This window comes from Actibacterium lipolyticum (assembly GCF_900184935.1).
Taxonomy (GTDB): domain Bacteria; phylum Pseudomonadota; class Alphaproteobacteria; order Rhodobacterales; family Rhodobacteraceae; genus Actibacterium_A; species Actibacterium_A lipolyticum.
In genome coordinates this window covers 1,417,501-1,474,421 of the sequence record NZ_FXYE01000002.1, presented here as the reverse complement: position 1 = coordinate 1,474,421, position 56,921 = coordinate 1,417,501, and the positions used below count along the sequence as shown (strand labels likewise).

54 protein-coding genes (2 of these 54 only partly in view) are annotated in these 56,921 nt (G+C 57.7%); 32 read left to right on the top strand and 22 right to left on the bottom strand.

Features of this window, described 5'->3' with window-relative positions; translation table 11 throughout:
- From COL8621_RS15810 to COL8621_RS15785, 6 genes are all read right to left on the bottom strand, one after another.
- Nucleotides 1-134, bottom strand: partial view of a hybrid sensor histidine kinase/response regulator gene (locus tag COL8621_RS15810; RefSeq protein ID WP_093968639.1) — the start only. Its footprint begins 2,446 nt before the window's first position; 134 of the gene's 2,580 nt are visible here — the first part of the coding sequence; it begins with the start codon at nt 132-134; the stop codon falls past the left edge of the window.
- Nucleotides 135-228: 94 nt separating this feature from the next.
- Entirely contained in the window at nt 229-1,404 is a 1,176-nt protein-coding gene (locus COL8621_RS15805) for an acetyl-CoA C-acyltransferase family protein (protein ID WP_093968240.1), read from the bottom strand.
- Between the two features lie 87 nt (nt 1,405-1,491).
- The gene (locus COL8621_RS15800; protein ID WP_093968239.1) at nt 1,492-1,914 is read right to left on the bottom strand and encodes a MarR family winged helix-turn-helix transcriptional regulator; all 423 of its coding nucleotides are present in this window, start codon (nt 1,912-1,914) and stop codon (nt 1,492-1,494) included.
- Nucleotides 1,915-1,965: 51 nt separating this feature from the next.
- Entirely contained in the window at nt 1,966-2,691 is a 726-nt protein-coding gene (locus COL8621_RS15795) for a metallophosphoesterase family protein (protein ID WP_093968638.1), read from the bottom strand.
- A gap of 76 nt (nt 2,692-2,767) precedes the next feature.
- Nucleotides 2,768-4,363 carry a phosphoglycerate dehydrogenase gene (gene serA, locus COL8621_RS15790; protein ID WP_093968238.1) on the bottom strand — a complete coding sequence of 532 codons (1,596 nt, stop codon included), beginning with the start codon at nt 4,361-4,363 and terminating at the stop codon, nt 2,768-2,770.
- A gap of 80 nt (nt 4,364-4,443) precedes the next feature.
- Nucleotides 4,444-5,598, bottom strand: coding sequence for a phosphoserine transaminase (locus COL8621_RS15785; RefSeq protein WP_093968237.1), 1,155 nt, complete (start codon nt 5,596-5,598; stop codon nt 4,444-4,446).
- Nucleotides 5,599-5,755: 157 nt separating this feature from the next.
- Here COL8621_RS15785 and serB point away from each other — a divergent pair, with 157 nt between their 5' ends.
- Nucleotides 5,756-6,631, top strand: coding sequence for a phosphoserine phosphatase SerB (serB, locus tag COL8621_RS15780; RefSeq protein ID WP_093968236.1), 876 nt, complete (start codon nt 5,756-5,758; stop codon nt 6,629-6,631).
- Here serB and COL8621_RS15775 read toward each other — a convergent pair.
- On the bottom strand, nt 6,628-7,626 hold the full coding sequence (locus COL8621_RS15775; protein ID WP_093968235.1) for an asparaginase: 999 nt from the start codon (nt 7,624-7,626) through the stop codon (nt 6,628-6,630). The two genes, serB and COL8621_RS15775, sit on opposite strands and share 4 nt — an antisense overlap.
- 176 nt (nt 7,627-7,802) lie before the next feature.
- Here COL8621_RS15775 and COL8621_RS15770 point away from each other — a divergent pair, with 176 nt between their 5' ends.
- On the top strand, nt 7,803-8,339 hold the full coding sequence (locus COL8621_RS15770; RefSeq protein ID WP_093968234.1) for an invasion associated locus B family protein: 537 nt from the start codon (nt 7,803-7,805) through the stop codon (nt 8,337-8,339).
- 74 nt (nt 8,340-8,413) lie between these two features.
- Nucleotides 8,414-9,583 (top strand): dual-specificity RNA methyltransferase RlmN, encoded by a 1,170-nt coding sequence (gene rlmN / locus COL8621_RS15765; protein ID WP_093968233.1) that lies wholly within the window; start codon nt 8,414-8,416, stop codon nt 9,581-9,583.
- A gap of 7 nt (nt 9,584-9,590) precedes the next feature.
- On the opposite strand, the gene COL8621_RS15760 is transcribed toward rlmN, so the two are convergent.
- A complete protein-coding gene (locus COL8621_RS15760; protein ID WP_093968232.1) occupies nt 9,591-10,409 on the bottom strand; it encodes an LOG family protein in 819 nt (272 codons plus the stop codon).
- Between the two features lie 89 nt (nt 10,410-10,498).
- On the opposite strand from COL8621_RS15760, the gene dapD reads away from it, so the two are divergent.
- Nucleotides 10,499-11,326, top strand: a complete 828-nt coding sequence (gene dapD / locus COL8621_RS15755) for a 2,3,4,5-tetrahydropyridine-2,6-dicarboxylate N-succinyltransferase (protein ID WP_093968231.1) — start codon at nt 10,499-10,501, stop codon at nt 11,324-11,326.
- Nucleotides 11,319-11,663, top strand: coding sequence for a DUF8846 family protein (locus COL8621_RS15750; RefSeq protein WP_093968230.1), 345 nt, complete (start codon nt 11,319-11,321; stop codon nt 11,661-11,663). The genes dapD and COL8621_RS15750 overlap by 8 nt, the downstream gene beginning before the upstream one ends.
- Nucleotides 11,664-11,676: 13 nt before the next feature.
- Here the strand turns inward: COL8621_RS15750 and COL8621_RS15745 are convergent, their stop codons facing one another.
- Nucleotides 11,677-12,732, bottom strand: coding sequence for a transporter substrate-binding domain-containing protein (locus COL8621_RS15745; protein ID WP_093968229.1), 1,056 nt, complete (start codon nt 12,730-12,732; stop codon nt 11,677-11,679).
- Nucleotides 12,733-13,149: 417 nt separating this feature from the next.
- Here COL8621_RS15745 and dapE point away from each other — a divergent pair, with 417 nt between their 5' ends.
- The 4 genes from dapE to COL8621_RS15725 all read left to right on the top strand — a co-directional run bounded on the left by dapE (nt 13,150) and on the right by COL8621_RS15725 (nt 18,419).
- Nucleotides 13,150-14,289, top strand: a complete 1,140-nt coding sequence (dapE, locus tag COL8621_RS15740) for a succinyl-diaminopimelate desuccinylase (protein ID WP_093968228.1) — start codon at nt 13,150-13,152, stop codon at nt 14,287-14,289.
- Nucleotides 14,286-14,708 carry a GNAT family N-acetyltransferase gene (locus tag COL8621_RS15735; protein ID WP_093968227.1) on the top strand — a complete coding sequence of 141 codons (423 nt, stop codon included), beginning with the start codon at nt 14,286-14,288 and terminating at the stop codon, nt 14,706-14,708. Before dapE ends, COL8621_RS15735 begins: the two co-directional genes overlap by 4 nt.
- 49 nt (nt 14,709-14,757) lie before the next feature.
- Nucleotides 14,758-17,013 carry a ribonuclease R gene (gene rnr / locus COL8621_RS15730; RefSeq protein ID WP_093968226.1) on the top strand — a complete coding sequence of 752 codons (2,256 nt, stop codon included), beginning with the start codon at nt 14,758-14,760 and terminating at the stop codon, nt 17,011-17,013.
- Nucleotides 17,014-17,102: 89 nt separating this feature from the next.
- The gene (locus COL8621_RS15725; RefSeq protein WP_093968225.1) at nt 17,103-18,419 is read left to right on the top strand and encodes a lytic murein transglycosylase; all 1,317 of its coding nucleotides are present in this window, start codon (nt 17,103-17,105) and stop codon (nt 18,417-18,419) included.
- A gap of 50 nt (nt 18,420-18,469) precedes the next feature.
- Here the strand turns inward: COL8621_RS15725 and COL8621_RS15720 are convergent, their stop codons facing one another.
- Genes COL8621_RS15720 through gpmI form a run of 5 tightly spaced genes read right to left on the bottom strand, consistent with a single transcriptional unit; the run spans nt 18,470 to nt 23,478 of the window.
- Entirely contained in the window at nt 18,470-18,958 is a 489-nt protein-coding gene (locus COL8621_RS15720; RefSeq protein WP_093968224.1) for a hypothetical protein, read from the bottom strand.
- Nucleotides 18,955-19,440 (bottom strand): RNA pyrophosphohydrolase, encoded by a 486-nt coding sequence (locus COL8621_RS15715; RefSeq protein ID WP_093968223.1) that lies wholly within the window; start codon nt 19,438-19,440, stop codon nt 18,955-18,957. Before COL8621_RS15715 ends, COL8621_RS15720 begins: the two co-directional genes overlap by 4 nt.
- 37 nt (nt 19,441-19,477) lie before the next feature.
- Nucleotides 19,478-20,815 (bottom strand): S41 family peptidase, encoded by a 1,338-nt coding sequence (locus COL8621_RS15710; protein ID WP_093968222.1) that lies wholly within the window; start codon nt 20,813-20,815, stop codon nt 19,478-19,480.
- A 6-nt stretch (nt 20,816-20,821) separates the two neighbouring features.
- The gene (locus COL8621_RS15705) at nt 20,822-21,961 is read right to left on the bottom strand and encodes a murein hydrolase activator EnvC family protein (protein ID WP_093968221.1); all 1,140 of its coding nucleotides are present in this window, start codon (nt 21,959-21,961) and stop codon (nt 20,822-20,824) included.
- Complete coding sequence (gene gpmI, locus COL8621_RS15700) at nt 21,958-23,478, bottom strand: 2,3-bisphosphoglycerate-independent phosphoglycerate mutase (RefSeq protein WP_093968220.1); 1,521 nt, start codon at nt 23,476-23,478, stop codon at nt 21,958-21,960. The genes COL8621_RS15705 and gpmI overlap by 4 nt, the downstream gene beginning before the upstream one ends.
- A 241-nt stretch (nt 23,479-23,719) precedes the next feature.
- On the opposite strand from gpmI, the gene COL8621_RS15695 reads away from it, so the two are divergent.
- From COL8621_RS15695 to COL8621_RS15685, 3 genes are all read left to right on the top strand, one after another.
- Nucleotides 23,720-24,670, top strand: a complete 951-nt coding sequence (locus COL8621_RS15695) for a LysR family transcriptional regulator (RefSeq protein ID WP_093968219.1) — start codon at nt 23,720-23,722, stop codon at nt 24,668-24,670.
- A 145-nt stretch (nt 24,671-24,815) separates the two neighbouring features.
- Nucleotides 24,816-25,643, top strand: coding sequence for a DUF481 domain-containing protein (locus COL8621_RS15690; RefSeq protein WP_093968218.1), 828 nt, complete (start codon nt 24,816-24,818; stop codon nt 25,641-25,643).
- A 91-nt stretch (nt 25,644-25,734) separates the two neighbouring features.
- Nucleotides 25,735-26,160, top strand: coding sequence for a hypothetical protein (locus COL8621_RS15685; protein ID WP_093968217.1), 426 nt, complete (start codon nt 25,735-25,737; stop codon nt 26,158-26,160).
- Here COL8621_RS15685 and rlmH read toward each other — a convergent pair.
- Genes rlmH through COL8621_RS15670 form a run of 3 tightly spaced genes read right to left on the bottom strand, consistent with a single transcriptional unit; the run spans nt 26,157 to nt 28,492 of the window.
- A complete protein-coding gene (gene rlmH, locus COL8621_RS15680; protein WP_093968216.1) occupies nt 26,157-26,627 on the bottom strand; it encodes a 23S rRNA (pseudouridine(1915)-N(3))-methyltransferase RlmH in 471 nt (156 codons plus the stop codon). The genes COL8621_RS15685 and rlmH overlap by 4 nt on opposite strands.
- Entirely contained in the window at nt 26,628-27,140 is a 513-nt protein-coding gene (gene rsfS, locus COL8621_RS15675) for a ribosome silencing factor (protein WP_370804664.1), read from the bottom strand.
- Nucleotides 27,141-27,163: 23 nt separating this feature from the next.
- Nucleotides 27,164-28,492: a mechanosensitive ion channel family protein gene (locus tag COL8621_RS15670; RefSeq protein WP_093968214.1), complete on the bottom strand. Its 1,329-nt coding sequence runs from the start codon at nt 28,490-28,492 to the stop codon at nt 27,164-27,166.
- Between the two features lie 240 nt (nt 28,493-28,732).
- Here COL8621_RS15670 and leuC point away from each other — a divergent pair, with 240 nt between their 5' ends.
- The 4 genes from leuC (at nt 28,733) to COL8621_RS15645 (ending at nt 32,913) form a co-directional block, all read left to right on the top strand.
- Entirely contained in the window at nt 28,733-30,139 is a 1,407-nt protein-coding gene (leuC, locus tag COL8621_RS15660) for a 3-isopropylmalate dehydratase large subunit (protein ID WP_093968212.1), read from the top strand.
- Nucleotides 30,139-30,744 (top strand): 3-isopropylmalate dehydratase small subunit, encoded by a 606-nt coding sequence (gene leuD / locus COL8621_RS15655; protein ID WP_093968211.1) that lies wholly within the window; start codon nt 30,139-30,141, stop codon nt 30,742-30,744. Before leuC ends, leuD begins: the two co-directional genes overlap by 1 nt.
- Before the next feature lie 253 nt (nt 30,745-30,997).
- Nucleotides 30,998-31,837 (top strand): hypothetical protein, encoded by an 840-nt coding sequence (locus COL8621_RS15650; protein ID WP_235823907.1) that lies wholly within the window; start codon nt 30,998-31,000, stop codon nt 31,835-31,837.
- 92 nt (nt 31,838-31,929) lie between these two features.
- The gene (locus COL8621_RS15645) at nt 31,930-32,913 is read left to right on the top strand and encodes an endonuclease/exonuclease/phosphatase family protein (protein WP_306345727.1); all 984 of its coding nucleotides are present in this window, start codon (nt 31,930-31,932) and stop codon (nt 32,911-32,913) included.
- On the opposite strand, the gene COL8621_RS15640 is transcribed toward COL8621_RS15645, so the two are convergent.
- Nucleotides 32,869-33,753, bottom strand: coding sequence for a Rossmann-fold NAD(P)-binding domain-containing protein (locus COL8621_RS15640; protein ID WP_093968209.1), 885 nt, complete (start codon nt 33,751-33,753; stop codon nt 32,869-32,871). The genes COL8621_RS15645 and COL8621_RS15640 overlap by 45 nt on opposite strands.
- 93 nt (nt 33,754-33,846) lie before the next feature.
- Here COL8621_RS15640 and COL8621_RS15635 point away from each other — a divergent pair, with 93 nt between their 5' ends.
- The 7 genes from COL8621_RS15635 (at nt 33,847) to COL8621_RS15605 (ending at nt 42,836) form a co-directional block, all read left to right on the top strand.
- The gene (locus COL8621_RS15635; protein WP_093968208.1) at nt 33,847-34,743 is read left to right on the top strand and encodes a LysR family transcriptional regulator; all 897 of its coding nucleotides are present in this window, start codon (nt 33,847-33,849) and stop codon (nt 34,741-34,743) included.
- Between the two features lie 59 nt (nt 34,744-34,802).
- Nucleotides 34,803-35,909: a 3-isopropylmalate dehydrogenase gene (gene leuB / locus COL8621_RS15630; RefSeq protein WP_093968207.1), complete on the top strand. Its 1,107-nt coding sequence runs from the start codon at nt 34,803-34,805 to the stop codon at nt 35,907-35,909.
- 151 nt (nt 35,910-36,060) lie between these two features.
- Entirely contained in the window at nt 36,061-37,017 is a 957-nt protein-coding gene (locus COL8621_RS15625) for a DMT family transporter (RefSeq protein WP_093968637.1), read from the top strand.
- Nucleotides 37,018-37,116: 99 nt separating this feature from the next.
- Complete coding sequence (gene xrtT / locus COL8621_RS15620) at nt 37,117-38,538, top strand: exosortase T (RefSeq protein ID WP_093968206.1); 1,422 nt, start codon at nt 37,117-37,119, stop codon at nt 38,536-38,538.
- A gap of 15 nt (nt 38,539-38,553) precedes the next feature.
- On the top strand, nt 38,554-40,623 hold the full coding sequence (locus tag COL8621_RS15615) for a VIT and vWA domain-containing protein (RefSeq protein ID WP_093968205.1): 2,070 nt from the start codon (nt 38,554-38,556) through the stop codon (nt 40,621-40,623).
- A gap of 3 nt (nt 40,624-40,626) precedes the next feature.
- Complete coding sequence (locus COL8621_RS15610; protein ID WP_093968204.1) at nt 40,627-41,307, top strand: response regulator transcription factor; 681 nt, start codon at nt 40,627-40,629, stop codon at nt 41,305-41,307.
- Nucleotides 41,304-42,836, top strand: a complete 1,533-nt coding sequence (locus COL8621_RS15605; protein ID WP_176438514.1) for an ATP-binding protein — start codon at nt 41,304-41,306, stop codon at nt 42,834-42,836. The genes COL8621_RS15610 and COL8621_RS15605 overlap by 4 nt, the downstream gene beginning before the upstream one ends.
- 29 nt (nt 42,837-42,865) lie before the next feature.
- On the opposite strand, the gene COL8621_RS15600 is transcribed toward COL8621_RS15605, so the two are convergent.
- Nucleotides 42,866-44,071, bottom strand: coding sequence for an ROK family transcriptional regulator (locus COL8621_RS15600; RefSeq protein ID WP_235823905.1), 1,206 nt, complete (start codon nt 44,069-44,071; stop codon nt 42,866-42,868).
- 232 nt (nt 44,072-44,303) lie between these two features.
- On the opposite strand from COL8621_RS15600, the gene COL8621_RS15595 reads away from it, so the two are divergent.
- From COL8621_RS15595 to COL8621_RS15580, 4 genes are all read left to right on the top strand, one after another.
- Complete coding sequence (locus tag COL8621_RS15595) at nt 44,304-45,344, top strand: sugar ABC transporter substrate-binding protein (protein WP_176438513.1); 1,041 nt, start codon at nt 44,304-44,306, stop codon at nt 45,342-45,344.
- 138 nt (nt 45,345-45,482) lie between these two features.
- Nucleotides 45,483-46,565 (top strand): ABC transporter permease, encoded by a 1,083-nt coding sequence (locus tag COL8621_RS15590; protein ID WP_093968201.1) that lies wholly within the window; start codon nt 45,483-45,485, stop codon nt 46,563-46,565.
- Nucleotides 46,541-47,350: an ATP-binding cassette domain-containing protein gene (locus COL8621_RS15585; RefSeq protein WP_093968200.1), complete on the top strand. Its 810-nt coding sequence runs from the start codon at nt 46,541-46,543 to the stop codon at nt 47,348-47,350. The genes COL8621_RS15590 and COL8621_RS15585 overlap by 25 nt, the downstream gene beginning before the upstream one ends.
- Nucleotides 47,347-47,958, top strand: a complete 612-nt coding sequence (locus COL8621_RS15580) for a nucleoside triphosphate hydrolase (RefSeq protein WP_093968199.1) — start codon at nt 47,347-47,349, stop codon at nt 47,956-47,958. Before COL8621_RS15585 ends, COL8621_RS15580 begins: the two co-directional genes overlap by 4 nt.
- Here COL8621_RS15580 and choV read toward each other — a convergent pair.
- The 3 genes from choV to choX all read right to left on the bottom strand — a co-directional run bounded on the left by choV (nt 47,951) and on the right by choX (nt 50,790).
- Nucleotides 47,951-48,967 (bottom strand): choline ABC transporter ATP-binding protein, encoded by a 1,017-nt coding sequence (choV, locus tag COL8621_RS15575; protein WP_093968198.1) that lies wholly within the window; start codon nt 48,965-48,967, stop codon nt 47,951-47,953. The two genes, COL8621_RS15580 and choV, sit on opposite strands and share 8 nt — an antisense overlap.
- The gene (gene choW / locus COL8621_RS15570; RefSeq protein WP_093968197.1) at nt 48,964-49,797 is read right to left on the bottom strand and encodes a choline ABC transporter permease subunit; all 834 of its coding nucleotides are present in this window, start codon (nt 49,795-49,797) and stop codon (nt 48,964-48,966) included. Before choW ends, choV begins: the two co-directional genes overlap by 4 nt.
- A gap of 75 nt (nt 49,798-49,872) precedes the next feature.
- On the bottom strand, nt 49,873-50,790 hold the full coding sequence (gene choX / locus COL8621_RS15565; protein ID WP_093968196.1) for a choline ABC transporter substrate-binding protein: 918 nt from the start codon (nt 50,788-50,790) through the stop codon (nt 49,873-49,875).
- A 78-nt stretch (nt 50,791-50,868) separates the two neighbouring features.
- Here choX and betI point away from each other — a divergent pair, with 78 nt between their 5' ends.
- The 5 genes from betI to COL8621_RS15540 form a co-directional block, all read left to right on the top strand.
- On the top strand, nt 50,869-51,456 hold the full coding sequence (betI, locus tag COL8621_RS15560) for a choline-binding transcriptional repressor BetI (RefSeq protein ID WP_093968195.1): 588 nt from the start codon (nt 50,869-50,871) through the stop codon (nt 51,454-51,456).
- Nucleotides 51,453-52,967 (top strand): choline-sulfatase, encoded by a 1,515-nt coding sequence (gene betC / locus COL8621_RS15555; RefSeq protein ID WP_093968194.1) that lies wholly within the window; start codon nt 51,453-51,455, stop codon nt 52,965-52,967. Before betI ends, betC begins: the two co-directional genes overlap by 4 nt.
- A 22-nt stretch (nt 52,968-52,989) precedes the next feature.
- A complete protein-coding gene (gene betB, locus COL8621_RS15550; RefSeq protein ID WP_093968635.1) occupies nt 52,990-54,447 on the top strand; it encodes a betaine-aldehyde dehydrogenase in 1,458 nt (485 codons plus the stop codon).
- Nucleotides 54,448-54,465: 18 nt separating this feature from the next.
- Complete coding sequence (gene betA, locus COL8621_RS15545) at nt 54,466-56,124, top strand: choline dehydrogenase (RefSeq protein WP_093968193.1); 1,659 nt, start codon at nt 54,466-54,468, stop codon at nt 56,122-56,124.
- Nucleotides 56,125-56,270: 146 nt separating this feature from the next.
- Nucleotides 56,271-56,921, top strand: the 5' portion of a protein-coding gene (locus tag COL8621_RS15540; protein ID WP_093968192.1) for an alpha-D-glucose phosphate-specific phosphoglucomutase. It continues 981 nt past the right edge of the window; only the first 651 of its 1,632 coding nucleotides appear in the window; it begins with the start codon at nt 56,271-56,273; the stop codon falls past the right edge of the window.

Sequence of the window (56,921 nt, the reverse complement as noted above, 5' to 3'; positions counted from 1 at the left end):
TCATCACTTAGATGCCGCGCGTGGACCGACAGTTTGCGATTTGCATCGAAAAGTTCCCGGCTTTTTTGCTCCAGCAGGCGTTCAGCGGCCAACCTTGCGCGTCGCTCTTCTGCCAGTTTTTTCTCAAGAATCATGCGGACCTCTGCCACCGGGGTGTAGAGGTCAGTCAAAAGCAACAGGGTGAAAACAGGGTTAACGCCGCCGTGAAACCGGCGGCGTTTTGGGCGTTTAGACCCGTTCGATCGCCAATGCGATACCTTGGCCGCCACCAATGCACATGGTGATCAACGCGCGCTTTCCGCCGATACGTTCAAGCTCGTGCAGGGCTTTGACGGTGATCAGGGCTCCGGTCGCGCCAACCGGATGACCCAGCGCGATTGCGCCGCCGTTGGGGTTCACCTTTGCCGGATCAAGGCCAAGCTCTTTGCTGACGGCAAGGGCTTGTGCCGCGAAGGCTTCGTTGGATTCGATCACATCAAAGTCGCTTGCCGACAGGCCGGTACGGGCAAGCAGGTTGCGCACGGCTGGCACGGGGCCAATGCCCATCACCTCTGGGCCAACCCCGGCGTGGGCATAGCCAATCACGCGGGCGCGCGCTGTTAGGCCGGCGGCTTCGGCGGCGTCTTCGCGGGCCAGCACAAGGGCGGCGGCCCCGTCGTTGATGCCCGAAGCGTTGCCTGCGGTCACGGTGCCGTCTTTCTGGAACGCAGGACGCAGCCCGGCCAACGCTTCGGCCGAGGTTGTCTTGGGATGTTCGTCCGTATCAAAGGCGACCATGTCGCGCTTTACGCGCACCTCGACCGGGACGATTTGTTCTTTGAACAGCCCTGCTTCGATGGCGTTGGCGGCGCGGTTCTGGCTCTCCAGTGCAAAAGCGTCTTGATCGGCGCGGCTGATGCCATGTGCGGCGGCTACGTTTTCAGCAGTGACACCCATGTGGCCGCTGCCAAACGGGCACTGAAGCGTGCCAAGCATCATGTCCTGCGCGCCAACATCGCCCATCTTTTGCCCCCAGCGAGCAGCGGGCAGGATGTAAGGAGAGCGGCTCATGTTTTCGGCGCCACCGGCAAGGCCAAAGTCGGCATCGCCCAGCATTAGAGACTGTACGACCGAAACGATCGCCTGCGCCCCTGAACCACACAGGCGGTTCACGTTCATCGCTGGCGTGGTTTCGGGAACCCCGGCGCCCATCGCGGCCATGCGGCCAAGATACATATCGCGCGGTTCGGTGTTGATGACGTTGCCGAAAACGACGTGGCCAATTTGGCCGCCTTCGACGCCGGCGCGTTCCAGCGCGGCTTTGGCAACTGTGGAACCCAGTTCAACGGTTGGTGTGCCCGCCAAGGCCCCGCCGAATGTGCCAATAGCTGTACGTGCGCCGCTAAGTATTACGATCCCGGTCATGCTGGACCTCCCGCTTCCAGATGTGTCAGTTGCCCCGTCATACCGCGTCGCCAGAAAAGCCGTAAACGTAACGTGGCGTCCCGGCGGTTAATCCGCCGTCAGACGCGACAGGGCAGCCCGAAGATCATCGGCTTGCGGGCCAAGATTGGCCAAAAGCTCTTCTTGGAACTGATTTGCCAAGGGCAAAAGCTTGTCCATAAGCACTTTGCCCTTTGGGGTCAGGCTGATCTGAACCAAGCGCCTGTCGGTTTTATCTTCGACCTTCAACACATACCCGGCTGTTTCCAGCCGCGTCGCCGCGCGCGAGATTTTGGATTTATCCATTTCCACCTGCGCATGGATTTCACGCACAGACACGGCATCGGTTTGGGAAAGGTGTGCCAACACGCGCCATTCCGGCAAGGTCAGGCCAAATTCCGCGCGGTATCGTTCGGCGAAGTCCCGGCTGACACGGGCCGAAGCAACGGCCAGTTGGTAGGGAAGAAAGGCTGAAAGGTCGAATTCGTTCATCTGGCGATCATTGCAGGAAGGTGGCAATCGTCAAGCTTGCGAGAGACTGCTTTAGCGAGGCGTCAGCGGTGTGCGGCCATCGTGGCCTAGTACGAAGACCTTGCCGTCTTCGAAGACCGCTGCGGTCAGCCTGTCACCGCGCCCTGCGCCGGTATCCAACCCGATGCGGTTGCCGTGGTGTTCGGGCGTGTCCGTCATCGTGTGGCCGTGGACCACAACCGCGCCGTGGTCGGCGTCACTGCTTAAGAAGGGTTCGCGGATCCAGACAAGATCCTCTTCTTCTTGGTCGTCAAGGCCGACGCCGGGGCGAATGCCTGCGTGGACGAACAGATAGCCATCCTGTTGCAACATATTCACCGCACCATGCAAAAAGTCGCGGTGGGATTGCGGCACAGCCTCGGCTGCGTCTTGGTGGACTTGCCAGATGCGGCGATCCTCGTTCACCTCAACACCGTAGGACCGCAGGGTTTCGGCCCCGCCAACGCGTTCGTGAAACCAATCCAACCCGATGGGCAGGCGAGTTTCGACAATCGGGGTGGGGCTAAGGAAACGGGTGAACATGCGGTCGTGATTGCCGCGCAGAACGGTCCACGGTTTGCCGTCGCGCAGGCCCGAGGACAGCAGTTCGATCACACCCCGGCAATCAGGCCCGCGATCAACCAGATCACCCAGAAAAACGATCCGCGCATCTGGCCCGCCATCGCGTTCGATCTTTTCCAAGGCGTATTCCAGCATGCCGATCTGGCCGTGAATATCGCCGATTGCGTAAAGCGTCATGTTCAAATCCCGGAAATGAAAAGGGCCCGCCGCATTTGTTGCGGCAGGCCCAAGATGTTTCAACCCGAAAGGGGCCTTAGGCCACTTCGAATTCCAGCGGCTTAACCGATTGGAACAGGCCGGTTGCTTCCAGCTTTTGCAGCACTTCCGGTGCCACAACGCCATCCACATACAGCAACGCAATCGCATCGCCGCCTGCGGACGCACGGCCCAAGGTGAAGTTCGCGATGTTCACGCCGTTTTCGCCCAGTGTCTGGCCCAGCGTACCGATGATGCCCGGCACGTCTTTGTTGGTTGTGTACAGCATGTGCTGGCCGATCTCTGCATCGATGGTGATGCCTTTGATCTGGATGAACCGTGGCTTGCCGTCGCTGAACACTGTGCCCGCGATGGAACGTTCGCGGCTTGGGGTTTTCACGGTCAGCTTGATATAGCCATCAAATACGCCCTGCTTGTGCTGAGTTGTGCGGCTGATCTTGATGCCACGCTCTTCGGCGATCACAGGTGCGGACACCATGTTCACGTCAGGGTTCGACGCTTGCATGATACCAGCAACACCAGCGCAGTTCAGCGCCTCTAGGTTCAGTTCAGCGGCGGAACCATCGTACAGGATGTTGATGGCTTCGATCGGCTCGTCCGTCATCTGGCCAACGAAGGCACCCAGATGCTCGGCCAGTTTGATCCATGGGCCCATGACCTTGGCTTCTTCTGCCGTAACGGATGGCATGTTAAGCGAGTTGGTCACAGCACCTGTCAGCAGGTAATCAGACATCTGCTCTGCAACCTGCAGGGCCACGTTTTCCTGTGCTTCGGTGGTCGATGCGCCAAGGTGCGGTGTGCAAACAACGTTTGGCAGACCGAACAGTGGGTTTTCCGTTGCAGGCTCTTTCGCGAACACGTCGAACGCCGCGCCAGCAACGTGGCCTTCTTTGATCAGATCGGCCAGCGCCTCTTCATCTACCAGACCGCCACGGGCACAGTTGATGATGCGAACGCCTTTCTTGGTTTTCGAAAGGTTTTCACGGCTTAGGATGTTTTTCGTCTGGTCGGTGAACGGCACGTGCAGCGTGATGAAATCAGCGCGGGTCAGCAGTTCGTCCAGCTCTACCTTGGTGACGCCCATTTTGTCGGCGCGCTCTTCGGACAGGAAGGGGTCATAGGCGATGACCTTCATCTTCAGGCCTAGTGCGCGGTCGCAAACGATGCCACCGATGTTACCAGCACCGATAACGCCCAGCGTTTTGTTGGTCAGTTCAACGCCCATGAACTTGGACTTTTCCCATTTCCCGGCGTGGGTCGAAGCAGAGGCTTCTGGGATCTGACGTGCAACTGCGAACATCATCGCGATGGCGTGTTCGGCCGTGGTGATCATGTTGCCGAACGGCGTGTTCATGACGATCACGCCCTTTTTGGACGCTTCGGGGATGTCGACGTTATCAACACCGATACCGGCGCGGGCAACGACTTTCAGGTTGGTCGCGGCTTCCAGAACCTTTTCGGTCACCTTGGTGGCCGAACGGATGGCAAGGCCATCATATTCGCCGATCTTGGCGATCAGCGCGTCTTTGTCTTTGCCGAGGTTCGGTTCGAAATCTACGTCGATGCCGCGGTCACGGAAAATCTGAACAGCGGTTTCAGACAGTTTGTCGGATACGAGTACTTTGGGGGCCATGTCAGGCGCTCCTTTAGTGAAATTCTGGGGGAGAGGGCGCGCGGGGTCGCGCACCCGGAATTGATCAGGAAACAGCCCGCTTAGGCAGCTGCTTGCAGTGCCTCGATTTCGGCGTTGAACGCCCAATCAAGCCAAGGCATCAGCGCCTCAACATCCGACGTTTCAACCGTGCCACCGCACCAGATGCGCAGGCCAGCCGGGGCATCGCGGTATGCGCCGATATCCAGCGCCACGCCTTCGGCTTCCAGACGTTTTGCAACGGCTTTGGCAAAGGTCGCGCCATCGGTGATGCGGTCATCGGTGAACTTCAGGCAAACGCTGGTCGTGGAGGCAGTTGCCGGATCAACGGCAAGGTTTGCGATCCAGTCATGCGTCTCGACGAACTTGGCGATGGCAGCGGCGTTTGCATCCGCACGTGCGATCAGGCCCTTCAGCCCACCAACAGATTTCGCCCAGTCCAGCGCAACCAGATAATCTTCGACCGCCAGCATGGAAGGCGTGTTGATCGTCGCACCGGTAAAGATACCGTCGATCAGCTTGCCACCTTTGGTCAGGCGGAAGATTTTCGGCAGAGGCCATGCAGGGGTGTAGTTTTCCAGACGCTCTACGGCGCGGGGGCTGAGGATCAGCATGCCGTGGGCCGCTTCGCCGCCCAGAACCTTCTGCCAAGAGAAGGTGGTTACATCCAGCTTGTCCCAAGGCAGGTCCATCGCGAACGCGGCCGAGGTCGCATCGCAGATCGTCAGGCCAGCACGGTCAGCCGGGATCGCATCGCCATTGGCCATACGCACGCCCGAGGTGGTGCCGTTCCATGTGAACACGACATCGTTGTCATAGTTCACTTTGGCCATATCAACGATTTCACCGTATTCGGCGGTGTGAACGTTTGCTTCGATCTTCAGCTGCTTGACCACATCGGTGACCCAGCCAGCGCCGAAAGATTCCCATGCGACCATTTCGGCAGGGCGTTCGCCCAGCAGGGACCACAGGGCCATCTCGACAGCGCCAGTGTCAGATGCGGGCACGATGCCGATTTTATAATCGGCCGGAATGCCAAGCACTTCGCGCGTTGTTTCGATGGCAGCCAAAAGCTTGGCCTTGCCAACAGCAGCGCGGTGCGAGCGGCCCAAAGGCGCATCAGCAAGCTTGTCGAGGGAGAATTCAGGGTTCTTGGCACATGGGCCAGAAGAAAAACGCGGGTTGGCCGGACGCGTGGCCGGGGTATTGGTAACCATTGATGGTATCCTTACAGATAATCGCCCTTCGTTGGGGAAGGGTGTCCCGCCGCTGCAGATACGGGGCATCGCGCACTGGCGCAAGAGGGAAACCTGCGCTATTGCGCCGTTTGAATGCTGAAAAGCGACACGTCTGTTCACTATCGGAAACTGCCCCATGTTTATTGCGACTTTGCTGACCAACCCTTCCGCAAAAGGGCTTACGCCCGCGACAGTTGATGCTGTTCGCAACGCTTGGGGTGGTGGCGAAGTGCAGTGGCTTGCGCCCGATGTTGCGGCTGAATTTCCGTTGGAATCTATGCCAAGCAACCAGTGGGACGTTTGGGAAGACCTGCAAAAGCTGGGCGTCGATCTGGTGATTCTGCCGGCCGAGGGGCGGCGCAAAAAGATGCTGTTGGCCGATATGGACAGCACGATGATCCAACAGGAATGCATCGATGAGCTGGCCGCCGAAGCGGGAATCGGTGAACGCGTGGCCGAAATCACCGCCCGTGCAATGAACGGAGAGTTGGACTTCGAAGGCGCATTGAACGAACGCGTCGGCCTGTTGGCGGGCTTGGACGCATCGGTGATCGAAAAGGTTCTGGCCACCCGGATCAGCTTTATGCCCGGCGGCGCGGTTTTGTTGGCGACGATGAAGGCGAACGGCGCTTATGCGGCATTGGTGTCAGGCGGGTTCACCGCATTTACCGCAAAAGTGGCGGGCGAGCTTGGGTTCGATGAAAACCGTGCGAACACCCTGTTGATCGAAGATGGCAAGCTGACCGGCAAGGTCGCGATGCCGATTCTAGGGCGCGAGGCGAAGGTTTCGGCTCTGAAAGAAATCAGCGCGCGCCTTGGCATCAGTGCAGATGACGTAATGGCCGTTGGTGACGGTGCGAACGATCTTGGGATGCTGGGGCTTGCCGGGGCGGGCGTTGCGCTTCATGCGAAGCCAACCGTTGCGGCAGAGTGTGATATTCGTATCAACCACGGCGATCTGACGGCGCTGCTGTTTATCCAAGGATACGCCGAAACGGATTTCGCGGGTTAAGCGAACCCGTCTGCGACGCGAATAATCCCCGTTTCGATGCCGCGCCAGTTCTTGATTGGCGCATTCATCCGCTTCAGCGTGGCGGGGTGTTTCGGCTCTAACACGCCCAATTTCACCAGAATCGCCGCGATGGCGCATTCCGATGCGCGGGTCGCGCCATCGACGATCTTCAATGCGACGCCTAGCTTTTGTTCCGGCAAGATCGCGATGAAAACGGCCTCGGCGCCGGTTTTAACCGCCACGTTGCCACCCATCGCGTTCATCAGTTCGGTACAGGCACGCCCTTGGCCCGCCACCAGTTCGGGATAGGTGGCCATGGCGCGGGTCAATTTCGCCGCCGCGCGTTCGCGCCCGTCTGCTGCACCCTCGTTTGCGGCGGCAAAAAACGCCATCGCGCGGGCAAGCCCGTGCACGGTGGTTCCGAAATTCGGGGCCGAGCATCCGTCGATGCCAAAGCCGGGGCTATCCATGCCGGTGACATCTTCAAATGCATCTTTGACGGCCAGTTGAACGGGGTGGGCCGGGTCAACGTATTCCGTGCCCGCGCCCAAATGTTTCGTCAGCGTCAGAAAGCCAGAGTGTTTGCCCGAGCAGTTGTTGTGCATCTGACTGGGCGAACCGCCCGCCCGGATCATCGCGTGTTTGGCTTTCCTGTCGCGGGGGGCTTCGGCGCCGCAGCGCAGGTCACTGTCGCTGAGGCCCAGTTCGGCCAACCATTTGCTGACCATATCGGTGTGGATAGGCGCGCCTTCATGGGATGCGCAGCCCAATGCCAATTGCGCGTCCGTTAGCCCAAAGGCATCCGCCGCGCCGCTTTCGACCAAGGGCAGGGCCTGAATCATCTTGGTCGAAGACCGTGGAAGGATCACCGCATCGGCATCGCCCCACGCCTGAACAATGTGCCCAGACGCGTCACAGACGACAGCATGGCCCACGTGGGTCGACTCAAGGAACGGGCCGCGCCATACATCGACCATCGGAATTGCATGACTCATGGGAATTGTGCCTCACAGATGCGCGATTTTCTGCCAACAGGGCTTTTAAAAAACGCCTGTTTTACGTTAGTCTGTGCATATCGAGTTGAAACAAGCCGCGCCACTCGAAAAGGTCGGGAACAACGGCCAGTCAGGCGGGCGAATGAGGCATAATACAGCTGGAGGCTGTGAACGATATGACATCTTTGGTGAAGAGTGGCATTTGTGCCGGGTTGATGGCGCTGGTTGCGTTCGGGGCGAACGCCCAAGAATCCACCAACCGTGTGGCCGTGAAAACGGATTGGAACGTGTTTGCAGAGCCGCCAGCAGCGCCGACAGAATGCTGGGGCGTCGCTGTTCCAAAAGAGACAGTGAACAAGGATTCAAGCGGTCGCATCAAAGCTGTGCGCCGTGGTGAGATTTTGCTTTTCGTCACCTATCGCCCGAAATCGGGTGTGAATGGCGAAGTGTCGTTCACGGGTGGTTATCCGTTTGCTCCGGATTCGTTTGTGAAGATGGAAATCGGCGATAGCTCGTTCGAGTTGTTCACCGATGGCGAATGGGCTTGGCCTGCGTCCAAGGGCGATGACGCCAAGATTTTGACTGCGATGAAACGCGGTGCGACTGCTGTGTTGACGGGTCGTTCGGCACGCGGAACGGTGACGCGCGACACCTTCTCGCTTTCGGGTTTCACGGCGGCAACGGAATCAGCTGACCAATTTTGCGGCGGCTAAACCCCGTAAAGGTCTGTTTATCTGAGCGACCGAATCCTATATGAAGCGCGACTTGATCGACGGAGACGCGCCTCATGACCATCACGCAGGATGTTGTAACCATCCCCCGCAAGCAGCCGGAAGGCGATAAGGTGAACCTAGTTGGGCTTACCCGCGTACAGTTGCGCGATGCGCTGATTGGGGTTGGGACGCCTGAGAAAAAGGCGAAGATGCGCGCAAGCCAGATCTGGCAGTGGATCTATCAAAAGGGCGTGCGCGACTTTGAGTCTATGACCAACCTTGCAAAGGATTTTCGTGCCACGCTGGACGAAAACTTTGTGGTTGAGGTGCCCGAGGTTGTCTCCAAGCACGTGTCGACGGACGGCACGCGCAAGTATCTTGTGCGGATCGCGGGCGGTCACGAAGTCGAAACCGTTTACATCCCGGAAGAAGGGCGCGGTACGCTGTGCATCTCGTCCCAGGTTGGTTGCACGCTGACCTGTTCGTTCTGCCACACGGGGACGCAGCGTTTGGTGCGTAACCTGACGGCTGGTGAAATCGTCGGTCAGGTGATGTTGGCGCGCGATGATCTGGACGAATGGCCCGAGCCGGGCGTCCCGAACCCTCCCGAGGCGCGGCTGTTGTCCAACATCGTTCTGATGGGCATGGGCGAGCCGCTGTACAACTTTGAAAACGTGCGCGACGCGATGAAGATCGCGATGGACCCCGAGGGGATTTCCCTGTCGCGCCGTCGTATCACGCTGTCTACGTCTGGCGTTGTTCCTGAAATTGCCCGCACCGCTGACGAAATCGGCTGTATGCTGGCCGTCAGCTTCCACGCGACCACGGATGAGGTCCGCGACAAGTTGGTTCCGATCAACAAAAAGTGGAACATCGCAGAACTGCTGGACGCGCTGCGCGCTTATCCGAAGGCGTCGAATTCGGAACGGATCACGTTTGAATATGTGATGCTGAAGGGTGTGAACGACAGTGACGAAGACGCGCATCGTCTGGTGGAGCTGATCAAGGGCATCCCGGCCAAGATCAACCTGATCCCGTTTAATGAATGGCCCGGCGCGCCTTATGAACGGTCCAGCGGCAACCGTATTCGGGCGTTTTCCGACATTGTGTTCAATGCGGGATATGCCTCGCCGGTTCGCAAACCGCGCGGCGAAGATATCATGGCTGCTTGCGGTCAGTTGAAATCCGCGACCGAACGGGAACGCAAAAGCCGCAAGCAGATTGAAAGCGAAGCTGGGATGTAAGCCAGCGTTAAGCTGGCTCTTCCCAATTCGCGATATATTCCAAAGCCTCTTCCGCCGTTTCGACGAAGTGGAACAGGTTTAGGTCTTCTTCTGAAATTGTGCCCGCGTCGGCCAGCGCATCCCAGTTGATGATCCGCTGCCAGAACTCTTTCCCGAACAGCAGGAAGGGAACGGGCTTCATCCGGTTGGTCTGGATCAGGGTCAGTGCCTCGAACATCTCGTCCAAGGTGCCAAAACCGCCGGGGAACATGGCAACGGCGTTCGCGCGCATCAGGAAATGCATCTTGCGGATACCGAAATAGTGGAAGTTGAAGCACAGGTCAGGTGTCACGTATTCGTTCGGTGCCTGTTCATGCGGAAGCACAATGTTCAACCCGATGGATTCGCCGCCAGCATCGGCTGCGCCGCGGTTGCCTGCCTCCATCACGCCGGGGCCACCGCCGGTGACGATGACGTTTTCCTTGCCGCCGTTCTTCTTGCTTTCAACGGTCATCAGCCGCGCGAATTCGCGGGCGACATCGTAATAATGTGACAGATTGGCCAGCGTGTCGGTGCGGGCGGTATGCTTTTTCGAAGGCTCAGGAATACGCGCGCCGCCGAACAGCACGATTGTGCTTTCGATGCCGTGTTCCTGCATCAGAAGTTCGGGCTTCAGCAGTTCCAGTTGCAACCGGACAGGGCGAAGGTCATCGCGGCACAGGAAGTCATCGTCGTTAAACGCCAGCTTATACGCAGGTGCCCGCGTCTGTGGTGTGTCCGGAATTTCACGTACGGCTTCAACATCCTGATGCGCGTCAGGAAATACTCGTTCCTTCTTAACCTTCATGGTGATCCTCTTGTTGCAATTGCGCCCCCGTCCTTCAGCGTCTATAGCCTCAGCCCCAACGAGACCAGTCACGTTTTGGAGGAACAGCAATGTCCAACGCCCAGCTTGAAGCCGCAATCGAAGCCGCGTGGGACGCGCGCGATACTATCACCCCCGCCACCACAGGCGAACAACGCGAAGCGATCGAAGATACGCTGAACGCGTTGGACAGCGGCACATTGCGCGTCGCGGAACGTCAGGACAACGGCGATTGGCATGTGAACCAGTGGGCGAAAAAAGCCGTGCTGCTGGGCTTCCGCATCAAAGACATGGAAGAACAATCCGGCGGCCCGCAAGGCAGCGGCTGGTGGGACAAGGTCGATAGCAAGTTCAAAGGCTGGGGCGAAGCCGAATGGAAGGCTGCGGGTTTCCGCGCCGTGCCAAACGCGGTTGTTCGCAAATCCGCCTTCATCGCGCCGGGCGTGGTTCTTATGCCATCCTTCGTGAACCTTGGCGCGTTCGTTGACGAAGGTACGATGGTTGACACATGGGCCACCGTGGGTTCCTGCGCGCAGATCGGCAAGAACGTTCACCTGTCGGGCGGCGTTGGCATCGGTGGCGTGCTTGAACCAATGCAGGCTGGCCCAACCATCATCGAAGACAACTGCTTTATCGGTGCGCGTTCCGAAGTGGTCGAAGGCTGCATCGTGCGCGAAGGTTCGGTTCTGGGCATGGGCGTGTTCATCGGCCAGTCGACCAAGATCGTTGATCGCGAAACCGGCGAAGTGATGTACGGCGAAGTGCCGCCATATTCGGTTGTTGTTGCGGGTTCTATGCCATCCAAAAACGGCGTGAACCTGTACTGCGCAGTCATCGTAAAGCGCGTTGACGAACGGACCCGTTCGAAAACCGGTATCAACGAGCTGCTGCGTGACTGATAAACCGAAAAAGCCCAAGAAGCCCCACTTTGTGTACACGCTTGTTGTGCAGGTGGGGCGGAAGGCCGATGACGGCCTTCCCAAGGGCGCGACGGGCGCGGCCCTGATGTGTTTCGCCAGCGGCGTGGACGAAGCAGAGGCCGTGCGCGAAACCGTTGCTGTGCTAAAGCAGGCCGATGTGGCCCCGCTGGATGTCACCGGTTACGGCACGCTTGAAGATCGCGTTGAGCAGGGCCACGAAATTTCCGACGAGGAAAAAGAGCTGATGGCCCGCGCCTTGGAAGAAAACGCAGTGATCGTGGCGCAGATGACGCCCTTCTTCGACGATAAAAAGTAAGCTTCGGCGCGGGTTAATCCCGCGCGCCGAAGTATTTGCGATAGATACGGTCATAGGTGCCGTTTTCACGCATTTTCAGCAGGCTGCGGTCGATCGGTTCAAGCAGATCGTTGCCGCCTTGCAGGGCAAAGCCATAGCTTTCCAACCGGAACGGCGCACCCACCATCTGGGCCTTTTCACGTCCACTGTGCGCGGCATAGTAAGCCAGAACCGGCGCGTCAAAGACGACGGCATCAATTTTCCCGCTTTCAAATTCTGCGATCATAGCATCCAGATCAGGGTACCCGTCATAGTCCAGGTCACGCCCTTCCATGAACCTGGCAGCGGTCGAGTTTTCAATGGTCGCGACGCGTTTTCCGTAAAGATCATTCACCGAATTCACAGAGCCTTGAATGGCGTCTACGGTGATCACGGCGGTGATTTTCGCGACGAATAGCGACACGATGAACAGGCTGGAAACGACAAGGAAGGTCCCGAATATCCGGCCAAAGAACGTGCGCGGCACACGTTCTTCAAAGCCGCCGTTCACCACAAGGTTCAGCGCCCACCAAAACGATGGGAACATCGCCTCTTTGGCGCTGCGGTCAAAATAGGGCTGTGCGTCTCGTTCGAAATGCCACATCGCCATGCCGCCCCCGAACAGAAGCAGGAACGCCAGAACAATCGCGATCAACAGATCACGCGACAGGATCGCGGACCATATCGACACGCCATCCCCATTCGCAGGGACCATGATTTGAAGCCCGCTTTCGAAGATGGAGTGGCTGAAGTCGAAAATCTGTTCACGTTCGGCGGTAATCGAAATATTGGCAACCGCCACATCGGCTTCGCCATTTTCGACCTTACCCAGCATGGTGCTGAACCCATCTTCCAGCGAAACGGTCGATGTAATGCCGATGTCTTTTGCAACTGCGTTCCACAGCTCAATGCTAAAGCCGGTTTGTTCACCATCCACCAACGTGGAAAACGGGGGGCGTTCGACGGTAACCACCGTTAAGTCTTGTGCTTTTGCGGTAAGCGGCAGGTTTGACACGAAAAGCAGGACCAACGCGGCTAGGTATCTTAGCATTCTGAGGTATCCGGTTCTTGGGTAGTTGCGTGGAGGGTTGGCTGTCTGTTTCGCATCTGACAAGTGGCGACGTCGTCTCTTAGCTGGATCAGTTCTTTTGCGCTAGTTGGTTTCGGGAAAAGGACGAGCGGTGCATCTGTATTTGTTAACATGACCAACAGGAAAGTATCGAGCTTTTCGTTGCAACTGTGATCCGCTGAAGGGTTTTGAAACGCGCATTCTGATCTGGTCACATGGCCGGTGCGGCCACTCCTTACCTTGACGTTGCTTCTAATATTCAAATGTGAGGCATTACCGTGGGCTTGTTAAGTTGCAGTTTGCAGGAATTGTTCGTGACCGTGAAATGTTCCGCCAATGCAACATTGCACCAGTTATAGAGGGCAGGTATCGCTGTGGTAACCAATACAGGAGCCCGCCTTGACCGACCCCGTCGCCCTTACCGCCGAGCTGATCCGCTGTCCGTCTGTCACACCTGCTGAGGGCGGTGCTTTGACCTTGCTTGAGGGAAAGCTAAGCGCAGCTGGTTTTGAATGCACGCGCGTTGATCGTGGGGGGATTGCGAACCTTTATGCGCGTTGGGGTAAAAAGGGGCATGCGCGCAGCTTTGGCTTTAACGGCCACACGGATGTGGTGCCTGTCGGGGATGCGGCAGCATGGACAGTCGACCCCTTTGGCGCGACGCAAAAAGACGGATGGATGTGGGGGCGCGGGGCCACGGACATGAAATCCGGCGTGGCAGCCTTTGCCGCGGCTGCGATTGATTTCGTGACAACCACACCGCCGGACGGCGCGGTGATTATGGCGATCACGGGTGACGAGGAAGGGGATGCCGTTGATGGCAGCACTGCTTTGCTTGACTGGATGGCTGCGCATGACGAACAGATGACCGCCTGTTTGGTTGGCGAACCGACCTGCCCAGATGTGATGGGCGAGATGATGAAAATCGGTCGGCGCGGTTCGATGACAGCGTATTTCACGGTAAAAGGTGTTCAGGGCCACGCGGCATATCCGCATCGCGCGCTTAACCCGCTGCCTGCGATGGCCAAGTTAATCGACCGGCTGGCCAGCCATACTCTTGATGAAGGAACGGCGCATTTTGATGCCTCTACCCTTGCTGTCACAACGATTGATACGGGCAACCCAGCCAACAACGTGATCCCCGCAGAATGCCGGGCGACTGTGAACATCCGTTTCAATGACGCGCACAGTTCGGGGTCGATTACCGAATGGCTTAGGGGTGAGGCGGATAAAATTGCCGAAGAAACCGGTGCGACTGTTGAAATGCGGGTGCAGGTTTCGGGCGAAAGCTTTGTAACGCCACCCGGCGCGCTGTCTGACCTTGTGTCAAAAGCTGTGGTTGCGGAAACCGGCGTGACGCCTGCCTTGTCCACGTCGGGCGGGACGTCTGATGCGCGTTTTGTCAAAGACCACTGCCCGGTCGTCGAATTCGGTTTGGTCGGAAAGACCATGCATCAGGTGGACGAGCGCGTAGAGGTTGCTCAGATCACTCAGCTGAAACAGATCTATAGCCGCATCCTTTCGGATTATTTCGCGTGACCTATTCCATCGCCATCACGGACGACGTGCAGGCCTGCGTGGCCCTGCGTATCGCGGTGTTTGTCGATGAACAAAAGGTTCCGATGGAGGATGAGATTGACACCCTAGACGGTGAAGCTGTCCACATTCTGGCGACCCATGACGGAAAACCCGTAGGGACCGCGCGGTTGCTGCAGGAAGGTGCGGCGGGGCGCATCGGACGTGTGTGCATCTTGGCCGACCATCGGGGCACGGGACTGGGCGCGCAGCTGATGACATATGCCATAGATGCCCTGCGGGCGCGTGGCGGGCTGACCTCTATTCAGCTTGCGGCGCAAAGCTATGCCACTGGCTTTTATCAACGGTTCGGCTTCGAAGTGATCGGGCCAGATTACGACGATGGCGGCATTCCGCATTGTAAGATGGAACTTCGGCTTTAAGCGCTGTTTGCAATGGTGTGACCGTTCAGCGCGTGATACCAAATTGGGCATGACACGTATCCCATCCAAAGACGAAATTCTTGCGTGGATTTCAGATAATCCAACACAAACCTCAAAACGCGATATTGCCAAAGCATTTGGCATCAAAGGTTCCGACCGGATCGACCTTAAGCGCGTTCTGAAAGAGCTAGAGGCCGAAGGGCATCTAGAAAAGCGGCGCAAGACTTATCGCGACCCAGATAAACTGCCGCCGGTATCGGTGTTGCAGATATTGGAGCCGACCCCGGATGGCGATCTATACGCCAAGCCGCTTGAATGGCATGGCGAAGGGGCCGCGCCGCGTATCCTGTTTTTGCCGCGCGCATCTGATCCGGCGCTGGGCGAAGGGGACCGTATTCTTGGCCGTCTTACAGAGGTAAACGAAGACGATCATCAGTACGAAGCACGGCTTATCCGCCGTATCGGAACAAACCCCCATCGGATTTTGGGCATCTTCCGTAAAGGCGCCGAAGGCGGGCGGATCAAACCTATCGACAAAGGTGCCGACAAAGAATGGCAGGTGCCTGATGGCGCGACCCATGGTGCCAAAGACGGTGAGTTGGTCGAGGCAGAGCAATCCGGCCCCCGTTCCCGTATGGGGCTGCCCCGCGCGCGGATCGTTGAGCGTTTGGGAGACCCAAGCGCGCCAAAGGCTGTTTCACTTATCGCGATCCATCAGCACGGAATCCCGGATGATTTCCCCGATGACGTGATCGCAGAGGCGGACAAAGCCAAACCCGCCGGACTTGGCAACCGCGAAGACCTGCGGGATATGCCGCTTATCACGATTGACCCGCCCGATGCGCGGGATCGCGATGATGCGGTTTATGCCCAACCCGACGATGACCCAAAGAACGATGGCGGCTTTATCGTCTGGGTCGCAATTGCCGATGTGGCCCATTACGTCACCCCCGGCTCTGCGCTGGACCGGGAGGCGCGCAAGCGCGGCAATTCTACCTACTTCCCCGATCGCGTGGTGCCGATGCTGCCTGATCGTCTGTCCGGCGACCTGTGTTCGCTTCACGAAGGGGTGCCGCGCGCCTGTATGGCCGTGCGCATGACGCTGGATTCGGCGGGCAACAAGATCGCGCACCGGTTTACCCGTGGTCTTATGCGTTCGGTCGCGGGCCTTGCCTATGAAGAGGTGCAGGCGGCCATGGACGGCACGCCAAACGAAAAAACCGCGCCCCTGATGGATGATATCATCAAGCCACTTTTTGCCGCCTATGAGGTGACTAAAAAAGCCCGCGCCGCGCGGCAACCGCTTGACCTTGATCTGCCCGAACGGCGGATCGAACTGGGTGAGGATGGCAAGGTCACCTCGGTTCAGTTCCGCGACCGGTACGATGTGCATCGCCTGATCGAAGAGTTCATGATCCTTGCCAACGTCGCCGCCGCCGAAGAACTGACGCGGATGCGCCGCCCGCTGTTGTTCCGTGTGCACGAAGAACCCTCGCCGGAAAAGCTGGATTCGCTGCGCGATGTTGCGGCGGCCTCTGGGTTTTCACTTGCCAAGGGGCAGGTCCTGCACACGCAACACCTGAACCGGCTGCTGGACGCGGCAATGGGCACCGAGTTTTCCGAGCTGATAAACCTGTCCACGCTGCGGTCGATGACCCAAGCCTATTATAACCCGGAAAACTTCGGACACTTTGGTTTGGCATTGCGCAGCTATGCGCATTTCACCTCTCCGATCCGGCGGTATTCCGACTTGATCGTCCACCGCGCGCTGATCCTTGCGCATGGCTGGGGCAAAGATGGGCTAAGCCCCGAAGATATCGAGCGGCTGGAAGACACCGCCACGCATATTTCCGATACCGAGCGGCGCTCCATGGCGGCAGAGCGGGATACGACGGATCGCTATCTGGCGGCCTATTTGTCCGAACGCGTGGGTAACGAATTCACCGGGCGCATTTCCGGCATTGCGCGGTTTGGCGTGTTCGTAAAACTGGACGAAACCGGCGCAGATGGCTTGGTCCCGATCCGCGAGTTGGGGAACGAATACTTCCACCATGATCGGGATGCGCAAACCCTGATGGGGGCGGACAGTGGCCTTGTGATTGGGATCGGGCAGCGCGTTACCGTGCGATTGGCCGAGGCAGTGCCTGTTACGGGCGGTCTGATGCTAGAGCTGTTGTCGATCGATGACAAAACGCTTCCGCGTGGATCATCGCGTGGCGGGCGTAAATCAGCACGCCGGTTGCCCAGCAAAGCCAAAAAGAAAGCAGCCAAGGTAAAGCGAAAGGTCGCTCGAAAACGGCGTTGATCCGCCTTTTTTGTGAATGCTTGCTTTGAAGGTTTCGTTCTTCGCGCTAGGATGTTTGCAAACAAACAACGAGCAAGCAGGTTCTTTTCATGGTGTCTTGGGTAAGAGCAATCGCTCTGATCGGTACGATCGTACCGCTATTGTCCAGCGCTGGCCTTGTGCAGGCCAGCAGCTCCCGTTTTCCGGTTTATCGCGCGGAGCTTTCGCAGGTAAGTTCAATCAAGCCGCTTGCGCGCCCTGACCGGGTCGTGGCGGAAACACTGGTGCAGGTCGCAGCATCCAACAGTGCGTTTCAGCGCTGGGTCGATGGGTTTCGCGGGCGGGCCGTTGCGCAAGGCATTTCTGGGCAGGTGTTTGATCGTGCGTTTCGGGGCGTGGATTACAACACCGATGTGATCAAGAAAGACCGGAACCAGTCGGAATACACCAAACAGATTTGGGATTATCTTGATAGCGCGGCATCGCCCACGCGGATCAAGAACGGCAAATCCGCATTGCGCGAACACAGCCGCGTGCTGAACGCGATTGAGGCCAAGTACGGCGTCGATAAAGAAGTCGTCGCCGCCGTTTGGGGCCTTGAAAGTGCTTATGGTGAGTTCAAAGGCGACATCCCAACCATCGAAGCCTTGGCCACCCTTGCCTATGACGGGCGGCGGGGCAAATTCTTTGAAGGTCAGTTGGTCGATGCCCTTAGAATCCTGCAAGCCGGGGACGTATCCGCCAAGGGTATGACCGGATCTTGGGCTGGCGCGATGGGGCATACGCAGTTCATCCCGTCCAGCTACCTTGCCTATGCGGTGGATTTCACGGGTGACGGAAAGCGCGATATCTGGTCCAAAAACCCGGCTGACGCGCTTGCCTCGACCGCGGCATATTTGGCGCGGTTCGGTTGGGTCAAAGGCCAGCCATGGGGCGTCGAAGTACGTCTGCCGCGTGGCTTCAACTATGGTTTGGCGAACCGCAAGATCAAGAAAATGCCATCTGACTGGGCATCCTTGGGCGTGCGCGATGTCAGCGGAAGCGCCGTGCCAAACTATGGTTCTGCGTCGATCTTGCTGCCCGCTGGTTCCAGTGGCGCGGCGTTCATGATCTTCAAGAACTTCAGCGTGATCGAGCGTTACAACGTCGCTGACGCCTATGTCATTGGCGTTGGGCATCTGTCCGACAGGCTAAAGGGTAGGCCCGCGATTCAGGCCAACTGGCCACGGGGATACAAGCCGCTGTCTTTCAACGAAAAGAAAGAGATGCAGCGCCGCCTGACACGGCTGGGGTTTCTGGATGACAAGGTGGACGGCATCATCGGGCCAAACACGATCAACGCCATACGCGCCTTTCAGGCAAAGAAGGGCGTAACGCCAGATGGCTATCCATCCGAAGAGTTGTTGAAGCTGCTTAAAGGTCGCTGATCTGATCGCGCCCTACCTTCAACAGGTAGGGTGCCTTCCACATTGAAAAGCTAACGCTGTGGCTCCATGGGTTCGCATTTTTTGCCGCGCATGCAGTTGGTCAAACGCTTTAGATCGGTGGGGCTGGGTGCGGCAAAGATCATGCCGCCACAGGGCCCTTCCTCCACCAAATAGCCGGTTTCGGACTTTTCAATAAATACGACGACATCTTGGTTCAGCGGGGCCTTTCCGCACCAAACCGAAAGGCACGTCTCTGTAATTGTGACCGGAGCGGTAAATGGCGCGTCAAAGCCGCGGGGGCTGATGCCTTTACCTTCGAACGTGGCATCATAGCTGCGGGATGCGCCATGCTGTCCGTTCTTTTCCGGGCGTTGACGCGGGCCAGGATCAGGGGCGATGAGTTTTCCATGGGCCAGCACAAAGAGCTTGTCGCTTTCGTTGGCGAACTGAAAGCTGCGCGCCACGTCGGGTCGCATACAGCTTAGCGCATTGGCCTGACCCGCCAGACAAAGTGACAGTGTCAAAGCCAAGCGGATCATTTGATAAGCCCCGCAAATTCACCCACGACGCTGGCGTAAACATCGCGTTTGAATGGAACGATGTTGGCGACCAGTTGATCGGCAGGCAACCATGCCCATTCGGAAAACTCGGGGTGTTCGGTGGCGATGTTCACTTGATTATCTGTGCCAAGGAAGCGGAACAGATACCAAATCTGTTTCTGCCCCCGGTACTTGCCTTTCCAGACCTTGCCGACAAGTTCTGGTGGCAGGTCATAGGTCACCCAGTCACCAGTGCGGCCGACGATTTCAACCAAGTCAGCCGTCACGCCGGTTTCTTCCCACAGTTCGCGCAGGGCGGCGGTTTCGGGGTCTTCGCCTTTGTCGATGCCGCCTTGGGGCATTTGCCATGCCGCCACTTCGGAATCGAAACGTTGGCCGACGAAAATGTCGCCATCGGCGTTCATCAGCATGACGCCAACGCAAGGGCGGTACGGCAGTTCAGAGATTTGTTCTGGGGTCATGTGGGCAAAGGGCCGGCGCGTGGCCGGCCCCTTCCTTTTAGTCAGAGGTTTCGAGAGCAGACAGACCTTTGAGAAGATCAACCGCATAAGCGAGCTGATAATCCTCTTCGCGCAGCTTGGCGGCCTCGGCGGCTTTGGCTTGTTCTTCCTCAGCCTGCTTGCGCTCATCGTCGGTCATCGAGTCATTGGACAGGCTGCCACGAAGGTCCGCCTCGGACCGGGTGCGGGGCGTGTCTGCGTCAGTCTCTTCCTCGGTCACGGGCACGCGTGGCGGTTGTGGCACGACGATGTCGGGCGATACGCCAAGCGCTTGGATCGAACGACCTGATGGCGTGTAATACCGCGCGGTCGTCAGGCGCATCGCGCCGTTGCCACGCAGCGGCATAACTGTCTGAACCGAACCTTTACCGAAGCTTTTCGTGCCCACAACAATCGCGCGACGGTGGTCTTGCAACGCGCCCGCAACGATTTCCGACGCCGAGGCAGAGCCGCCGTTGATGAGTACGACCATCGGTTTACCATCGGAAAGGTCACCATCAACGGCGTTGTAACGATCACTGTCTTGTGGGTTACGGCCCCGCGTTGAAACGATTTCGCCCGCGTTCAGGAACGCATCGGATACCTTGATCGCCTGTGTCAGCAACCCACCGGGGTTGTTGCGCAGGTCAAGAACGATGCCGTTTACGTTGTCCATGCCGCCCAGTTCTTCGATCGACTCTTCAAGCTTTTGCTTAAGGTTCGGGTAAGTCTGGTCGTTGAAGGTCGTGACCCGAAGAACGACTGTTTCGCCTTCTACGCGCGAACGCACGGCGGTCAGTTTGATGGTGTCACGTGTGATGGTTACGTCAAACGGTTCGTCGATGCCGGAACGCACCACCGTAATGACAATTTCAGAACCAACCGGCCCGCGCATCAACTCAACAGCGCCGTCCAGCGTTAGGCCAAGAACACTTTCGCCATCGACATGGGTGATAAAGTCGCCCGCTTCGATGCCAGCTTCGTCTGCAGGTGTGTCATCAATCGGCGAGACGACTTTGACAAAGCCTTCCTCTTGCGTGACCTCAATGCCAAGACCGCCGAATTCACCGCGGGTTTGTACCTGCATATCGTCAAAGTCTTTGGGCGGCAGATAGCTGGAGTGCGGATCAAGCGACGTCAGCATGCCGTTGATCGCGGCCTCGATCAGTTCTGCGCTTTCGACCTCTTCCACGTATTGGGCGCGTATCCGTTCAAAGATGTCGCCAAAAAGGTCAAGCTGTTCATAGACCGAGCTTTGCTTATCTGCCTGCTGCGCAATCAGAGGGCCAGCCACTTGGGTAGTCAGCACTGCGCCTGCAAGGGTGCCACCCAGCGCGGCCATCACGAATTTCTTCATGGCGTTTTAATCCTTTATCACTCCGAACCACTCAGCGGGGTCCACGGGCGCGTTGCCCTGTCTCAGCTCAATATAAAGCGTTTCTGTGTGGTCGCTACCACCGCCTTTTGCAGAATTGCCAAGAAACACACCTACTTTTGGGTTTGTTCCGCCCATAAGGCCCACGGGGGCGCCTGCGGAAAGAACTTCGCCAACCTCACCATAGACATCAGAAAGGCCAGCCAGAACCAGTAATGTGTCGCCAGCCGGTTCAAGGATCATCACATTTCCGTAGTCCAGCAATGGTCCGCGATAACGGATCGTCGCAGGGACAGGGGTTGTGACCAGCGCCAGCGGCCGCGTTGCAATCAACAGGCCGGGGCGGCGAATGCCGGCGGCGTCTGCTTCGTCGAAACGCCGCAGGATGGTTCCACGAACGGGCAGGGGCAAGGTGCCCTTGTTGGCCGTGAACTGTTCCAACGGGGGCAAGTCGCGCCCTTCGCTAAGGCTGGTCAGGCCACTTGCGAACCCTTCCAGCGTGTCGGTGCTTTCCAGCAGCGCGCGCAGTTTTTCGGAATCCGCGGCGAAGCGGGGCGGCAGGTCGGTTCTGTCGGATATGGCTTTGGAAAGGGCGGTTCGCGCATCCTGAACGCCACTCAGCCCGTTGGCCAAGGTGTCTTCGGCGCTTTCCTGAAGAGCGCGCAACAGGGCGACCTCTTCCAATTGGTCGCGCAGCCGTTCTGCGTCCGCCTGAAGCGCGGGGGTGACTTCGCTGATAATCATCCCAGAGCGTGCCGTGCCCAAGGGGCCAGACGGGTGCAGCAACAACATCGTTTCCGGCGCGCGCTGCATCGTTTGAAGAACCCCCAGCAAGCGCGAGATTTCGTCTTGCTGGGCGTCAAATACCAGCCGGATAGATTGTTCGCGGATGGCCGCGCGCCGCATGCCTTCGCGCAGGGCGACCAGCCCTTCTTCATAGGCTTTGATGGTTTGCGTCAGGGCGCTGACCCTGTCGCGCGCGCCATCAGCATCTTTCAAGGCCAGCGCGGCTTGATCCAACATCTGGGCCGCGCGGCGGGCGGTACGCTCGGGGTCGGTTTCGGCGCTAAGCGGCGTGACACCCAGCGCCAGCAACACACAAAGCAGAAGGCCGGCGCGAAGTGTCATCTGCTGATCAGGCTTTCACCGGTCATCTCTTCCGGCTTTTCCAGCCCCATCAGCGCCAGCAACGTTGGCGCGAGGTCTGAAAGCCGACCCTTGTGCAGGGTTGCCCCTGTCGGCCCGCCAACAAGGATCACCGGAACAGGGTTCAACGTGTGTGCCGTATGTGGCCCGCCCGTGACTGGATCGACCATCAATTCACAGTTGCCGTGGTCCGCAGTAACGATCATCGCGCCGCCTGCCTTTTCCAAGGCATCCAGCGCGCGGCCTAGGCCCTGATCCACCGCTTCACACGCTTTCATGGCTGCCTGAAGGTCGCCGGTGTGTCCAACCATATCGGGGTTTGCGAAGTTCACGACGATCAGGTCGTATCCCTTTTCGATTGCTTCCACGAATTTGTCCGAAACCTCGGGTGCGGACATTTCGGGCTGCATGTCATAGGTCGCGACTTTGGGCGATTTCGGCATAAAGCGATCTTCGCCGACCTCTGGCACCTCTTTGCCGCCGTTCAGGAAGAACGTGACATGCGGGTACTTTTCCGTCTCGGCGAGGCGGAACTGGGTCAGGCCCTGTTTGGCGACCCATTCGCCCAAGGTATTGACGATTTTCCGCTTGGGATAGGCGGTGGTCATATAGGCGTTGTGGCCGTCTGAGTATTCCACCATGCCCAAAAGCGCGGACAGCGCCGGGCGTGGTCCGGTTTCGAAATCGGCAAAGTCGGGCTCTGCGATGGCGCGCAGGATTTCGCGCGCACGGTCGGCGCGGAAGTTCAGGCAGAAGATCCCGTCGCCGTCTTTGACGCCAGCATAGTCCCCGATCACGGTTGCGGGGATGAATTCGTCGAAGGTGTCTTTGGCATAGCTTTGCGCGACGGCCGCAACGGCATCTGGCGCGGTGCCGCCCTTGGCGTTGATCATCGCGTCATAAGCGGTTTGCACGCGTTCCCACCGATTATCGCGGTCCATTGCGTAATAACGCCCGATCACCGTCCCGACGCGCGCACCGGATGGCAGTTTTTCGACCAGTTCGGGTATGAACTTGTCGGCTGAATTCGGTGCAACATCGCGGCCGTCGGTAATGGCGTGAATCACGACGGGCAGACCGGCCTCGGTGATTGCTTTGGCGGCGGCAAGAACGTGGGTGATATGCCCATGTACGCCACCGTCCGAGATCAGGCCCATCAGATGCGCAGTGCCACCGGCAGCTTTCACTTTCGCGATGAAGTCATTCAACGAGTCGTTTTTGAAGAACGAGCCATCCTCAATCGCCAAATCGATCTGGCCCAGATCCATCGCCACAATCCGGCCCGCGCCGATGTTGGTGTGACCGACTTCTGAATTGCCCATTTGCCCGGTTGGCAATCCTACATCCGGCCCGTGCGTGATCAGCGTAGCGTTGGGGCAGGTGCCCATGATCCGGTCAAAGTTGGGCGTATTGGCAAGGGCGGGGGCGTTTGCCTCCTGCTCTTCGCGTTTTCCCCAGCCATCAAGAATACATAGCACGACAGGTTTCGGAATGGTCATGGAAGGCGCCCCTCTTTCGGTTGGGCCATTTCTACGGCTCGGACGAAGGAAGAACAACAGGCAGACGGTGCGGAGGCGGAATGTGGGCATGAGGTGTTGGGACATCATGCCCTTCCCCGGCCTGTGGGTTTCACAAAACCCGCCATCCCGCCTTCGCAGTCTTTGCTATACGGCAGGCAATGGAATGCGCATAACGAATTTGGTTTTGATTTGAGATGAGTAATTCTTATAGATAGGTGCCATGGATATCGCACTTATCAAAACCTTCCTCGAAGTTGCGGCGACTGGGTCGTTTGTCTCGGCATCAGAACGCCTGTTGGTCACGCAATCTGCTGTTTCCCTGCGCGTGCAGCGTTTGGAAGCATCACTTGGCCGACCGCTTTTCACGCGATCAAAGGCTGGAGCTGAACTGACGGCGGCTGGTCAAGAATTCGAGCGCTATGCCCTGAGCATGATCAAAATCTGGGAAGAAGCGCGCCAGCAGGTGGCGATTCCCGAAGGGTTTCGCAAAAGCCTGACCATTGGCGCGCAATATTCGCTGTGGCCACGGTTGGGCTTTCGCTGGATTGATGCGCTCCGCGAGCAGATGCCAGACCTGAACATCCGCGCGGAACTTGGCATGCCCGACCGCCTGACCCGCTTTTTGTTGGAAGGTGTCGTTCAGGCGGGGCTTTTATATACGCCCCAGCTGCGGCCCGGTTTGGCCGTTGAACGGGTGATCGACGAAGAGCTGGTTCTTGTCGCGTCGTGGCCGAACCCCACCCTTGATATCGCCGGGCGCTATGTGTTTGTGGATTGGGGGCCAGAGTTTGTGCAGGCACACGCGCTGTATCTGCCCGACCTTACCAACCCCGGACTTACGCTTTCACTGGGCGCGTTGACCGCTGAGTTCATCGTAAACCGACAGTTTGCCGCATATTTGCCTGCGCGATACGTCAAGCGTTACATCGATGCTGGGCGATTACATTTGGTGCCTGACGCGCCGCGGTTCCCGTATCCGGTCTGGATGGTTTGGCGCGAAGATCTGGACGAAGAAGTCGCCGAGGCCGCAAAAACCTCGTTCCGCCAAGTGGTTACGCAGATCGACGTCATGCAGGACGAGGTGATGGAAATGCTGCGTGACCTAAGTGAGGAAGACATCAGCGTCCTTGGGGATGACCTATCTGACGCCCCGCCATTCGATGAGGAATAAAGATTCCCTATCCATAAGCGATACTCATCCTAAGCCTAAATATTTTGAATTTTCCTTTTGTATAGGTGGGTCATATACCACGGGGTAGCAGAAATGCTCCCGATCCTTTGCAGGACGGGTCACCTTGTTGGGAAAGGAAAGACCCATGCAGATCACTAAAAAATTCGCCACAGCATCCGCGATTGCGATGCTCTTGGCCTCCCCAGTATTTGCGCAAGGCGCGCTGGTTGGAATTGACGATCTTGATGACCGTATCGACGACATTACGTCCGACGTAGAAGACGAGCTGGCAAAAGGTAACGACAGCGAGCGTTACGGCCCATTGGGCGTTCAGCAGGGCTGGAAAGGCTCTGTCGCACTGTCCGCTTCGGCGGCATCGGGTAACACCGACAGCGGCGAACTTTCGATGGCTGGTCGTCTAAGCTATGGCGTTGGTGCGTGGAACCACAGTGTTGGTTTTGCTGGTGAATACGGCGAAGCAAATGACGTAAAGAACGAAGAAAAGTTCTATGCGACATACGAAGCTAACCGTTACTTCACGCCTGAATTCTATGCCTTTGGCTTGGGCCGTTTTGAATACGATGGCTTTGCTTCGAACGAGCGTGACGCATTCTTGGGCTTTGGTCCTGGTTACCGCGTCATCAACCAGCCTGACATGACATGGCGTCTGCAGGCGGGCCCTGGCGTTCGTTACATCAAATACCAAGCAGGTGATTCCGACACAGAAACCGGCTTCATCGCATCGTCGCGCTTTTACTACAGCCTGACAGACACAGTCTCGCTGACCAACGACACCGATATCTTGGGGTCCGAGGCAAACACATTCGCGACCAACGACTTTGGCGTGAACTTCAAAGTGACCGACACACTGTCGACCCGCGTAAGCTACCGGACCGAGTACAACTCGGATCCTCTGCCGGGCCTTCAGCACGCAGACAACACCATCGGCCTGTCTCTGGTCGTTGGTTTCTAAGACCACCACTCACTACCCTCATTCAAACTTGGGGCGGAGCAATCCGCCCCTTTTTTTCAAGGTGACGACACAATAAAAAAGGGAGGTTGGGATGAACCTGCTTGCAACCGCTTGCGAAAACCATCCATCGGGGAAGTTTGTTAAAACTCTGTCGGCCGGAAACACGGCCGCGCCGCTTGGGTACTGTATTGGTGGCACACGTCCGGGCCCATACGTATTGGTTTCAGGGCATTCCACAATTTCCGACAGCGTCTATGAACGACTGTTGGCAATTCCAACGCTGTCTTGGATGCGGGGAAAGTTATTCTTGGTGCAGTTGGATACGTTGGATGAACAGCTCAATAGCAACCCGTTGAAAGAGCTGGAGGGGCTGCATTTCGACAAGACATTCTTCCTGCCGTTCTGCGCGATGCCTGCCTTTACGCAGGACGCGATTGAGCAGGGGTACAGATCAGTTTTGCGCGTATGTACGCAGCTTGGCATGATCGATGGGCGCGGCGTATCGTTGCGCAACTAGACCCGGTGATAGGGCGATCCAGCCAGAATAGAGGCCGCGCGGTACAGTTGTTCCGTCAACATCGCGCGGGCCAGCATATGTGGCCACACCATCTTGCCCAGTGAAATGCTGGCATCCGCCTTGGCGCGTAGCGATGGGTCAATCCCATCCGCCCCGCCGATAACGAATGCCGCGTCGCCACGCCCTTCGTCGCGCCAGCGCGCCAGAAGGTTTGCGAAATCGGGCGACGACATCTGTTTACCGCGTTCATCCAGCGTGCAGATAAGTGCACCATTGGGAATGGCGCGTTCCAGCAGGGTGGCTTCGGCAGCCATCCCGCCCTTTTTCTTATCCTCAACCTCATGCACAGAAAGCGGGCCAAGGCTAAGCGCCCTTCCCGTTCTGTCAAATCTGGTTGTGTAGTCATCTATGAGCGTGCATTCGGCACCCGCCCTCAGGCGCCCAACTGCACAGATATGGACCCGCATTCAGACCTTGGCTTCAGCAGCGCCGGTCGGCATCCACATTTTTTCAAGCTGATAGAACTCGCGCACTTCAGGGCGGAAGACATGCACGATGATGTCGCCCGTATCCACAAGAACCCAGTCGCCTTGCCCTTTTCCTTCCAGCTTAGAGATGCGCCCAAGCTCTTGCTTAAGGCGATCGGCCAGCTTTTCGGAAATCGAGGCAACCTGACGTGTCGAACGGCCAGAGCAGATAACCATGTAATCAGCCATTGCGGTTTTGCCGCGCAGGTCGATTGTCACGATATCTTCGGCTTTATCGTCATTCAGGGAGTCGAGAATGAGTTCAAGCAGTTCTTCGCTTGATACATTTACCGGGGTCTGCGTCATGGGCAGGCCCGTTGCGGGATTTGAATGCACCGCATCTGCATGATGAGACAGGACATTGTCCTCCTTACCGACACACCGACAAGGCCCCGGTGCTGGGCATGATTTAAAGTAGCATTTGAAAAGCAAAATCTCAACTCGCTGCGACATTCGGCGCTGGGCGTGTTGCAAGTTCACTCTTTCGCGGTGCTTGTAGTGGTCTCGCCGCTATCTAACAAGGTGACTTCGCGTTGCGGGAACGGGATGGAAATATCGTGTTCCTTAAACGTATCCCACAGGGCCAAGAACACGTCGCCGCGAACGTTCGTCAGGCCGCCTGTTGGGTCGGTGATCCAGAACCGTAAAATGTAATCTACGGAACTGTCACCAAAGCCGACGATGTGGCACACGGGCGGGCGCGAACTTAGCACGCGTTTCACGCTTTTCGCGGCCTCAATCGCCAAGGCGCGCACATGATGCGGGTCATCGCCATAAGCGGTGCCAAAGAAGATATCCAAACGCACGAAGTCATTGGTGTGGGACCAGTTAACCACCTGACTTGTAATCAGATCTTCGTTCGGGATCAGGTATTCTTTGCCGTCTCGCGTAACGACGGAAACGTATCGCGCGCCCAGCGAATTGATCCAGCCAAAGGTTTCGCCAAGGGAAATAACGTCCCCCGGTTTGATCGACTTATCCAGCAGGATGATGACGCCTGAAACAAGGTTCGAAACCACCTTTTGCAGGCCAAAGCCAAGGCCAACACCGATGGCACCTGACAGCACGGCAAGCCCGGTCAGATCGAACCCAACAGCTTTTAGCCCGATGAAGAACGCAGCGCCGTACAGGGTGACCTGTAGCATCTTTACCGCAAGCACCCGCATCGAGGGTGAAATATCTTCGTTCGTCTGGATTCGTTTCGAGGTGGTTTGGGCCACCATCCGCGCAATCGTGAACAAGATGCCGGTTACAACAAGAGCTTTTAAGATGGAAAGCGCACTGAGTCGGAAGTCGCCAAACGACACAGCGATTCCATCCAGGAATATGCGGGCCTCTTCGATCAGACCCAGATAGTAGAAGGTTACATATATCCACAGACCCCAGGTCACGATGCGGCGTAAGAACTGGTTTCGGACAAATCGCGCGGCCAGCCCGACGCAAAGCCACGCGGTGGCCAATGTCGCGGCGATGGACACCAAATAGCTGCGCGAGGGCCATGTTGTTTCGCGCAGGAACCACACGACCGCCCATGCCAGCACCACAAAGGCGATCAAGCGGATGCGTTTGTGCAGCACCAAAAGCGCCCTTAGCCGCCACTTTGGCCAACCTTCCAGCTCTCTCATCTTTTCGCGAAGCCGGGGGGCCAAAAGCCACGTAAACAGCTGGGCCGCAAGGATCAGGCCCGCGATGATGCAGATTTGGTATAGGCGCCAGCCCGGCGTTGTCAGCGTTAGGGCAAAGTTCGTTGCTTGGGTCAGCAGGCCCTGCAACTGCTCTATTAAGGGTGCGGCGTCTGTTTCCATTGGTCCTCCGGTAGGGGTCACTTTGCACAGCTCTTTCAATGCGGACAAGCGCATACCCTTGATAGACTCAGTCTGAAGGAGTATCTGAGCACCCATGAAACAGGTTTTCGACATGGACGATCGCGCCCGGCTGCCTTGGCGCTTTTTCGGCGCGACGCTGACGGTGCTCGCCCGCCTATAAGGCGTGCCCATATCCCTGCCTTCACAAAATTCAGAAAATATCCACGGGAGAGGACCAAAATGACCGCCCCGAAGACACTCTATGATAAAATCTGGGATGCCCACGTTGCTGACGAAGCCGACGATGGGACCTGTTTGCTGTATATTGACCGCCATCTGGTTCACGAAGTGACCAGCCCGCAGGCGTTCGAAGGTCTGCGTATGGCGGGCCGCAAAGTGCGCGCGCCGGAAAAAACCATCGCTGTGCCAGATCACAACGTTCCAACCACGTTGGACCGTGCCGGCGGCATCACCAACGAAGAATCCCGCATTCAGGTTGATGCGCTGGATAAGAACGCCAAGGATTTTGGCATTCACTATTATCCTGTGTCCGACGTTCGTCAGGGTATCGTGCACATCGTTGGCCCAGAACAGGGTTGGACTCTGCCGGGCATGACTGTTGTGTGCGGCGACAGCCACACCGCCACCCACGGCGCGTTCGGTTCACTTGCCCACGGCATCGGCACGTCCGAGGTTGAGCATGTTCTGGCAACTCAGACGTTGATCCAGAAGAAGTCGAAGAACATGAAGGTCGAAATCACCGGCAAATTGCGCCCCGGTGTTACGGCCAAAGACATCACGCTGTCGGTGATCGGTGAAACCGGTACGGCTGGCGGCACAGGCTATGTCATCGAATATTGCGGCGAAGCGATCCGCGATCTTTCGATGGAAGGCCGGATGACCGTTTGTAACATGGCAATCGAAGGCGGCGCGCGCGCTGGCTTGATCGCGCCGGACGAAAAGACCTTTGAATACGTCAAAGGCCGCCCGCACGCCCCTAAAGGTGCCGCATGGGAGGCCGCGCTGGAATGGTGGAAGACACTTTACACCGACGAAGGCGCGCATTTTGACAAGGTCATCACCATCAAAGGCGAAGACATCGCGCCGGTTGTGACTTGGGGCACCTCGCCCGAAGATGTGCTGCCGATCACCGATGTTGTTCCGTCGCCCGACGATTTCCAAGGCGGCAAGGTCGAAGCAGCCAAGCGTTCGCTGGAATACATGGGCCTGACCCCGGGTATGAAACTGGAAGACATCCAGATCGACACCGTGTTCATCGGGTCATGCACCAACGGGCGGATCGAAGATCTGCGTGCCGCTGCTGCCATTCTGAAGGGCAAGAAGGTCAAAGACGGCATGCGCGCCATGGTCGTTCCTGGTTCTGGCCTTGTGCGGGCACAGGCGGAAGAAGAAGGTCTGGCCGAAATCTTTAAGGACGCTGGTTTCGAATGGCGTCTGGCTGGGTGCTCCATGTGCCTTGCTATGAACCCAGATCAGTTGGCCGAGGGCGAGCGTTGTGCCTCCACCTCGAACCGTAACTTTGAGGGGCGCCAGGGTTATAAAGGGCGTACGCACCTTGTTTCCCCAGCTATGGCTGCCGCTGCTGCTATCACCGGTCACCTGACCGACGTGCGGGAGATGATGTAATGGATAAGTTCGAAAAAATCACCGGTATCGCGGCCCCTATGCCGCTTGTGAATATCGACACCGATATGATCATCCCCAAAGTCTTTCTGAAGACGATCAAACGGTCCGGCCTTGGCGTGAACCTGTTTGATGAGATGCGCTTTGATCGCGAAGGCAACGAAATTCCTGATTTCGTGCTGAACAAGCCGCAGTACCGCGACGCAGAGGTTCTGGTCGCAGGCGATAACTTTGGTTGTGGCTCGTCGCGCGAACATGCGCCTTGGGCGATCAAAGATTTCGGCATCCGCTGTGTCATCTCGACCAGCTTCGCCGACATCTTTTACAACAACTGCTTCAAGAACGGCATCTTGCCGATCGTCCTGCCGCAAGAGCAGGTAGACGTGCTGATGCAAGACGCGGAAAAGGGTGCCAACGCACGCATGACCGTCGATCTGGAATCGCAAGAGATCACCACCTCGGACGGGCAGGTTTTCCCGTTCGAAGTGGACGCGTTCCGCAAGCATTGCCTGATTAACGGGTTGGACGATATCGGCCTGACGATGGAAAAGTCTGCCTCAATTGACCGATTCGAGTCGGCAGCGCAGGTTGCGCGGCCTTGGGTTTAACCTAGGTCTGGCTACAATATATTGGGTCGCCCGCATCGGGCGGCCCTTTTCCATTTCTTTTTTGATGCAAACTCGCGACAGTTTCCCCACGAAATTGTCTCAATTTTTTCGTACCTCTTAACCGTCCGCCGTGTACGTGAGACAAAACTTGGGAACATAGGCCCAAGAAAAACCAGCACAAAACGATGCTGCGGTAAGATGGAACCGATTCCATCATGTCGAACAAACGGGCCAGTTTTGGGGAACGGGTGCATTGATCGCTCAGGTAATAGGCGCCATCGCGCGCGCACTTCTAGTGGTGTTGATGATCGCCACGCCAGCAATGTTGTTGCCGTCTGCCACGTCAGACGCGACTCAAATCGGTGCGCTTGTCGCGATCTTCGCCGGTGCCATGACGCTGTTTGAATATTCGGCAACCTATCCAGGGATTGTCGAGTTTCGCGATGCGCCGCCGTTCAACCGGGTTCGCTTTGGCGCGATGTTCATCGCGGTGTTCCTGCTGACAGTCATCTGCCGCGGAGAGATTGAAACCTCTCCTATGACAGAGTTTGTTGTCGCGATCGCAGCCTTGCTTGGCCAAGTGTTGGATTTCCCTTACAGCCCGGTTCATCTGATTGTGCTTATGCTGCCAGACACCGCTGCGCCGGCGCAGGTGGAACTTGTGCGCAATGCGGCTGGTCTGACCTATTTCATCTCGATCCTGTCGCTGGTCGTTCTGGCAAGCGTCATCCGCGTAAAGCGCTGGCCGATGGGCAATGGCGCGTTCAACGTTTGGGTGAACCTTCCTACGTTTGACCCGACTGCGGGCGGCGATGTCGTTGCGCGCCTGACGCGGGATGCCCGGTTCAACGTTGCCGCTGGTTTCCTGCTGCCATTCTTGTTCCCGGCGGTGATGAAGCTTTCGACGTTGTTCTTTGAGCCTGTCACGCTTGAAAACCCACAGACCTTGATTTGGACGATTTCCGCATGGGCCCTTCTTCCTGCCAGTCTCTTTATGCGCGGGATAGCGATTCAGCGAATTGCGAACCTAATCAACGAACAGCGCCGCCGTGCCGCTCCTCCAAAAGAAGAGCAGGTCTGGCAGCCGGTCTAACCGCGCTGCTTCTGGCCAGCCCGCTGGCCGCTGACACACTTCGAATTGCGACGTTCAACACCGAACTGTCCCGGCGCGGGCCGGGCTTACTGTTGCGCGATATCCTATCGGGTGATGATCCGCAGGTAAGTGCCGTCATTTCCGTCATCACCGAAGTTCAGCCGGACGTGCTGTTGTTGCAGGGTATCGATTATGATCTGAACGGTGCCACGGTTTCTGCCCTTATCGATGCGCTGGACGATGCTGGGCAAAGCTTTGACTTTATCCACGCGGGGCGACCGAATTCAGGGGTGCGGACGGGCTTGGACCATGACGGCGACGGCACCACCGATTCCGCGCGGGATGCCCAAGGGTTTGGCCGTTTCCCGGGCGAGGGGGGTATGGCCCTTCTTTCGCGGTTTCCGATTGATACGGCGGGGGTTAAGGATTTTTCGGCGCTGCTTTGGGCCGATCTGCCCGGTGGCGAACTGCCCGTGAAAGACGGCGCGCCTTTCCCATCCGCAGAGCTTTATACGACACAGCGGTTGTCATCGGTCGCGCATTGGGACGTTCCGGTTTTGGTTGCTGGAAGGCCGATTCATATTTTGGCGTTCCACGCGACGCCGCCAGTGTTCGATGGCCCCGAAGATATGAACGGCCTGCGCAACCGGGACGAGCTGCGCCTTTGGATGCGCTATCTTGATGGTGCGTTGGGCGAACCAGCGCCGGATGGCCCGTTTGTGGTGCTTGGCGATGCTAACCTTGATCCTTTTGACGGGGATGGTCTGGGCACCGCGATGCAGGAGTTTATGGCCGACCCAAGGTTGCGCGCCCTTTATCCTGAAAGTGACGGTGGGCGGCTTGCACCCCAGTCTGGCGCGAATGCAGGTCACAATGGGGACCCCGCGCAGGATACGGTGGCTTGGGCTGATAACGGGCCGGGGAACATGCGGGTGGATTATGCGCTGCCGTCGGTTGAGCTGACGGTGACAGGTACGGGCGTATACTGGCCCGCGCCGGGTGATCCCGGCGCAGAGGTTGCTGCGGCAGCGTCACGCCACCGCTTGGTCTGGCTGGACGTGATGCTGGAGCGCTGAGGTAAGCGCCGTGTCCAGCGGTGTGTGCTGAAATTCTGGCAACAACTGCGCAAACCGGGTGCCGTCCAGATAGTGCGGTTTGCTCCATAGATAACGCATTTCCAGAATGTATTTCGCCATTGGCCAAAACGGCTTGATCACAGAGATGGGCAGCCATTTCATACAACATGTACGAACCGGATGGCCGACGGCCTGCTGCGCGCCTTTTGCCAGCTGTGCGCCAGTAAGGGTGTAGCCCGGAAATGGGACATCTTCGAACGTTGCCAGTGTTTCGCGCTTTTCGATCAGCGCGAAGGCCGCGCGGGCAAAGTCGGGAAGATACGCCCAAGCATGGGGCATATCCGTCGGGCCGGGATACACAAACCGCCCCTTTTGCAGGGATTTGGTGATGATCATGTCGAACCAGTTCCCCGACGGCCTGTCATCGATGAAATCCCCTGCGCGCAGCAGGATGCAGCGCACACCGGATGCGCGAAAGGCGTCCTCCATATCACGGCGAACCTGACCCAGTGGATTTGTCGCTAAGTGCGGCGTGTGTTCGTCAAACTGGTCAGGGGCGTCCTGCCCAAACACATAGACGTTGCCGGGAATAAGGACGGTCGCACCCGAGGCAGAGGCGACCTCGATGATCTGGCTGGTCATGTCGGGAACCTCGGCTGCCCATTGGGGGTATGGCGGGTTCCAGCCGTGGACGATCACTTGGGCACCCCATGCGGCATCCCACATGTTGTCAGTTTTGCGGTTGAACTGGCGTACATCCCAGCCTGCTTTGGAAAAGACGTTGGTCATATGGCGGCCAAACCGGCCCGATCCGCCAAGAATAAGAACAATGGGTTTCATCAATGTGCTCCGTTCTGAATTCTGCGGGTAAGATGCGGTATTCACCAGAATTGGGGAATTGCCAAAATGTTGAGGTTTGGTATTCATTTTTGAATGGATAGACAGCTTACATCGCTAGACTGGTCGCTTATTCAAGCGTTCCTTGCCGTTGCTGAAAGCGGCTCTCTTTCGGCTGCGGCGCGGGCGATTGGGGTAAGTCAGCCGACGATAGGTCGCCAGATTCGATTGATGGAGGACGCGCTGGGCGTGCAGCTGTTTTTGCGACAGCCACGCGGCTTTGCACTAAGCGAAACCGGAGCCGCCCTGATGGGACCCGCACGCGCGATGCGTGACGCGGCCGGGGCTATGGCCCTTACGGCCGCTGGCCATTCCCAAGGGATTTCCGGGGTCGTGCGCGTTACGGCAAGCGTTGCGGTTTCACACTATTTGTTGCCGCCAATCCTGGCTGAAATCAGAAACCGCCACCCAGAGATAGAGTTGGAGCTGGTGTCCAGCGACACGTCGGAAAACCTGCTGTTCCGCGAGGCTGACATCGCACTTCGAATGTATCGCCCGAAACAGTTGAATGTGGTGACCCAGCATTTGGGGGACATCCCATTGGGGGTGTATGGCGCAAAGACGTATCTGGAAAAGGCGGGGGTGCCCAAAGGTATTCCAGACCTCTTTGATCATGCGCTGGTGGGGTATGACCGATCAGAGCTGATCATATGCGGAATGCGGGAACGCGGGCTGGAAGCTGATCGCCATGCCTTCACAACGCGATGCGATAATCATGCGGTTTACTGGGAAATGGTGCGTGCGGGTTGTGGGCTGGGCTTTGGTCAGGTGCCGATCGGCGACTATGATCCACTGGTCGAACGCGTCTTGCCCGAACTTCCCGTGCCGCCTTTGCCGATCTGGCTGACGGCCCACGAAGCAATGCGTCAGACACCCCGATTGCGTCGCGTTTGGGACATGTTGGCCGAGGGGTTGAAACCCCATCTGGCTTGACCCTCTTTCCCCAACCCGATAGGCGAAGGCGACCCCTTTTGCACAAGGATTATAAGACGATGAGCAACCCTTCCCTTCTCATCCTGCCAGGCGATGGTATCGGCCCCGAAGTTATGGCCGAGGTTCGCAAGATTATTTCGTGGTTCGGTGACAAGCGCGGCCTTGAATTCGATGTAAGCGAAGATCTGGTTGGTGGCGCGGCATATGATGCGCACGGCACCCCGCTGACAGACGAGACGATGGAGAAGGCGCAAGAGGTTGACGCAGTTCTTCTGGGCGCCGTTGGCGGCCCTAAATACGACAACCTTGATTTCAGCGTTAAGCCTGAACGCGGCCTGCTGCGTCTGCGCAAAGAGATGGATCTTTATTCCAACCTGCGCCCTGCGCAGTGTTTTGACGCGTTGGCAGATTTCTCTTCTTTGAAGAAGGATATCGTTGCCGGGCTGGACATCATGATCATCCGCGAGCTGACTTCGGGTATCTACTTTGGTGAGCCGCGCGGCATCATCAAAGAAGGCAACGAGCGTGTGGGCATCAACACCCAGCGCTATACCGAAAGTGAAATTGCGCGGGTTGCACGCTCTGCGTTTGAGCTGGCGCGCAAGCGCGGCAACAAGGTCTGCTCCATGGAGAAGGCCAACGTGATGGAATCGGGCATCCTGTGGCGCGATGTGGTGCAGGAAGTGCACGACGCCGAATACCCCGACGTTGAACTTAGCCACATGTACGCAGACGCGGGCGCGATGCAGCTTGTTCGCGCGCCAAAGCAGTTTGACGTTATCGTAACGGACAACCTGTTTGGTGATCTGCTGTCCGATGCCGCCGCGATGCTGACCGGTTCGCTGGGTATGCTTCCGTCTGCTTCGCTTGGTGCGCCGATGGCCAATGGTCGCCCAAAAGCGTTGTACGAACCCGTACACGGTTCCGCGCCCGACATCGCTGGCCAAGCCAAGGCGAACCCTTGCGCATGTATCCTTAGCTTCGCCATGGCGCTGCGGTATTCGTTCGATCAGGGCGAAGAGGCAACTCGTCTTGAAAAAGCTGTCGAAGCTGTTTTGGCCGACGGTGTCCGCACGGCGGATCTGATGCAGGCAGATGGTGTTGATCCTGCGACGACTTCGCAGATGGGCGATGCCGTTATCGCAAAGCTGGACGCAAGCCTGTAAACACTGGCGACAAAGACTTGAAAGCCCGGGTCGCAATCGCGCCCGGGCTTTTTTAATTTCCGCGCATCAATTCTCTTGCTGGCTTCCTCTTGAACAGGGGAAAAGTTTCGGAAAGAGTGTTTGCGTTAACACCCATGATCAGGAGATGCGCATGCTTGGCGCGAATGCAAAAGGTGCGCTTCTAGCGCTGGCTGGCTTTGCCATTTTCGCGACGCATGACGTGATCGTAAAGGTGCTTGGCGCGCACTATTCCCCGATCCAGATCGTGTTCTTTAGCGTGTTGCTGGGCTTTCCGCTGGTTTTGCTGATGCTGATCCGTGATTCTTCGGGCGGAAGTCTGCGCGCGCGCCATCCTTGGTGGTCGGCGTTTCGCACTGTGGCGGTTATCATCACGGGCTTTTCCGCGTTTTATGCGTTTTCGGTTCTGCCGCTGGCGCAGACATATGCCATCCTTTTTGCGACGCCGTTGTTGATCACCATCCTTTCGATTCCGTTGCTGGGTGAAACTGTGCGATTGCGCCGTTGGTTGGCTGTTATCGCGGGTTTGATCGGCGTCATGGTGGTTCTTCGCCCCGGCCAGTCCGAGCTGGGCACAGGGCATCTGGCGGCACTAGCGGCGGCAGTCGGTTCGGCGTTTGCGTCGATCATCGTGCGCAAAATCGGGCACGAAGAACGCAGTCTTGTGCTTTTGCTTTATCCGATGATCGGAAACGTCGTGGTGATGGGCGCGGCCCTGCCGCTTGTTTATCGCCCGATGCCGATCGAACATCTTGGCGGATTGGCTTTGATTGCGGGGTTCGCCGTGTTGGCCACCCTCTGCATCATCGGAGCGTATAAGAAGGGCGAGGCCGTCGTAGTGGCCCCCATGCAGTATTCGCAGATTCTGTGGGCGACGCTGTTTGGGTATCTGTTCTTCGACGAAACACTGGACCTGCCAACCGCGGTTGGCGCGGCGATCATTATCGCAAGTGGTTTGTACATTCTGTTCCGCGAAGGCAGTGGTAGCGTTTCTGAAAACCGGCCGGTTCTACGCACCCGGTCGCGCCCTGAAACGGGAACTACCTTGCGTATTGGGGCCTTAATGCGCCGCGGGCAAAGCCGCGACTAAGCCTTACGGCAACTTGCGGAGACACGTGTAGAGCGGGTTCTGCACAAATCCTGCACGACATCCCAACCGGGTTTGCACGTAGCCTTGTGAAAACAGGGCATGGAACAAAAACACGACACCCCGCTTTGGATCGGCCTGACCCTTGCGTCGGCTATGTTGGCCATCGAACCCATCAAGTGGCTGATGACCAGCTGGCGCGACCCTTCGTATCAATCCTATGGGGCGTTCTATTGTGTGGTGATTGCAGGCCTGATTGGGCTGTCTTTGGCACATAAACCGGCGGCGGGTGCCCCGCCAGCCCGGCGCGCGTTTGCGTTTTTTCTGGTCGCGGCGGCTTGCCGTCTTGGCGGTCAGATGTTGGCAATCAACATCCTTAGCGCCTTGGCGTTGGCGATTGATGTCTTTGCATTGGCAACCTTCTTTCGGCTTGATCAGCGCAAGTTCGCGCTTTCCCCACTTTGGTTGGCGGTCTTCTTTCTGTTCGCGCTGCCGCTTGGGCCGATCCTGCAAAGGGTCGCGGGCTTTCCCATGCAGATAATCTCGGCCGAGCTGGCCTGTGGAATGCTTTCGCCATTTTTCCCTGACCTGCTGTGTGAAGGTGTTCGCCTGCAGATCAGCGGGCATGACGTTCTGGTCGATCTGCCTTGTTCTGGCGCGTCCGGGCTTTTGCTGATGGTCAGCCTTTGGGCCTTTCTGAACGTTCTTTACCGCCCACGGCTAATCGCGGCGATTACGGGTGGGGTGGCCATTGTGGCCGTCAGCATCCTTGGGAATGGCCTGCGTATTTCGTTGCTTGCATCGGGATTGGCCTTGGGCGTCGATACGATGGAGCCGGTGCTGCACGAAGGCATCGGGTTGCTGTCGCTGGCCCTGTCGGTGTTGCCGGTGATGTTGACCTATCGCCCAAAGCCAGCCCCGATCAGCCTTCGGCGGACAAATTGCGCGCCCATCCCGCGCAGGTTTCACGTGCCGGTCGTTTTGGCGGCGCTGTGTGCTGCGATGATGATCCTGAACGCCCCGCGCAAACCTGTTGATCGTTCAAAGCCGGTTGCGAATATCGAAATGCCTGTTCAGTTGCTTGGGTATCGTGGGCAGTCTGTGGCGTTGAGCGATACCGAACGGACCTATTTCACGACCTATGGCGGCACGGCACAAAAGGTACAATTCGGCCCCCTTGGCGTGAACGTCGTGCGCACGGGTTCGCCGCTTCGCCATCTGCATTCTCCGGCGACCTGCCTGCTTGGCATGGGATTCGATGTGCGTTTCCTAGGGACACGGTTCGACCCAATTCCAACCTCTGTCTACGAGGCAACCGGCCCCGATGGCCGCGTATGGACGGTCGCCGTTAGCTTCGTTTCAGAGAATGGCCACAAAACCGCCAGCGTCGGCGAAGCCGTGTGGAGCTGGCTGAACGGGTCATCGCGCAACTGGCAATCCATTCAACGTATCACCCCGAAAAACCTTCCTGCGGATGCGCAGGGTGATTTTGAAACCGCGGTACTTGCCGCCCTTGATATTTAACCAAGTGAGGACCCCATGAGACTGTTTTTCGTTTTGTTGCCCGTTATGGTTTTCTTTGCGCACCCCGTCCGTGCAGCATCCGATATGGAGGACGTCGCCGGGCGCATTCTTGGCAAGGCGGACGGTGGCACGTTTGACCTTCCGATGTTGGACAGCACGCTGAAGGTCACCATCGAAGGCGATATGTCTACGGTTGAGATTACTCAGGTGTTTGAAAACCCGTCGCTTGTGCCCGTAGAGGCCGAGTATCTGTTTCCGCTGAACCAGAACGCCGCGATCTACGCGATGGAGATGCGCGTTGGTGACGAAATCATTCAGGCCCGAATTCGTGAGAAGGCAAAGGCGCAGGCCGAATTCGAACAAGCCGCCGTCGAGGGCAAATCCGCAGCGCTTTTGACCCAACACCGCCCGAATATGTTCACGCAGCGGATTGCGAACCTTATGCCGGGCCAGCCGGTGACGGTTGTGCTGCGATATGTTCAGATGGTGCCAAAGATTGATGATCAGTACGAACTGGTTATCCCGATGATCGTTGGCCCGCGCTATGACGGCACACGCTTGCCCGATGAATTCGCTGACCTACCGGACGAAGACGCGCTGCAGCCCGCGAATACCTGGGCGGTAAGCAAGGTGCCAGCATACCCACTGGTCGCCGGATTGGATGTACCTGATGAGGTGGCGACCGACAGGGTTCGTTTGGACCTGCACTTTACCAGCGGTGTAACAGCGTCAGATTTTGGCAGCGATACGCACCCGTTGACGATCACCCAGACCGAAGACGGATACAGCGCACAGTTTGCAGCCGGGAAGGTGATGGACAACCGTGATTTGGTGCTGCGCTATTCGCTGGGTGGTGACGTGCTTGAGGCCGCGACCCTTTCCCATACTGATGAGCGTGGCGGGTTTATCTCGGTTATGATCGAGCCGCCAAAGGTGGTTGACGAAGACACCGCAGCCCCGCGTGAATTGGTTTTCGTGCTTGATACGTCAGGTTCGATGTCGGGCGAGCCTATGTCGGCAAGCAAGACGTTCATGGATGCGGCGCTGGTTGGGCTGCGTCCGGGGGACTATTTCCGCATCATTCCGTTCGCCAACACGGCCCAACGATTTTCGAACGACGCCCTGCCTGCAACCGCCGCCAACATCCGCAAGGCGCGCGCTTATGTACGCGCGCTGAGCAGCGGCGGCGGGACAGAAATTGACAACGCGATCCGGACGGCTTTTTCAACACGACCGGTACGTGACACGATGCGTATCGTTGTGTTCCTAAGTGACGGTTATATCGGGAACGAGGCCGATGTTCTGCGCACTATCCGCAACCGAATTGGCAGCGCGCGCATCTATGCCTTTGGGATCGGGAATTCGGTCAATCGATACCTGCTGGACGCGATGGCGGACGAGGGCCATGGATACGCGCGTTATGTCGGTGTGGATGAAAAAGCGAAAGAGGTTGCACGCGATCTGGCCGCAGACCTGAAAACCCCCATCCTGACGGACATTCAGATTGATTGGGGAGAGTTGAACGTAACAGGAGTGACGCCAAGCCACTTGCCCGATCTGTTCGATGGTAACAGTCTGCGCATCTATGCCCGCCACGACGGTGCCGGAGAGAACACAATTCACGTCAAAGGGGTTGTTCAGGGCCGGGTCGCCCAGATGCCGGTCACGATCCAGACCACTGGCAAGCCTGAGCACACCGCATTGCCGTTGATTTGGGCGCGCAACAAAATCTCTTCGCTGACACGTCAGGTCGCTGTGGGCGAAAACCCCGACCTCGCGAATGATGAGATTACAAAGCTGGGGTTAGAGTTTTCGCTGCAAACTCAGAACACGTCGTTTGTCGCAGTCTCGCAAACGGTTGTGAATAGCAGCGGAGCCGCGGCAGAGCCTGTTGGTGTTCCGCTGCCCATGGTGTCGGGCGTTAGCAAACAGGCCTACCCATCCGGTTTCTCAGGGTCTTCTTCGCCTGAACCAGAAACGTTGTTGGGCCTTTTGCTGACGGCGGTGATGACCCTTTTGGGCCTGCGGCGCCGGCGTACGGATGAGTTGTTTCTGGACACACCAATCAAGCGGGTTAAAACGTAACTTATGGCACACCGTATTCTGATTGCTGACGACGACCCTCATATCCGTGACATCATTCGCATCGCACTGGAAAGTGCAGGGAATACAGTGGTCGAAGTTTCAAACGGGCAAGCCGCACTTACGGAACTTGGGCGCACAGAGGTTGATCTTGTCGTGCTTGATATCGGGATGCCGCATATGGATGGCTTTGATTGCTGTCAGGCAATTCGCGCCAAATCCAACGTGCCGATCCTGTTTCTGACAGCGCGAGATGACGAGATTGACCGCGTGTTGGGGTTTCAGCTTGGCGCGGATGATTTCGTGGCAAAACCGTTTAGCCCGCGTGAACTTGTTCTAAGGATCAAGGCCATTCTAAGCAGGGGCAAACCAGATCCGGCGCGGGCGTTAAAACATGGTGCGCTGAAGATCGAAAGCGAAGGCCATCTTGCAACGCTTGGCGGCGAAGAAATGGCGCTGACGGCGCGGGAATTCGCGCTGCTGGCCTATCTTGCCACCCACGCTGCGCAGGTCCATAGCCGCAACCAGTTGATTGATGCTCTTTACGGCGGCAACACCGATATGTCCGGGCGTACCTTGGACAGTCATATCCGCAACATACGCGCAAAGGCGGCCAAGCTGGGGTGCGACGAAGTCATCGTCACGGTTCACGGTGTTGGTGTGAAGTTGGGCGGATGCGCGCTGTGACGCAAGTTCGCAAAAAATGGCGCCCTCCGTTGATCTTGGTTGTTTTTGCGGTTTGCGCGTTGCTGATCGCGATTCCGGTTGTGACGCTTTTGGCGATGCGCCTGACGTCGAACCAATTTATCCGCACGACAGAGGCGGCCTTGATCGAACAGGGGGCCATTTATGCACAGGCCTTTTCCGACGCGTTTCAGGCCTTGGACGGCCCCATGATCGGCACGCCGCTGAATGAGGAACTTAAGGCCCATTGGGGGGCGGATTTTCACCCCGCGCAGCCGGGGCTAAGTCTTCAGGCTGATGGATTGCATGCCCCGCGCCCGGACGGCGTACCAGACGAAACCACGGCTGACCCGCGATATGCGGCGATCTATCCTTTGATGATCGATCTGGCGCGCGGGGCAAGAAAAACCACGCTTTCGGGTGTGGTTTTTCTGGATGACACCGGTTCCAACATTGGCGGAGAGGAGCGACGTTCATTCGCCACCCTAACCGAGGTGCAGTCGGCGCTTGGTGGTCAGGTCGGCTCGATTCTACGCGCAAGAGAACAGGATTATGACCCCCATCCGCTGACTTCGATAAGCAGGGATACGAAGTTCCGTGTCTTTGTGACCTATCCTGTCATCGCGGACGACCGTGTCATTGGCGTGGTCTACTTGTCGCGGACGCCAACCAATTTGAACAAGTTCTTGTATCGTGAAAGGGCTGGGTTTCTGATCATGGTCGCGGCGACTGTTTCTGGCACGGCGCTGGTTGGTTTTCTGCTGTTGCGGCTGCTATCGGCCCCGATTCACGCGCTTAAGAACAACACCTCTGCGATTGCCAAGGGCAAGACATCTCCGTCGCAGGTTTCGGCGCATTACGGGACCAAAGAACTGGCTGAACTGGGGGAGAGTGTCCTTTCGATGGCGGATACGCTTTCTCAACATGCGCAAGAGCTTTCGATTTACACGGACCATGTAACGCACGAGCTGAAATCCCCAGTCACTGCCATTTCTGGGGCTGCGGAGTTGCTGGAACTGGAAGACCTACCTGCGGAACAGCGTCAAAAATTGCTGGGCAACATCCGATCAGAAGCAAGCCGTATGAACACCTTGCTTGGCCGGCTTCGTGAGATGACGAAAATGCGGGGGCAGCAGCCGGGCGGACCGGGCCGATTGATGGATATGATGCCCGACCTTCAGGGGCTTGCGGTCTTGGCCGAGGGTTTAAGTGGCGTCACGCTTCCGATTTCGGCCGAACATGGCCGGATGGTGCTGTACCACATGGCGCAAAATGCGCAGCAGCATGGTGCGGATGAGGTGCGCATCACCTATTCCGAAGGAGTGCTAAGGGTTGCGGATAATGGCAACGGGTTGGCGCCAAGCGATGCCAACCGGGTGGCTGATCCGTTTTTCACGACCCGCCGCGATATGGGCGGAACGGGAATGGGGTTGGCGATTACCAAGGCGATACTGGATATCTATCGCGCAGAGCTGAACGTGCGCCCGAACGACCCCGGCGCAGTCTTCGAGATACGGTTTCACAAGGTCTAGGGCCTTGCAAATCGACGGCGCAAGTTGGGTTATGCCTTCAGCAACGCGTTCTGATCGACCAAGAAGCGATCAGAAAGCGGAAGGCTGGCCGCACCAAGCGCGCGGGCACTGGTGCCGATGGTGCCCTCTAGGACTGGGGGTTTTTCAATGCCCGCGATTTCCAGATCCGTGAGCTTCTGTTCGGTTTGACGTACCAGCTCTGCCCGGACTTCTTCGGGAAGCCAGCCGTCGATCATGGCGTATTCACAGTCCATTACCGACGCTGCGGCGGCAATTGCAAAGGCCAAGCCGGAAGACGCATCATCAACCCAATCGCGCAGGATGTCGGCCGGAACAGACCATGACTTTGGTGGTTCCCATAGGATGTTCGCATCACCGCCGGTCGCGATAATGGCCGTTTCCAGTGTCGCGAGAGAGGCGACATCAACCAACAACCGTGCCTTTTTGCCCGTCACGCCAATGGGAATAGAGCCTAACGCGCCCGCATTGCCCGACCGGCCGGTGAAAAGGCTTCTATTCAAGACCACGCCGCCACCCACGAAGAACCCGATGTAGAAATACAAGAAGTCGCGTGGGGTTTCGCCTTTGCCAAAGACCAGTTCAGCACCGCACGCCGCCGAGGCGTCGTTCTGAAGATAAATAGGAAAGTTCCAATTTTGCGCGATTTCGGCACGGATGTCGCGCTCGCGCCAAGCTTCCATATCGGTTTGTTCCAAGCCAAGCGCGACGGACCAATCCCAAAGCCGGAATGGAATAGCGATGCCCAACCCAGCCACGCGTTTGCGTTCTTCCGGTGTTAGCTGATCCAGCAGTTGGCCGATGGAGTCATTGGTGAACCGAACGACACCGTCGGGAGTGGGGTAGGGATGCGTAAGGTGCACGCGGCCGATGACCGTGCCCAGAAAATTTATCAGGATCATTTCCAGGCTTCGCCGCCCGACTTTCAGGCCGAAGAAGAATGCGCCACCTTTTGCAAGATTCATCGGAACGGAGGGTTGCCCGACCTTGCCGCGAATTGGCTCTCCTTTTTCCAGAAACCCGTCTGCCTCTAGCGCGCGCATGATGACAGAGACCGTTTGCGCCGAAAGACCAGAGATACGCGCGATTTCCGCTTTGGGCAGCGCGCCATTCTGACGGATCAAAGAGAGTACAAGCCGTTCGTTATAGGCGCGCATACCGCTTTGGTTGGAGCCGCGAATGCCGCTCGCTGGTGCAGTATTGCTGTCTTCTTTCATTGGCTTACGTTTCTTTTCTGGGTCAGTTGGGCGCACCGCACCGATTGAATTCCAACGATCTTTGAGCACGGAAGGGGTCACTGTCAATAATAAATAAGAGTGATTTATTTATTGACAGTTGCCTGCAGAATCGGTTTGTTTTGCTACCAAGGAGAACTGGGAAACCGGCGCTCTTTGGGCGCTCGTGGGGGACTGCAGCGCTCTGTTGAATGCAAATCTCGGGAGGATTGCTATGAACACGAAATTTAGCCTTAAGGCCAAACTGGCTGGCGCTGCCGCTGTTGGCATGATGATCAGCGCGGGTAGCGCACAAGCTGCAAGCCATTCGATTGGTGCGTGCCTGATCACAAAGACCGATACCAATCCATTCTTCGTGAAAATGAAGGAAGGTGCCCAGAAAGGCGCCGAAGAAAACGGCATCGATCTGCAAACCTTTGCTGGCAAACTGGATGGCGACGTTGAAACACAGATCGCCGCTGTTGAAACCTGCATCGCGTCGGGTGCCAAAGGCATCCTGATCACTCCTTCCGACAGCCGCGCGCTTGCGCCAGTCGTTACACAGGCTCGCGAAGCTGGCTTGCTGGTGATCGCGCTGGATACGCCATTTGAACCGGCTGATGTGGCAGACGCGACTTTCGCGACAGACAACTTCAAAGCTGGCGTTCTGATCGGTGAATGGGCGAAGGCGAAGATGGGCGATGCGTCTGCTGATGCGAAAATCGCGCTGCTTGATCTGAACGCTTCTGAAATCTCGGTCGATTACCTTCGCGATCAGGGCTTCCTGACCGGCTTTGGTGTTGACGTGAAAGACCCCAAAGACATCGGCGACGAAGATGATCCGCGTATCGTTGGCAACGACGTCACCAACGGCAACGAAGAGGGCGGTCGCACCGCGATGGAAAACCTTCTTCAGAAAGATCCGGGCGTGAACGTGGTTTACACGATCAATGAACCGGCTGCTGCTGGCGCATACGAGGCGTTGAAAGCTTTCGGTAAAGAAGGTGATGCGCTGATCGTTTCCGTTGATGGCGGCTGCCCGGGCGTTCAAAACGTTGCAGACGGCGTTATTGGCGCGACATCCATGCAGTTCCCACTGTTGATGGCGTCCAAAGGCATCGAAGCGATCAAAGCCTTCGCAGACGGTGGCGCGAAGCCAGAGAACACTCCTGGTCTGGATTTCTTCAACACCGGGGTCCAGCTGATTACAGACACTCCAGTTGATGGCATTCCGTCGATCACTTCGGCCGAAGGCCTGGAGATGTGCTGGGGCTAATCCCTCCGCCGAGGTTTGAATTCACACTCCCAGCCTTGGCATTGCGGGCGGCTTCGGCCGCCCGTTTTAACACGGATTCCCCGCAAGCCGGCGGAATCATGTAACCTGAACACCTAATTTCCGTCTGGAGAGAATGTTATGAGCGGTGCAGAGAGCGCGGCCAGTCCAAAGCAGGATTTTGAAAAAGCGTTGGACCAAAGCGATACCAGCGTGGCCTCCTTTGACACGAAAGAAAAATCCTTCCTGGATCGAATACAGCACTTCCTTCACGGGAACCCGACGATGGTTCCTGTCATTGTATTGTTAGCAAGTGTCGTTGTGTTTGGCCTGTTGGCCGGATCACGTTTCTTTTCGCCATTTAACCTTTCATTGATTATCCAGCAGGTTTCGATCATCGGCATCCTTGCTGCGGCGCAAAGCCTGATCATCCTGACCGCAGGTATCGACCTTTCGGTGGCCGCGATCATGGTGTTGATGTCGGTTATCTCGGGCAAGCTTGCTGTTGAAATGGGCGTACCGGCGCCGCTGGCCCTTTTGGTCGCATTTGTTGGCGGTACTGCGGCTGGGATCATGAATGGCCTGTTGGTGACGCGCATTAAGCTGCCGCCGTTTATCGTTACGCTGGGCACGTGGAACATCTTTTTCGCGCTGAACCTGTGGCTGTCGGGTGCGCAATCCATTCGGTCGCAAGACATCGACAGTGCCGCGCCGTTGCTGAAGTTCTTTGGCAACAACATCGCTCTTGGCAGTGCGCGCCTGACCTATGGTTCGATCCTGATGGTCGTTGTGTTTGTTGCCCTGTGGTACATGCTGAACAAAACTGCGTGGGGCCGCCACGTTTACGCAATCGGTGACGATAAAGAGGCGGCAGAGCTGGCCGGTATTCGGACTGACCGCACGCTGGTGTCTGTTTACGCACTGGCCGGGTTCGTCTGTGCCATCGGCGCGTGGGCGTCCATCGGGCGTGTTGGTTCGGTTTCTCCGCAGTCGTTTTACGAAGGCAACCTTCAGTCGATCACGGCTGTTGTGATTGGCGGCATTTCCCTTTTCGGCGGGCGCGGATCCATCATGGGTGCGTTGTTTGGCGCGTTGATTGTGGGTGTGTTTCAGTCGGGCCTGCGTTTGGCGGGCGTGGATGTTCTGTGGCAAGTGTTCGCCATCGGTTGGCTTATCATTATCGCGGTCGCAATTGACCAATGGATCAGAAAGGTTTCGGCATGAACCCTGCAGTGGAACCCGTTCTTAAGGCGCGTGGGCTGGTCAAACGCTATGGCCGTGTAACCGCATTGAACAACGCCGATTTCGATCTGTACCCCGGAGAGATCTTGGCCGTCATCGGTGATAACGGCGCTGGTAAGTCATCGCTGATCAAGGCTATCTCGGGCGCGACGAACGTGGACGAGGGCAAGATGTGGTTGGACGGAAAACCGTTCCACTTCAACTCGCCGCTTGAAGCACGTGAGGCTGGCATCGAAACGGTGTATCAGAACCTTGCGCTTTCGCCCGCGTTGTCGATTGCGGACAACATGTTCATGGGGCGCGAAATCCGCCGCTCGGGCGTGATGGGCAGCATGTTTAAGATGCTTGATAACAAAGAGATGCAGCGCATCGCGCGTGAAAAGCTGAATGAACTTGGCCTGATGACGATCCAGAACATCAACCAAGCGGTTGAGACCCTTTCGGGTGGTCAGCGACAGGGCGTTGCTGTTGCCCGCGCTGCGGCGTTCGGGTCGCGCGTTGTGATCTTGGACGAACCGACAGCGGCCCTTGGCGTAAAGGAATCCCGCAAAGTGTTGGAGCTGATCCAAGACGTTCGTTCGCGCGGGATGCCGATTGTGCTGATCTCTCACAACATGCCGCATGTGTTTGAGGTGGCCGATCGTATCCACGTTCATCGTCTGGGTCGTCGTCTGTGTACGATCAACCCGAAGGATTACACCATGTCCGACGCGGTGGCCTTTATGACTGGCGCGCAAGAACCGCCCGCCGAAGCGGTGGCCGCATGAACCAGATCAGGCGCGAGGCATTGGCCGACCGCCTGATCACCCTTGCCCAAGGGCAGGGGCGCATAATCGTTGCCATTGCCGGAGCGCCCGGCAGTGGAAAATCAACCCTCGCAGAGGCGCTGGCCAAGGCTATCGGCCCTGATGCCTGCGTTGTGCCGATGGATGGGTTTCATCTGGACAACACGGTACTGAAAGAACGCGGCCTATTCGCCCGCAAAGGCGCGCCCGAGACGTTCGATGCCGAGGGGTTTCGCCACTTGATTACCCGGCTGTCGGCGGGTGGCGATGTCATCTATCCCACCTTTGATCGCGAACTTGATCTTGCCCGCGCTGGCGCAGGTGTTGCCCCCGCACAGGCGAAGATCGTGTTGTGCGAAGGGAACTATCTTTTGTTGGATCGCCCGATCTGGGCCGATCTGGCGCAGCATTGGGATGCCACCGTGTTTCTTGATGTGCCGATGGAGGAGCTTGAGCGGCGGTTGATCCAACGCTGGCTGGATCACGGCCATTCCCCCGAACAGGCAAAGGCCCGCGCGATGGGGAACGATATTCCAAACGCGCGGCAGGTTGTCGAACACTCCCGCCGCGCGGATTTTGTCGTTACTTGATCAACGCCGCCAGAACGGTGTCTTTCGTGGCCTCGCCAATCAGCGCGCCGTTTTCCGTTACCCCCACGGCACCGTCCATCGATTCCAGTTGCGCCATGACGTCTTGAATTCGTGCATTCGCTGTCACTGTCTGTGTGTGGGCGCCGGTGCTGGGTTGTAGCACGTCACGCGCACACAGAACGCCAAGTGGGTTCATATGGGCGACGAAATCGGCCACGTACTCATTCGCCGGGGCCGAGAAGATTTCACGCGGCGTGCCACATTGAACGATGCGCCCGCCTTCCATAATCGCGATACGGTCGCCCAGCTTGAACGCCTCGTCCAAATCATGGCTAACGAAGATGATCGTGCGCTTTAGTTCGTTCTGAAGGTCCAGCAATTCATCCTGAAGCCGGGTGCGGATCAGCGGATCAAGCGCGGAAAACGGTTCGTCCATCAACAGGATGGGCGCGTCTGTGGCAAAGGCACGGGCAAGGCCAACACGTTGCTGCATGCCGCCTGACAGATCGCCGACCTTGCGTTCCGCCCAGTCAGACAAGCCCACAAGGGCAAGCTGTTTGTCGACCTGTTTGGCAACCTCTTTCCGGCTAAGGCCTGCCAGTTCCAGCCCAAGCCCTGCGTTTTCGCGGACCGAGCGCCAAGGCAGCAGACCGAATTGCTGAAACACCATAGCAACCCGCGTTTGGCGCAGGCGGCGCAGATCGGCGGGGGCGGTGTGGGTGATGCTGACCATCTGGTCTCCATCGTTAATCCGCACCTCGCCGCGCACGACGGGGTTCAATGCGTTAACGGCCCGCAGCAGGGTGGATTTGCCAGACCCGGACAGGCCCATCAGCACAAGGATTTCGCCTTCATCCACGCTTAGCGAACAGTCGTGAACGCCCAGAACTTGGGATGTTTGCTCTTGCACCTCGGCGCGGGATTGGCCGGCGTCCATAAGGGGCAGGGCCGCTTCAGGCTTGTCGCCAAACACGATGGAGACGTTGTCGAATTCAACAGCTTTGGTCATTTGCGTTCCATCCTCAGCATACGGTCCAGAATGATCGCGACGACCACGATGATGAAACCGCTTTCAAATCCAAGCGCGGTGTTCACCTGGTTCAGGGCGCGCACCACAGGCACGCCAAGCCCATCGGCCCCAACCAGCGCGGCGACAACCACCATCGAAAGCGAAAGCATGATGGTTTGGTTCAGACCAGCCATGATTTGAGGCAGGGCATAGGGCAGTTCGACCTTCCACAACGTTTGGCGCGGGGTCGCGCCGAATGCCCGCGCGGCCTCTAGCAACGCGGTGGGGGTAGAGCTGATGCCAAGATGTGTCAGCCGGATCGGGGCAGGCAGAACGAAGATCACCGTGGCGATCAGGCCGGGCACCATGCCGATGCCAAAGAACACAATCGCCGGGATCAGATAAACAAATGTAGGCAGGGTTTGCATAAGGTCCAGCACCGGGCGGATCGCCTGAAACAGCCGCGGGCGGTGGGCTGTGGCGATGCCGATGGGTGTTCCCACAGCCATACAGACGACGCAGGCAGACAGGACCAGCGTTAGGCTTTCAGTCGTTTCTTCCCAATAGTCTTGGTTCAGGATGAACAGAAACCCCAGCGCCACGAACAGCGCGGTTTTCCAGCTGCGTTGAAGATACCACGCCAAGGCAACGAAGAAGCCGATCACGACCAGCGGATGGGGCGTTTGCATTATCCACAAAATCCCGTCGATCAGCGCCTCCATCATCGCGGCAAGCCCGTCAAAGAAGCCCGCGCCATGATCTTGGAGCCAGTCGAACACGGTCTTCGCCGTTTTTCCGACCGGTATTTTATGGTCTGTCAGCCAGTCCATCCGTCACCCCTGTTGTTATTAGTCGTCATGGTGAAACGCCCGCCTCAGATGGGGCGGGCGTTTCCGATTTTGTGATTAAAGGCCGAATTCGGCTTTTACAGCGGCAAGGCCGTCTTGGCCGTCTTTGGTGGTCACACCGTCAAGCCATGCGTCCAGAACCGAACCGTTCGCCTTCATCCAAGCCATGGTCGCGTCATCGGCTTCTTCGCCATCAACCAAGATCTTGCCCATGATTTCGTTTTCCATCGGCAGGCTGAATTTTAGGTTGGCCAGCAGTTTGCCGATATTCGGGCACTCTTCGGCGTAACCTTTGCGCGTTACTGTGTGAACGACGCCTTCACCGCCAAAGAAGTCTTCGCCGCCGGTCAGGTATTTCAGATCGTAGGTGGAGTTCATCGGGTGCGGTTCCCAGCCAAGGAAGACGACGTGTTCGTCTTTCTTAACGGCGCGGCCAACCTGTGCCAGCATCCCCTGTTCGGAGCTTTCGACCACCTCGAAACCACCAAGACCGTGAGTGTTCGCTTCGGCCAGGCTTACAAGATAGGCGTTGCCTTCGTTGCCGGGCTCAATGCCGTAGATCTTTTCGTCCAGCTCGTCGCGGAACTTGGCGATGTCTGCATAGGTTTTCAGGCCAGCTTCGTATGTATAGGCGGGCACGGCCAGCGTGTATTTGGTGCCTTCAAGGTTTACGGCAACCGATTCAATCTCGCCGCTATCCAGATAGGGGCCGATTGCGCCAGCTTGTGCAGGCATCCAGTTGCCAAGGAAGATGTCTACATCGTCGCTTTCAAGCGAGGCAAAGGTCACTGGCACAGACAGAACCTTGACGTCGACGTCATAACCAAGGGCTTCGATCACCTGTTTGGTGGCGGAAGTGGTGGTTGTGATGTCGGTCCAGCCCACATCAGAAAACACGACTTCTTCGCAATTTGCCAAGGCTTGTCCGGCAACAAGAACCAGCGCCGCGGCTGAAACTGTGGATTTGAGATGCATGTTGAGCTCCCTGTTTTTTTGATTGACGAGTTAATTAAAACTGCCCTACCTCGAAATACAACTGCTTTGAGAGGATCGATGCCAAAGATCGGAATGGAGCCCATCCGCCGAAGTGCGCTGGTGCAGGCCACGATCGCCGAAATCGGCGAGGCGGGTTCGCTTGAGGTGACGGTCGGTCAGATCGCCAAACGCGCGGGTATGTCCAGTGCGCTGGCGCATCACTATTTTGGCAGCAAAGACAACATCTTCCTTGCCGCGATGCGTCATATTTTGGCAGTTTTCGGCGCCTCGGTTAAGGTGGAATTGCAGGGCGCAAAAACGCCTCATGAGCGGATCGAGGCGATCATCCGTGCCAGCTTTTCCGAAGAAAATTTCCAGCCAGAAGTCATCAGCGCGTGGCTGAATTTCTATGTGCTTGCACAAAATTCAAGCCAAGCTGGGCGGCTTTTGCGCGTCTATCAACGCCGCCTGCATTCGAATCTGGTGTTCAATCTGCGCCCCTTGGTTGGCAATTCGGCCCCAGAAGTTGCCCAAGGGTTGGCTGCGATGATCGATGGTTTGTACATCCGGCAGGCCCTGCGCAACGAAGCCTTGGGCCGTTTGGGCACCACGGCGATGGTCGTTGATTACCTTGATATGTCCTTGCGTCTGAAAGGTGCAAAATGAAGCAGCCGAATATTCTTATCCTGATGGTTGATCAGCTGAACGGTACGCTGTTCCCGGATGGTCCGGCGGAATGGTTGCATGCGCCAAACCTGAAAAAGCTGGCCGCGCGGTCGGTGCGGTTTCGCAACTGTTATACCGCGTCCCCTCTGTGTGCGCCGGGGCGGGCCAGTTTCATGTCAGGGCAGCTTCCCAGCCGCACGCGCGTTTACGACAACGCGGCTGAATTTGCGTCGGACATCCCGACCTATGCCCACCACCTGCGCCGCGCTGGGTATCAGACGTGTCTATCGGGTAAGATGCATTTCGTCGGCCCGGATCAGTTGCACGGGTTCGAAGAGCGTCTGACGACGGATATCTACCCCGCCGATTTCGGCTGGACACCAGATTACCGCAAACCGGGCGAGCGGATCGATTGGTGGTATCACAACATGGGGTCCGTCACCGGCGCGGGCGTGGCCGAGATTTCCAACCAGATGGAATATGATGACGAGGTTGCCTATAACGCGACCCGCAAGGTTTACGATCTGGCACGGGGCAAGGATGACCGCCCATGGTGCCTGACCGTCAGCTTTACCCACCCGCATGATCCATACGTGGCGCGTAAGAAGTATTGGGATCTGTACGAGGATTGCGAGCATCTGCTGCCCGAAGTCCCAGCGATGGACTATGACGACCACGACCCCCACGCCAAGCGCATCTTTGATGCCAACGACTGGCGCAACTTCGACATCACCGAAGAAGACATTCGCCGTTCCCGCCGCGCCTATTTCGCCAACATCTCATACCTCGATGACAAGATCGGCGAGATCATGGAGGCGTTGGATGGCACGCGGCAGACCGAAGACACGATCATCTATTTCGTGTCTGACCACGGCGATATGCTGGGCGAACGTGGGCTGTGGTTCAAAATGTGCTTCTACGAAGGGTCCGCCCGCGTTCCGATGATGATCGCCGCGCCGGGGTTGAAACCTTCGCTGGTTGAAACACCGGTGTCCAACATCGATGTCACGCCAACGCTGTGCGATCTGGCCGGAATCTCGATGGAAGAGGTCGCGCCGTGGACGGATGGCGAAACGCTTGTGCCATTGGCCAATGGGGTGGAACGCACTGCCCCGGTTGCAATGGAATACGCCGCAGAGGCGTCTTACGCCCCACTGGTTTCGCTGCGCTATGGTAAGTGGAAATACAACCGCTGCAGTCTGGACCCGGATCAGCTTTTTGATCTGGACGCCGACCCGCATGAACTGACCAACCTTGCCGATGACCCGGATCATGCTGGCACGCTGAACTCCCTGCGTGCCAAGTCCGAAGCGCGGTGGGATTTGGAAACATTCGATGCCGCCGTGCGCGAAAGCCAAGCCCGCCGTTGGGTGGTGTACGAGGCGCTGCGCCAAGGTGGCTATTACCCGTGGGATTATCAGCCGCTGCAAAAAGCGTCTGAACGCTACATGCGCAACCACATGGATCTGAACAACGTCGAAGATGACGCGCGCTATCCGCGCGGCGAATGACACTAATACCGGAGGCACAGCCGTGACCCTACGCTGCCAACCCACCGCCAGCCATTTTGTGAATGGTCAATATCTAGAAGATGAGGCCGGAACGCCCATCGACGTGATCTATCCCGCCACGGGCGAGGTTGTCGCGCGCGTCCATTCCGCCACGCCTGCCGTGATCGATGCCGCGTTGGAAAGCGCGCGGGCTGCGCAGGCCGAATGGGCCAGTTGGACAGGCACCGAACGGGGCCGTGTTTTGCGCCGTGCGTCGGATATCATTCGCGACCGCAACCGCGACCTGTCGGTTCTGGAAACCTATGACACCGGCAAGCCGTTGCAGGAAACGCTGGTCGCTGATGCGACGTCGGGCGCGGATGCGTTGGAATATTTCGGCGGCCTGGCAGGCAGCCTGACGGGCGAGCACATCCAGCTTGGCGATGACTTTATATATACAGTGCGCGAACCGCTTGGCGTTTGCGTTGGGATCGGCGCGTGGAACTACCCCACCCAGATCGCCTGTTGGAAAGCATCGCCCGCGTTGGCATGTGGCAACGCGATGGTGTTCAAGCCATCCGAAACCACGCCGCTTTGCGCGTTGAAAGTGGCCGAGATCATGATCGAAGCAGGCGCGCCTGTGGGCCTGTTCAACGTGGTGCAGGGCTTGGGCGATGTTGGTGCTGCGCTGGTGACGGATCCGCGGGTCGATAAGGTTTCCCTTACTGGTTCGGTTCCCACAGGGCGCAAGGTCTATGCCGCTGCCGCCGGAGAGATGAAGCACGTCACGATGGAACTGGGCGGCAAATCCCCCCTAATCGTATTCGATGATGCCGATATCGAAGATGCCGTCGGCGGCGCAATCCTTGGGAATTTCTATTCCTCGGGGCAGGTCTGTTCGAACGGCACGCGCGTGTTTGTGCAAAAGGGCATCAAAGAAGCCTTCCTTACGCGCCTGAAAGAACGTCTTGCCACCGCTGTGATCGGCGACCCGATGGACGAGGCGACAAGTTTTGGCCCGATGGTCAGCCAGCGCCAGTTGGAAATCGTTGAAGGTTATATCGCGAAGGGCGTCGAAGAAGGCGCACGGCTGGTATCAGGCGGTAACCGGGTTCAGCGCGATGGCTTCTTTCTGGAACCCACAGTCTTTGCCGATGTGACCGATGGCATGACCATCGCGCGCGAAGAAATCTTTGGCCCAGTGATGGCCGTTCTGGATTTCGAAGATGAGGATGAAGTCATCACCCGCGCCAACGACACAGCCTTTGGTCTGGCCGCCGGTGTGTTCACCCGGGATCTGACGCGCGGCCACCGCGTGATTGGCAAGTTGGAGGCCGGCAGCTGTTGGATCAACACCTATAACCTTGCGCCGGTTGAGGCTCCGTTCGGTGGGGTCAAGCAATCGGGCGTTGGGCGCGAAAACTCTAAGGCCGCGATCGAACACTATTCGCAACTGAAATCCGTCTATGTGGCGATGGGGAAAGTGGACGCTCCTTTCTAAGGGGGCGCGGGGCAAGGCATGGAAGCTGATTTTGTAATCATCGGGGCAGGCAGCGCGGGCTGCGCCATGGCGTATCGGTTGGCCGAGGCGGGGAAATCCGTTTTGGTCATCGAACACGGTGGCACGGATGCGGGCCCGTTTATTCAGATGCCTGCTGCGTTGTCTTATCCGATGAACATGTCGCGCTATGACTGGGGCTATCAGTCAGAACCTGAACCGCATCTGGGTGGTCGCCGTTTGGCCACACCGCGCGGCAAGGTCGTTGGTGGATCGTCGTCGATCAACGGGATGGTCTATGTGCGCGGTCACGCGCGGGACTTTGACCATTGGGCCGAAAGCGGCGCGGATGGCTGGGCCTATGCGGATGTGCTTCCGTATTTCAAACGGATGGAGCATTGGCATTCGGGCGGTCACGGCGGCGATGCCGGTTGGCGGGGCAAAGATGGCCCACTTCATGTAACGCGCGGTCCGCGTGCGAACCCGCTGTTTCAGGCTTTTGTCGATGCGGGGCGTCAGGCAGGGTACGAAACCACCGACGATTATAATGGGCAAAAGCAAGAAGGCTTTGGCCCGATGGAGCAAACGGTCTGGAAAGGCCGACGCTGGTCTGCCGCCAATGCCTATCTGAAGCCTGCATTAAAACGCCCGAACTGTGATCTTGTCCGCGCGTTCGCCCGTAAGGTCGTGATCGAAAACGGCCGCGCCGTGGGCGTAGAGGTTTCGCGCGGTGACAAGGTCGAGGTGATCCGCGCCCGGGACGAGGTCATCGTGGCGGCATCGTCGGTTAACTCGCCCAAGCTGTTGATGCTGTCGGGTATCGGCCCGGCGGCGCATTTGGCGGAACATGGGATTGATGTCGTCGCTGATCGCGCTGGTGTCGGGCAGAACCTTCAGGACCATCTAGAGGTTTATCTGCAGATGGCTGCAAGTCAGCCCATCACGCTGTTCAAGCATTGGAACATCTTCTCCAAAGCGATGATAGGGGCACAGTGGTTGTTCACCAAAACCGGGCTTGGCGCATCGAACCAGTTCGAAAGCGCGGCGTTCATCCGATCGCGCGCTGGGGTGGAATACCCGGACATCCAATATCACTTCCTGCCGATTGCTGTGCGGTATGACGGCAAGGCGGCTGCCGAAGGGCACGGGTTTCAGGCGCATGTCGGCCCGATGCGGTCGGCTAGCCGGGGGGCGGTGACTTTGCGGTCATCCGACCCGAACGACGCGCCGAAGATCTTTTTCAACTATATGTCCGACCCGCAAGACTGGGAGGATTTCCGCACCTGTATCCGCCTAACGCGTGAAGTGTTTGGCCAAGAGGCGTTCAAGCCTTTCGTCAAACACGAAATCCAGCCCGGCGCAGATGTACAGCGCGATGATGAGATTGACGGCTTTATCCGCGAACACGCTGAAAGCGCCTATCACCCCTGCGGCACCGCACGAATGGGGCGCAGGGATGACCCGATGGCGGTAGTTGATCCAGAGGCCCGCGTCATTGGCGTGGATGGGCTGCGGTTGGCCGACAGTTCGATCTTTCCGCGCGTTACAAACGGCAACCTGAATGCGCCCTCTATAATGGTTGGGGAAAAGGCGGCGGATCACATCTTGGGCCGCACGCCGTTGGCACCCGCCAATGATGAACCTTGGATTCACCCCGATTGGCAGAACCGCCAACGCTGATCCCACCCGGAACCCTTTCACAATCGTTGCGGTTTTCTGCACCCCGGTCATTGACCTTCCGGGGCTATGATACAAACCTGCAACAAACCGCCGTTAAGCCCAGAGGGGCCAAGCGGCCAATGTGATTGAGACGAGGGATTAGCCGAATGACCGTTACCACCGTGAAGACCCAGCCGATTGAGGGGCAAAAGCCCGGCACATCCGGCCTGCGTAAAAAGACGCGGATCTTCATGGAACCTCATTACCTAGAGAACTTCGTTCAGGCTGTTTGGAATGGGATCGGTGGCGTTCAGGGCAAGACCTTGGTGCTGGGCGGGGACGGGCGCTATTTCAATGATCGCGCCGCGCAGGTGATTTTGCGAATGGCCGCGGCAAGTGGTGCGGCTAAGGTGATCGTCGGGCAAGATGCGCTGCTGTCCACGCCTGCGGCCTCTAACCTGATCCGCAAGCGTAAGGCAGATGGCGGCCTTATCATGTCGGCCAGCCACAACCCCGGCGGCCCGGACGAAGATTTCGGTGTGAAGTACAACATCGCCAACGGCGGCCCTGCGCCCGAAGATGTCACTGCCCGGATATTCGCCTCCACACAGGACATTTCCGAGTACCTTATAATGGAAGCGCATGATGTGGACCTGTCGAAGGTTGGCGAAACCCAACTGGGGGACATGCTGGTCGACGTGGTCGACCCTGTCGCTGACTATAAAGAGCTGATGGAAAGCCTTTTCGACTTCGCCGCGATCCGTGATCTGTTTGCGTCGGGCTTTGCCATTCGGTTTGACGCGATGCATGCGGTGACC

What these genes read in the sequence shown, in the direction of transcription:
- rnr (WP_093968226.1), top strand. Translation starts at nt 14,758, where the DNA reads ATGACACGTATCCCATCCAAAGACGAAATTCTTGCGTGGATTTCAGAT.
- COL8621_RS15775 (WP_093968235.1), bottom strand. Translation starts at nt 7,626, where the DNA reads ATGAGTCATGCAATTCCGATGGTCGATGTATGGCGCGGCCCGTTCCTT.
- COL8621_RS15805 (WP_093968240.1), bottom strand. Translation starts at nt 1,404, where the DNA reads ATGACCGGGATCGTAATACTTAGCGGCGCACGTACAGCTATTGGCACA.
- COL8621_RS15590 (WP_093968201.1), top strand. Translation starts at nt 45,483, where the DNA reads ATGAGCGGTGCAGAGAGCGCGGCCAGTCCAAAGCAGGATTTTGAAAAA.
- betI (WP_093968195.1), top strand. Translation starts at nt 50,869, where the DNA reads ATGCCAAAGATCGGAATGGAGCCCATCCGCCGAAGTGCGCTGGTGCAG.
- COL8621_RS15640 (WP_093968209.1), bottom strand. Translation starts at nt 33,753, where the DNA reads ATGAAACCCATTGTTCTTATTCTTGGCGGATCGGGCCGGTTTGGCCGC.
- COL8621_RS15635 (WP_093968208.1), top strand. Translation starts at nt 33,847, where the DNA reads ATGGATAGACAGCTTACATCGCTAGACTGGTCGCTTATTCAAGCGTTC.
- COL8621_RS15585 (WP_093968200.1), top strand. Translation starts at nt 46,541, where the DNA reads ATGGATCAGAAAGGTTTCGGCATGAACCCTGCAGTGGAACCCGTTCTT.
- rlmN (WP_093968233.1), top strand. Translation starts at nt 8,414, where the DNA reads ATGACCATCACGCAGGATGTTGTAACCATCCCCCGCAAGCAGCCGGAA.
- COL8621_RS15795 (WP_093968638.1), bottom strand. Translation starts at nt 2,691, where the DNA reads ATGACGCTTTACGCAATCGGCGATATTCACGGCCAGATCGGCATGCTG.
- COL8621_RS15800 (WP_093968239.1), bottom strand. Translation starts at nt 1,914, where the DNA reads ATGAACGAATTCGACCTTTCAGCCTTTCTTCCCTACCAACTGGCCGTT.
- COL8621_RS15595 (WP_176438513.1), top strand. Translation starts at nt 44,304, where the DNA reads ATGAACACGAAATTTAGCCTTAAGGCCAAACTGGCTGGCGCTGCCGCT.
- COL8621_RS15610 (WP_093968204.1), top strand. Translation starts at nt 40,627, where the DNA reads ATGGCACACCGTATTCTGATTGCTGACGACGACCCTCATATCCGTGAC.
- COL8621_RS15725 (WP_093968225.1), top strand. Translation starts at nt 17,103, where the DNA reads ATGGTGTCTTGGGTAAGAGCAATCGCTCTGATCGGTACGATCGTACCG.
- choV (WP_093968198.1), bottom strand. Translation starts at nt 48,967, where the DNA reads ATGACCAAAGCTGTTGAATTCGACAACGTCTCCATCGTGTTTGGCGAC.
- gpmI (WP_093968220.1), bottom strand. Translation starts at nt 23,478, where the DNA reads ATGACCATTCCGAAACCTGTCGTGCTATGTATTCTTGATGGCTGGGGA.
- COL8621_RS15670 (WP_093968214.1), bottom strand. Translation starts at nt 28,492, where the DNA reads ATGGAAACAGACGCCGCACCCTTAATAGAGCAGTTGCAGGGCCTGCTG.
- dapD (WP_093968231.1), top strand. Translation starts at nt 10,499, where the DNA reads ATGTCCAACGCCCAGCTTGAAGCCGCAATCGAAGCCGCGTGGGACGCG.
- COL8621_RS15715 (WP_093968223.1), bottom strand. Translation starts at nt 19,440, where the DNA reads ATGACCCCAGAACAAATCTCTGAACTGCCGTACCGCCCTTGCGTTGGC.
- COL8621_RS15705 (WP_093968221.1), bottom strand. Translation starts at nt 21,961, where the DNA reads ATGACACTTCGCGCCGGCCTTCTGCTTTGTGTGTTGCTGGCGCTGGGT.
- leuD (WP_093968211.1), top strand. Translation starts at nt 30,139, where the DNA reads ATGGATAAGTTCGAAAAAATCACCGGTATCGCGGCCCCTATGCCGCTT.
- leuB (WP_093968207.1), top strand. Translation starts at nt 34,803, where the DNA reads ATGAGCAACCCTTCCCTTCTCATCCTGCCAGGCGATGGTATCGGCCCC.
- COL8621_RS15710 (WP_093968222.1), bottom strand. Translation starts at nt 20,815, where the DNA reads ATGAAGAAATTCGTGATGGCCGCGCTGGGTGGCACCCTTGCAGGCGCA.
- leuC (WP_093968212.1), top strand. Translation starts at nt 28,733, where the DNA reads ATGACCGCCCCGAAGACACTCTATGATAAAATCTGGGATGCCCACGTT.
- betA (WP_093968193.1), top strand. Translation starts at nt 54,466, where the DNA reads ATGGAAGCTGATTTTGTAATCATCGGGGCAGGCAGCGCGGGCTGCGCC.
- COL8621_RS15580 (WP_093968199.1), top strand. Translation starts at nt 47,347, where the DNA reads ATGAACCAGATCAGGCGCGAGGCATTGGCCGACCGCCTGATCACCCTT.
- COL8621_RS15600 (WP_235823905.1), bottom strand. Translation starts at nt 44,071, where the DNA reads ATGAAAGAAGACAGCAATACTGCACCAGCGAGCGGCATTCGCGGCTCC.
- COL8621_RS15695 (WP_093968219.1), top strand. Translation starts at nt 23,720, where the DNA reads ATGGATATCGCACTTATCAAAACCTTCCTCGAAGTTGCGGCGACTGGG.
- xrtT (WP_093968206.1), top strand. Translation starts at nt 37,117, where the DNA reads ATGGAACAAAAACACGACACCCCGCTTTGGATCGGCCTGACCCTTGCG.
- serA (WP_093968238.1), bottom strand. Translation starts at nt 4,363, where the DNA reads ATGGCCCCCAAAGTACTCGTATCCGACAAACTGTCTGAAACCGCTGTT.
- rsfS (WP_370804664.1), bottom strand. Translation starts at nt 27,140, where the DNA reads ATGTCGCAGCGAGTTGAGATTTTGCTTTTCAAATGCTACTTTAAATCA.
- COL8621_RS15745 (WP_093968229.1), bottom strand. Translation starts at nt 12,732, where the DNA reads ATGCTAAGATACCTAGCCGCGTTGGTCCTGCTTTTCGTGTCAAACCTG.
- rlmH (WP_093968216.1), bottom strand. Translation starts at nt 26,627, where the DNA reads ATGCGGGTCCATATCTGTGCAGTTGGGCGCCTGAGGGCGGGTGCCGAA.
- COL8621_RS15770 (WP_093968234.1), top strand. Translation starts at nt 7,803, where the DNA reads ATGACATCTTTGGTGAAGAGTGGCATTTGTGCCGGGTTGATGGCGCTG.
- choX (WP_093968196.1), bottom strand. Translation starts at nt 50,790, where the DNA reads ATGCATCTCAAATCCACAGTTTCAGCCGCGGCGCTGGTTCTTGTTGCC.
- COL8621_RS15720 (WP_093968224.1), bottom strand. Translation starts at nt 18,958, where the DNA reads ATGATCCGCTTGGCTTTGACACTGTCACTTTGTCTGGCGGGTCAGGCC.
- serB (WP_093968236.1), top strand. Translation starts at nt 5,756, where the DNA reads ATGTTTATTGCGACTTTGCTGACCAACCCTTCCGCAAAAGGGCTTACG.
- COL8621_RS15690 (WP_093968218.1), top strand. Translation starts at nt 24,816, where the DNA reads ATGCAGATCACTAAAAAATTCGCCACAGCATCCGCGATTGCGATGCTC.
- COL8621_RS15625 (WP_093968637.1), top strand. Translation starts at nt 36,061, where the DNA reads ATGCTTGGCGCGAATGCAAAAGGTGCGCTTCTAGCGCTGGCTGGCTTT.
- choW (WP_093968197.1), bottom strand. Translation starts at nt 49,797, where the DNA reads ATGGACTGGCTGACAGACCATAAAATACCGGTCGGAAAAACGGCGAAG.
- COL8621_RS15615 (WP_093968205.1), top strand. Translation starts at nt 38,554, where the DNA reads ATGAGACTGTTTTTCGTTTTGTTGCCCGTTATGGTTTTCTTTGCGCAC.
- COL8621_RS15685 (WP_093968217.1), top strand. Translation starts at nt 25,735, where the DNA reads ATGAACCTGCTTGCAACCGCTTGCGAAAACCATCCATCGGGGAAGTTT.
- betC (WP_093968194.1), top strand. Translation starts at nt 51,453, where the DNA reads ATGAAGCAGCCGAATATTCTTATCCTGATGGTTGATCAGCTGAACGGT.
- COL8621_RS15785 (WP_093968237.1), bottom strand. Translation starts at nt 5,598, where the DNA reads ATGGTTACCAATACCCCGGCCACGCGTCCGGCCAACCCGCGTTTTTCT.
- COL8621_RS15760 (WP_093968232.1), bottom strand. Translation starts at nt 10,409, where the DNA reads ATGAAGGTTAAGAAGGAACGAGTATTTCCTGACGCGCATCAGGATGTT.